We start from the raw sequence: 57,671 nt of genomic DNA on the forward strand, positions 1-57,671 counted from the left end.
GGCCCAAAGCCGCCGGGTCCCCCTGGCCCAAAGCCGCCGGGTCCCCCTGGCCCAAAGCCGCCGGGTCCCCCTGGCCCAAAGCCGCCGGGTCCCCCTGGCCCAAAGCCGCCGGGTCCCCCTGGGCCAAAGCCGCCGGGTCCCCCTGGCCCAAAGCCGCCGGGTCCCCCTGGGCCAAAGCCGCCGGGTCCCCCTGGGCCAAAGCCGCCGGGACCGCCCGGCCCAAAACCGCCGGGACCGCCCGGCCCAAAACCGCCGGGACCGCCCGGCCCAAAACCGCCGGGACCGCCCGGCCCAAAACCGCCGGGTCCCCCTGGGCCAAAACCGCCGGGACCCCCTGGGCCAAAACCGCCGGGACCCCCTGGGCCAAAACCGCCGGGACCACCTGGGCCAAAACTGCCGGGTCCCCCCGGCCCAAAGCCGCCGGGTCCGCCCGGCCCAAAACCACCTTGCTGAGGCGTTGGCGTGATCATTCGAGGTCCACCACAACCGCAGCCCTTGCTAGCTGGACGAGAATTCACATTATTAGCATAAGTATATTCCATGAGAGTACTCAGACTCCTTTACATCGCAAATTAGGCATTTATCCTACTGTAGCGTATGCGGCAAAAGCCTATGAGGTGAGTGTGCGTATGAGGCGGGTGTAAAAGGGAACTAGTATTTCTTATCGAGCTTAACGGACATTAGTTCCGCTATTTTGGCTTAAAACGCAAGTTTAGCCTACTAACGGACATAGGATACGTTATTACCCTCAAAATGAGCTCAATTCGCCCTAATTCCAGCAAATAAAGGATCCTATGTCCGTTAAAACTTCAATATACGGATATTTCGCCAAATAGAGGAACCTATGTCCGTAAGGAGAGACGACCTGACCATTATCGAAGGTAAAAACTCCTATGATACTAATGAGGTCAACCTAACCTCTATCCAGTTACAGGCTAGCTATTCGGAAGATAAATGAATACACTCTGCCACGCTATGTCTATCAATTGTATATATTTGCCTATAGCGAAACTGTCCCTATATAATGATATGAAAATAATTACAGAAGGTGGTTGTTGCGTGAATCAACTGCGGGGCATTATTTTGGAAGGATTTTCGAATGCGGGTAAAACATCGGTATTGAAGTCGTTAAAGCTAATGCAAGCGCAGGACGAATCAGCTGAGCGAAGTGTTATCGTTTTAAGCGAGCATTATTCACAGGTGCTGCACAACGTACGTGGTCAGTTTATAACATCAAGTCACGAAGAGCATCTCCAATTGTTGAGTGAAAGAGTTGCTATGCTGAGGCAATTAGAAGAATGGTCAACTAAGCTAGGGAGAGCTTCACGCGGCTCGCGAGGTGTATTCTTTATACTAGAAAGGTTTCATTTAAATCATAGAGTCGCCTATTCTGATAAAACAAATAATGAAATTGAAGCTATCGAAAAGGAACTCTTACACTTTGGGGCAAAATGTGCATTATTAACGATATCACCGGAAATAGCTGAACTAAGAATTCAAAGCCGCACGCCTGATGAATGGTCGAATAAGAGTAGTGAAGAAATTAAAGCAGCAGCAGATGAACTAGTAGCAACTCAATTGAAACTGCGAAAAGCAGCAGCAAACTCAGTCATTCCTACTCTAGAAATCAACACCGATAACAAAGCTTGGGACACTTACGCAAAAGAAATCATTCGTTTGTTGGACTAGTATATTACGCCAACAATTAATGAGCTGTATTTAAACTTCCTGCAATAGAAGCAGATAGGCAGAGTTGTACCTCAACTTGCATTAGCAGCATTTTATTCCAACTCGAACTCCGTGCCTTATGCGCATTGTCAGCATTCCACTCTTTTTCCCTGCACTTAAGCAACTTTCCACTCCAACACCCAGCACCTTATACGCACCATAAAAAAATAAAAAAAACCGGCGCTTGYCTCATTAAAGAGGCAAGCGCCGGCTTGGAAAAACAATATTATTTAACAGCTGCTTCGTAACGTTTGCCAACTTCATCCCAGTTAACTACGTTCCAGAACGCTGCGATGTAATCAGGGCGTTTGTTTTGGTAGTTCAGGTAGTAAGCGTGCTCCCATACATCAAGACCTAGGATTGGCGTTTCGCCTTCCATGATCGGGCTGTCTTGGTTTGGCAAGCTGTATACTTTCAATTTGCCGTTTGCAACTGCTAGGAATGCCCAGCCGCTGCCGAAACGTGTTGTTGCTGCTTTTGCGAAGTCAGCTTTGAAAGCTTCAAAGCCGCCTAGCTCGCTTTCAATTGCTGCTGCAAGAGCGCCAGTAGGTGCTCCGCCAGCGTTTGGAGCGATTGTTTCCCAGAACAAGCTGTGGTTAGCATGTCCGCCGCCGTTGTTGCGAACAGCAGTACGGATTGCTTCAGGAACGCTAGCAAGATCGGAGATCAAATCTTCGATTGATTTGCTTTGCAATTCTGGAGCGGACTCCAAAGCAGCGTTAAGGTTAGTCACGTAAGCGTTATGGTGACGGCCGTGGTGAATTTCCATTGTAGTCGCATCGATATGCGGCTCAAGTGCGTTGTGCGCGTACGGCAAAGCAGGTAGTTGATGTGCCATTTTTTACAGCCTCCTAATTATATGTAGTTATCCAAGTCCATTATCCCTTATCCGATTGAATAAATCAACATTATTGTTTCAAAAGTCGAATGGGCTAAAACGATCAAACATAACCTAAAATAGGGTATCTCGACGCTAGCTAAAATATACAGATTAGGAAGATAGAACTGCATTTATAGAGAAATAAATGGATTAAATTGTTGTAAGCGCTTAATATTAAGCGTTTACACGAGATAATTGATGATTTCTTTAATTTTTTTAAGGAATATTAAAGATTGAAGCAGGATTTCGTTTAATTTTGTCGTAATATATTTTAAATGCAATACTATGACATGGTATAGAAGGTGTAATTTTAATGAATGTTCGTTCCTTCCAGTTGTCCGATTACCGATCAATTACAGCACTGCTTGAAGAGGTTCTAACAGAAGAGTGCTACGAACAAACGATGGAAGCTTTTGCCCGCCAGTTGTCATGGGATAGTGATTTAGTATTAGTCGCTGTCGAAAATTCCGAAATTGTGGGCATGATTATCGGTACGATTGATAATAACAAAGGTTATTATTATCGAATTGCTGTATCTCCTCTCCACCAAAGGAAAGGAATCGGTAAAACGCTTATCCAGGCATTGCGCCAGCGCTTCGAACAGCGCCGTGTCACAAAGATACTAATTACCGCGGACGAGCACAACGAGCCAGTTTTACCGCTGTACGAGTCGATGGGGTATGTAGCCAACGATTTTATCAGATCTTTTCAGAAATTGAGCATTGTAGCTGGTTAACGCGAACTTTACTGCATGTAAGTTGTACGCAGGGCATATCTGCATCGCCATTGCTTTTGGCGGTCAGATATGCTTTTCTTATTACTATATACATTTATGAGGAGAACGGGATGGAACCATATCGGCACTGTGTCATCAAAAGCTTCAAACATAACGGTCACATTCACCGTATATGGCAACAGAATTGGCTTGTGCCTGATGAGCTGCTTGACGAGCAGCATAAAGCGGAATCCATTAAGGTGCTCATAAACCGTCAAACGCCGATTCAAGAGGCTGATGGTAAGATATGGATCAGCCGCGTCCCAGCAGTCTCCTTTTTTATACCGGGGCAGTGGTTCAATGTTGTGGCTCTGCTAGAGGACGGAGGCGTCCGCTATTATTGCAATATTGCCTCACCGCTGTACATTCAGGGTGATGTGCTTACCTATATCGATTACGATTTGGACGTTATTCGTACAGTTGATGGTGGAAGAACAGTCGTCGATCAAGATGAATATGAGATGCACAAAGCGGCTTATCACTATCCGAAAATGGTCGAAGAAAAGGTGCATGAGGGTCTTGATGCGCTTTTGAAGCGGATGGATCAAGGGCAATCGCCTTTTCAGGATCAGCTCGTGCTGAAGTATTATGAGGATTGGCTGAAACGAAGTGAAGAGGTGGAACAATGAGCCTTGAGGACCAGAATCGCAAGCCAAGTAATGAAAAAGCAGGAATCAGTGTAGATGTGAGATTATCTGCCCATACTGTTGCAAGCAATCGCTCCAATTGGCTCGCAGAACTGCTCGATTGGTCGAAAACATTGGTTGTTGCATTTGCTGTGGTGCTGCTTCTGCATTTTTTTGTATTTAACCTCTCGAAGGTAGAAGGTCATTCGATGGAGCCGACGTTAACGGAGCATGAGTGGCTGTTTGTTAATAAATTTGTATACCTGGTCGGCAAGCCCAAGGTTGGTGATGTCGTTATTTTGAAGGAACCGGATATGGGAGAAGACGAGGAAAAGTTTCTTGTAAAAAGGATCGTTGGGGTTTCCGGTGATCGTATTGAAATCCATAATAAACAATTGTACCGTAACGGCGAGCTAGTGGACGAGCCTTACACGGATTCATTAATAGAAGATATGAGCTATGGGCCTGAAGTAATAAGTGAAGGAAACTATTTTGTAATGGGGGATAATCGACATGCTAGGGCGAGCTTGGACAGCCGGACGTTTCACGCTGTGCCAGAAGAACTGATTCGCGGCAGAGCCGATTATATTTTATGGCCTTACAAAAAGATAAGAGCGCTTTAATCACATTGTGTGTGAATAGCGGCTGCTTACGAAGTAAGTTTGCTAACGCAAACTTTAAATAGATGCTTACGAAGTAGGTTTGCATTCGCAAACCTTTAGGAGGGATTCTTATGAAGGACGTTATGATCTATACGGACGGTGCATGCTCTGGCAATCCGGGGCCGGGCGGCTGGGGAGCAGTGCTGTTTTTTGGCGTTCATCAGAAGGAAATTTCAGGTGGAGAGAAACACTCGACGAACAATCGTATGGAAATCCAAGCAGTAATCGAAGGGTTGAAGCTGCTTAAGGAGCCCTGTAAGGTGACGGTGTATAGTGATTCAGCGTATGTCGTGAATTGCTTCCAGAAAGGCTGGATACACGGCTGGCTGCGCAACGGGTGGAAGAACAGCAAGAAGGAACCTGTAGAGAACCAAGAGCTTTGGAAAGCGCTTTGGGAGCTTATGCAGCGTCATAAAGTAGAATACGTAAAGGTAAAAGGCCATAGCGATAATGAATGGAATAATCGTTGTGACGAGCTGGCTCGTGAAGCAATTAAGAGGTTATAGATGATGACAGATAGATGGGCAAAGCTGAAGGAAGAGATGATTGCGGCGGCACCAAGCCTCGGCATCGACAAGATAGGGATCGCTTCTGCGGATCCATTCACATCATTAAAGCAAATTTTGCTTAGGCACCGCGAGCTCGGAAGAGAGTCTGGCTTCGAGGAGCCTGACATTGAGAAAAGAACGAATCCAGCGCTGTTGTTTGAAAATCCGCAGTCGATTATTGCAATAGCCATTGCCTATCCATCCAAGCTGAAGGACCCTCCTAAATCAGAGCCGGGTGCAAGGCGAGGCATTATGTCACGTTCAGCTTGGGGAGAAGATTACCATAAAGTGTTGCGTGATCGGCTTGCTAAGCTGGAAGCATGGCTAAGGGAGCGGATGCCGGATTTGCGCGTGGAAAGCATGGTCGATACCGGCGCATTGTCGGATCGCGCCGTTGCTGAGCGTGCAGGCATTGGTTGGAGCGCAAAAAACTGCGCAATTATATCGCCCGAGCTCGGCTCGTGGATTTACCTCGGTGAGATGATTACCAATGTTCCATTTGAACCGGATGAACCGATAACGGAAAGCTGCGGCAGCTGCACCAAATGTATTGACGCTTGTCCGACGGATGCACTAGTTGGACCGGGTCAATTGAATTCAAGCCGCTGCATCTCCTTTGTCACACAAACAAAGGGAATGATATCGGACGAGTTCATGCGAAAAATCGGCAATCGGCTTTATGGCTGCGATACTTGCCAGACGGTCTGCCCGATAAACCGCGGCAAAAACTGGACGCATCAACCAGAGCTGCAGCCGGATATGGAATTAGTAAAGCCGCTGCTCGTACCGCTTCTAACGATAGGCAACAAGGAGTTTCAAGCCAGATATGGCCGAACATCCTCCGCTTGGCGGGGCAAGAAGCCGATTCAGCGCAATGCAGTAATCGCGCTCGGCAACTTTAAAGAGGCTAGCGCAGTGCCGGATTTGATCAAGGTGCTGGAGCAGGATCCTCGCCCGGTGCTCCGCGGAACAGCTGCATGGTCGCTTGCGCGAATTGGCGGCGAGCAGGCAAAGTCTGCTTTGCTTGGAGCATCAGTGAAGGAAACGGATGAGGAAGCACTGCAGGCGATTGCGAATGCCATTGCTCAATTAAGTACGATTCCAGAAGACAACTCGGAAGCAGGTGGCGCAAGTGAGTGAACGACTTTATACGGCTGAGATCGATTCGCCTATCGGGCCGATGACGTTAACGGCAACGGACAAAGGGATTTGCCACTTGGACTTTGCTCCTTACGATTCGGCTTTAGAGAAACTAGAGCAGTGGACGAAGCGGGTATTTGGGCACGGTGCCGCGGATATTACGCGGGTCGAAGCAGCCTCTCATGAACAGCTGAATGAAGCAGCAAGGCAGTTGGCGCTTTATTTTGCCGGAGAGCTTCAGCAATTCGATCTGCCTATTCAAATGTATGGCACACCGTTTCAGCAGAAGGTGTGGGCAGCTTTGCAGCAAATCCCTTATGGGGAAACGCGTACTTATAAGGATATCGCTGTGATGCTGGATCAGCCTGGAGCTATGCGTGCCGTAGGTGGAGCGAACAATCGCAACCCTGTCTCGATCATCGTGCCTTGTCATCGCGTGATTGGGGCAAGCGGCCAAATGATTGGTTATGGCGGAGGTCTTCCTATTAAAATCGCGCTGCTTGATCTGGAAAAGAGTGCGAAATAAGAGCATCAAAAATTGTCACAAAAAGGTTAAGCGGAGCGTCAGCATGTTCATTGCGAACAAGAGGTGAACATGCTATCATGGGAACATTATACACAGCAGGAGATTTGGAAAGGGTCAGGTGAAAGGTATGTCGTGGGTGAACATTGTTGTACCAATTGTTACTTTAATTGCAGGAGCTGTTGGGGGCTTTTTTGTAGGCGTATTCTATCTGCGGAAGCAGCTTGAGAAAATGCAAAATGATCCAGAAATGATTCAGAAAATGGCGAAGCAAATGGGCTACAATCTGAATAAGCAACAAATGCAAAAAGCGCAGCACATGATGAAAAACCAAAAGATGCCTCGCAGATAAAGAAAGACGCGGGGGGACCGGAAGGAGAGTTCAGAAATGGCGGGAAAGAAAGATTACGTCAATTCGAGTGTTTCGAGCAACCGGGAGCAAATTGAACATCACATAAGAGAAATATTGAAACTTGTCGGTGAAGATGTAGAGCGTGAAGGCTTGCTGGAAACACCCGCTCGTGTGACTCGAATGTATGAGGAGATTTTTGCCGGATATGAGGTTGATCCTCGTGAGGTGCTGGGCGTTACGTTCGATGAGCAGCATGAAGAGCTTGTCATTGTAAAAGATATCGTTTATTACAGTCAGTGCGAGCATCATATGGCGCCGTTTTTCGGAAAAGCGCATATTGGCTACATTCCTAGCGGCAAAATCGCTGGCCTTAGCAAGCTTGCTAGACTCGTAGAGGCGATTACTCGCCGCCTGCAGGTGCAAGAGCGGATTACATCACAAATTGCGGATATCCTTACTGAGGAGCTGCAGCCGCATGGCGTCATGGTCGTCGTGGAAGGCGAGCATTTGTGCATGTGTTCACGCGGGGTGAAGAAGCCTGGCAGCATGACCGTAACGTCTGCGGTAAGAGGCGACTTCCGCAGCAATCCTGCGCTTCGCTCCGAGTTTTTGACATTATTAAAGCAATAGACGATATAAACAAGCAAAATTGCCTTCAGCGTCCTCTGGATGCTGAAGCAGCTTTGACGGTGAAATATAAGATAAGTATGAGAAAATGATATACTTTCTTATATTTCAAGCAAAAACGCCTTCAGCGTCCTTTGGATGCTGAAGCAGTTTTGACGGAGAAATATAAGATAAGTATGAGGAAATGATATACTTTCTTATATTTTGAAAAAGTCCGACAGAGAACCGGGGTCAGTTCAGTCCCCAGCTCCCATGTCGGACTTTTTTTTGCTGAATAGATTAAAATGGCACCCATACGAGCTTTCGAGCTTCTTCAAATCGATCACTAACGAACGTCCAATTCACGACATTCCACCAATCTTGAATATACTCAGGCCGCTTGTTTTGATGTTTTAAATAATAGGCATGCTCCCACACATCCAAGGCTAACAAAGGCACAACATCCCATTGTGATAAATTCTGATGTTTCTCTGCGGTTAATATTTCAAGCCGGCTGCTGCGTGGACTCCAAACTAGAATCGCCCAGCCACTGCCCTCCACCTTCGCCGCTGCCTTGCTAAATTGATTCTTAAAGGCGGAGAAGCTGCCAAAATCATTTCGGATCTGCTGGCTCAGAGCTCCTATCGGCTCACCTCCACCATAGGGTGTCATGATGCTCCAGAACAGAGTATGTAAGTAGTGGCCGGCACCGTTAAAAGCAAGCTCTCGCTCCCAATGCTTAACCAGCTCAAATTGATTCTTCTCGMGTGCGATTTTGAGCTGCAATTCCGCTTCATTTAGACCATCGACATAGGACTGATGGTGTATATCATGATGGATTCGCATCGTATGCTCATCGATATAAGGCTCGAGGGCACTGTAAGCATAGGGCAGAGGAGGCAGTGTATGTCCCCCGATGGGGACTTGCTGGACAATGGCACGGTGCTGATTATTGCCTGAGCTGGTTACCTTTTGGCGATAGGAGCTCATTAGGCCGATATAATAGTTGGATTCACGAATGGCGTGTGAGATGACGGATTTGGTAACATCAGAAGAAGCCGACGCGGTGCGCTCATTTAGCTGTCTGAGTTGATCGACATACGTTCTTGATTGTTCAAGAGATGTCTCTACAACCGCTTCAATCGTTTGTTCCATATAGGATGGCAAGCGTGACGGAATGGGAAGCCATTCATCCAGCCATTGATTAGTATATTGAGCAGTATTGGTGAAAACAGGCTCCCATGCTTGGAGAAGCTGAACATACTGACGCTCCATCTCAGGCGCTGCCTGCAAAATAACAGCGATATGCTCTTTCTCTTGCAGCTTCCAATGTCTAACTAATTCCATTACGCGAACGGGCATGAGCGTTCCATAAACAAAAAGCACGACCATCGCCTCCCTTTTTCGCAACAAATGCATCTATGTTAGATGTATTCGTTGGTAAGCGGGCTTATGTCGTGCTTCATTATTATGTTCGTTCTGCTTGGAGCTGTTGATCAACTTGGCTTAGAAATAAGGCTGCTCTTTGGATATATTCGCTCGGATGAACTTGGAACAGCAATTCGTGTTTGCCTTCGGGAACAATCCAAGAACGTGATAGAACGTTGCCTTGCCCTTCAGCAATAGCTTCTGCGGTTTGGTAAGGCGCCTTTGAATCTTCTGTGCCGTGGATGATAAATAACGGGATATCGTAAACGTTAGATAAAACCTCGCTTGCCGGAATAGATCCAAAGCTTGTACCCGTCCAAAGGGGGATCATCGATTCAATAAGCGGCAAAGAGAACTGCGGCAATGAAACAAATTGATTCAAGTTATCAAATAATGCCTCGGGGCTCGGGATGAAAAGACTGTCGAGTATCATGGCATCAATTTCATCGGTCTGCAGTCCTGCTTGCAGTGCCGTTCCTGCACCCATTGAGAAGCCCCAGACGACGATGTCCTCCGCTCCGCGTGATTTTGCATAATCTACTGCAGCAAGCAGCTGTTGTGACTCCTCAAGGCCGCCAGTGGCCGGAGCTTTGTACTCCTTAGATGCATAGCCGTAGTCAAACAACAATATATTATAGTTTAAACCGTGCAGCAGCTTCGAGAGCTCATACATCGGTACCCATGATTCTTCGCGATTAGCGCCATAACCGTGGCTGAAAACAACAGTTCGTGCTGAAGGAGCCGCTACACTTGCATCACTCTCTGCAGGGATGAACCAGCCGCTGACCGTCGTATTGCCGCTTTTGCTAGGGAAAATGACATCCTCGTAATCTAGGCCGATAGCCGCTTGCGGATTAGAGGAGAGTGGGGCTACATAAGGATATGCAAGCATCCAAGCGACATAGCCATGAAAAATAATGACAGCAATCAAACACATTGCCGTAAGGGAAGCAATGGAAGCAACCAGCAAATGCTTGCTGCGGCTTTTGGTTTTGCGCAATTGGGACAGGTTATCCGAATCGCCAAGCGGGAAGGGATGAAGGTTTTTTGGAAATCCGCCTTCAAGTGGCAATGGTGTCATTATAGTCGTGCTCATGTCGTTGTCCTCCCTCTGTAAGTAACCGTCCATTAGACTCATCTATTCGGAACGTTGTAAGCGCTTTTCTTATCTAGTACTTTTATCGTAGTCCGGTCCTATAAGCCTGTCAATTGTTGTCGAGGTAATGTTAATCATTTGTAATATTACTGTAATGTAAACAACTGTTCTTTACGATAATGGAAGCGATGAGTTATACTGAATGAGAATCGGTTTCATTGGATGAAACTTTTGGAGAGGGAGCTGTGGCTGCATGGAAGATGGAAAATCGACGGTTCGAGCAGTGGATCGGGCGCTTGATATATTGCTGTGTTTTATTTCAAAAACAGACTGGGCAATGACTGAGATTGCCGAACAGGTTGGCCTGCACAAAAGCACGGTGCACCGGATGCTCGCCACGCTCGAAGAGAAAGGCTTCATCGAGCGCGATCGCTCGACAGACCGATATCATTTGGGTTTAAAAATGTGGGAGCTGTCAGCCCATTTATCACGTTCAGATGATCAAGCAACAATTTGGCTGCCTGAGATGGAGCGTTTACGCGACCAGCTGGGCGAGACCGTTAGCATATACGTAAGAGACGGCTCTGAGCGGATTCGTATGCAGGCCGTGCAAAGCAATCAACCCGTTAGGCGGGTAGCGCCTGTAGGCGTGAGACTGCCGCTTTATGCAGGTGCATCGAGCAAGGTGCTAATCGCTTATTCAGATCCGATCGTACAGGAAAGCATTTTTGGAGATCCAGCTTGGCTTTACTCTCTGGATTTGGATCAATACAAGCAGCAGCTCGAAGAGATTTGTATGCAGGGATATGCCACAAGCTTCGAGGAACGCGAACCGGGAGCAGCGGCGCTTTCTGCGCCTATTTTTAACCGTACCGGCAAGCTCGCTGCTGCATTATCCGTGTCGGGCCCTGCCAGCAGGATGACGATGGACACGATGAGGGAATACGCCCCGGTCATGATGGAGTCCGCCAAACGGATGGGTACGATGATTCTATAGTCATAAAAGAAACAGCAGGCATGAGGTGATCCTCGGGCCTGCTGTTTTTGTTTAAACACATTAGGGTTGTTGGGTAGTGTAGCCCGTTTAAGCTACGCCTTTGCTGGGATGTTGCTTAGCTAGCGGTTGCTGCATCTAGGTTTTTAACAAGCAGCCATGGTCCACGAATGATTGGAGCATATGAGTTTCAGGATTAAGTCATCTAATCGGTGGGAGTGGAAGCTCCTGTGTATTGCTTTTTAGAAAAGGTAACGGACATCAGATACGCTATTTGCTCCTTTACCTTACGTTTGGAGTGGCTAACGGACATAGGGTACGCTATTGGGCTTAAAAAGGTAGGATTAAGCTCGAAATGGGACAAATAGCGGATTGTATGTCCGTTAAATCTGTTGTGGACGTTAATTGTTATAAATAACGGATCCTATGTCCGTTAGATGTAGTTTTTGTACGATAAAGTGAAGCAATGACGCTTCAAGTGCTGTTGCGGACTAATGAGATTGTGATAGCTGTGTGCCTGCACTCAGAGGGGGGATCGTGACTGGTTGCAGGCTGTAAGTTGGTCCAAACTCATACCACAGGACTAACGTGATAGCCGCGCGCCTGCTTTGGATGGGGGGAACGTGGCTAGATTGCTGGCTGTAATTTAATCAAACTCATAATGAGCATTTGAAGTAAAAGAAGGTTTGAAATAGGAGCTTGAGTAACCAAACTTGCTGTAACGGACATCAGATACGTTATTTGCTTCAAATCATCACTTTTGGGGCGGCTAACGGACATAGGGTACGCTATTAGGCTTGAAAAGGTTGGTTTATGCTCGAAATGGGACAAATAGCGGATCGTATGTCCGTTAAATTTGTTGTGGACGTTAATTATAATAAATAACGGATCCTATGTCCGTTAGATGAAGTTTTGTGCGAAAAAGTGAAGGTATGACACTTCAAGCTCAGTTTAGGGCTATGATATAACTGTGGATGATGTCCCGGTGAGGGCATCATGGCTGTGCTCATATCTCGGATAGATGAAGTTTTGTGCGAAAAAGTGAGGCTATGACACTACAAGCGTGACTAAGACTAATGTTTTAGTGGCGCGCCTGCTCTCGGAGGGGAGCATGACTAAGGTGTTGGCTGTGCAAGCATGCTTAAACTCATAATGATTGATTGAGCATGTTTGGAAGTACTGGAGCCACGAGCAAGCATAGGCCACGGAATTGTTCCAGTGTACAGTGACAGGTAACACGTAAAACATAACAGGTAGCAAATAACAAAAAGTAGGTAACAACGCCATTGCTTTATAACAAACGAAAAAAGAGCTTTGCCGACGAATCGGCAAAGCTCTTTTTTTGATACGGCGCAGGATATGCGCAGATTATTACATGTTAGCGATCATTTGACGAAGTACAGTTTGCAGGATACCGCCGTTGCGATAGTAATCAACGTCAACTACCGAGTCAAGACGTACAATTGCTGGGAAGTCGAATGTCGTGCCGTCTTCGCGAGTAGCCGTAACGGTAACTTGCGAACCTGGAGTAACGTCATTTGACAAGCCAACGATGTCGAATGTTTCGCGGCCAGTGATGTTAAGCGTCTTCCAGCCTTGACCTTCTGGGAATTGGAGTGGCAATACGCCCATACCAACCAGATTGGAGCGGTGAATACGCTCGAAGCTTTCAGCGATAACAGCTTTGACGCCTAGTAGGAATGTACCTTTTGCAGCCCAGTCACGCGAGCTACCAGTACCGTATTCTTTACCAGCAAGAACGACAAGGTTTTTGCCTTCGTCTTGATATTTCATCGATGCATCGTAGATCGACATGACTTCATCCGTTGGAAGGTAAGTCGTTACGCCGCCCTCTGTACCTGGAGCCACTTGGTTACGAATACGAATGTTCGCAAACGTACCGCGCATCATAACTTCATGGTTACCACGACGTGAGCCGTAAGAGTTGAAGTCTTCGCGTTTAACGCCGTTTTCGATCAAGTATTGACCGCCTGGGCTGTTAACTGTGATGTTACCAGCAGGTGAGATATGATCCGTTGTTACGGAATCGCCCATAAGAGCAAGTACGTTTGCTGTATGGATATCTTTGATATCAGAAAGCTCGGAGCTTAGGTTTTCGAAGAACGGCGGGTTTTGGATGTACGTTGATTTTGCATCCCACTCGTAGCTTTCGCCCTTAGGTACCGAAATTGCGTTCCAACGCTCATTTTGTGTAAATACGTTTTCGTATTTGTCACGGAACATTTGCGGGTTAAGCGCAGCTGTCATTGCATCGTTGATTTCTTTCGACGTTGGCCAAATATCTTTTAGGAATACAGGCTTGTTGTCTTCAGTGAAACCAATTGGATCAGTTGTCAAATCGATGTTAGTCGTTCCAGCAAGCGCATAAGCGATAACTAGTGGCGGAGAAGCCAGGTAGTTTGCTTTTACTTGTGCGTGGACACGGCCTTCAAAGTTACGGTTACCGGAAAGTACAGCAGATACGGTCATGTCATTGTCGATGATCGCTTTGCTTACTTCATCTGGAAGTGGACCGGAGTTACCGATACAAGTCGCACAGCCGTAACCAGCAACGTGGAAGCCAAGTGCTTCAAGCGGTTCGATTAGGTTTGCTTTTGTCAAATATTCCGTAACAACGAGCGAGCCCGGAGTTAGGGAGCTTTTTACATAAGCAGGTTTCTTAAGTCCAAGTGCTACTGCTTTCTTAGCAACTAGACCAGCGCCAACCATTACGCTTGGGTTCGAAGTGTTTGTACAGCTTGTAATAGCTGCGATAACGACTGCGCCTGTACCCATTTGGCTAACTTGGCCATCATTATGGTTAACAGTAACGAACTGCTCGATTTTCTCATCGGAAAGACCGTAGCCGCCTTTGTCAATCGGTGTGCGGATGATGCTATTGAAGGATTCCTTCATTGCAGTAAGCTCTACGCGGTCTTGAGGACGTTTCGGGCCTGCAAGGGAAGGAACGATTGTCGAAAGATCAAGCTCAACAACATCCGAGAATACTGGATCTGGAGTCTCATCTGTACGGAACATGTCTTGCGCTTTGTAGTAAGAGCCAACAAGCTCAATAAGATCCTCATTGCGGCCAGTTTGGCGCAAGTAGCTAAGAGTCTCGTTATCAACAGGGAAGAAGCCGATTGTAGCGCCATATTCTGGTGCCATGTTGGCAACTGTTGCACGGTCAGCAAGGCTGATGTTAGATAGACCAGGGCCGAAGAACTCAACAAATTTACCAACAACGCCTTTTTTACGCAAAATTTGAGTAACCGTAAGCGCAAGGTCAGTTGCTGTTGAACCTTCTGCAAGTTTGCCTGTCAATTTGAAACCAATAACTTCTGGCATTACAAAGTAAAGCGGTTGACCAAGCATACCAGCCTCAGCCTCGATACCGCCAACGCCCCAGCCAACTACGCCAAGACCGTTGATCATCGTAGTGTGGGAATCCGTACCTACGAGGGAGTCAGGGAATACGACGGTTTCCCCGTCAACTGTTTTTGTAGCTGCAACAGATGCAAGGTACTCCAAGTTAACTTGGTGAACGATACCTGTACCTGGTGGAACCGCGCGGAAGTTATCAAATGCTGTTTGTGCCCAGCGAAGGAAACGGTAACGCTCTTCGTTGCGCTCAAATTCAACTTTAGTATTGTATTCAAGTGCTTCAGGTGAACCAAATGCGTCAACCATGATCGAGTGGTCAATTACAAGGTCAACTGGTACGAGCGGGTTGATTTTTTTCGGATCTCCGCCTGCTTTTTTCACAGTGTCGCGCATTGCAGCAAGGTCAACGACAACCGGTACACCTGTGAAATCCTGCAAAACGATACGAGCAGGGATGAAAGGAATTTCTTTATCTTCGCGTCCGTCAGCCCATGTAGCAAGCTGCTTTACATGTTCAGGGGTAATTGCGCGTCCGTCAAATTGACGAACAGCAGCCTCAAGCAATACTTTAATTGAAAAAGGAAGCTTGGAAATATCGCCTAGTCCTTGCTCTTCAAGTCCGCCTAGACGGTAGTAAGCATAAGACTTGCCGCCAGCGTCAAGCGTTGTGCGAACTGAATAATGATTTTGTGTAGACATCGTCATTCTCCTTTTAACTGTAGTCTGAGTTTCATTCTGTGAAACACTATTTCATAATTTCTATATCTATAGTATATCGTTAAAATAGTCCTTCCGTAAAGTCCAATTATGTCTTTATGCGCTTGGAAATGGCATTGAAAATGATCCTCAATGAATGTTACATGAAATGGCAGAGTGCCTCATATAATGAAGCAGTTAATCAGCGACAAGTTTACCCTGAAATACTTGATGACGTTCTCATGCCATAAAGGCAAGCTGTAGCAGCATAGGCTTGAAATATAAGATTGCTATCGAGAAGGTCAATCCAAAAACTTATATTTCATCGTGAAACGGCGGCCATGAAGCATTAAGGGAGAAGCGGCAGCCTTTTACAATTGAAATGTAAGTTCGGTTAAGTTGGATTCCTATCCCAAAAGTTTATATTTCAACGCCAATCGAGTTTGCCTCATCAAAAGAGATGCTGCAGCCGTTTACGCTTGCACTTACGATAAGGTCAAGGAGGGATTGCTATGCCGCGAACAGGCAACCGGGGGCCAGGAACTCAGGGCCAAAAGCATAACCAAACATCATCCAAACCATCAGCTTCTCAGCGCAAGTCGCAGCAGAAAGTTGTAACGCATGCCATCCAGAAGCAGCCGTCGCCTTCCGGGTTGCAAGCGGAGCGAAATGCTGAAATCGGCGATCAACCACTGCAAAATCAAAAAAGAGCAAATCAGGAAGAAAAGCCAGTAAAACAACAAACGTCAAAGTTAAACTCGCTGCTTCGTTCCTCTGATTACGATCCGCATGTTCAGCAAGGAAAACTGCAAGGTTGGAAAGCTGCTGTTCATCGCTATATTAGCTTGTACAATCAAGCCGAAGCGAATCAGCATGCGGCTGTGCTGACCGATTACGTTACGGATCGCGATCATTGTGATCGCCTAAGATTCAGGCTTGAGCGTCTTCGTGAACGCGATTTGCTTAGAGGCGCGCTTCCAGCAGGAAGCGAAACAAAAGCAGAGCTCATACGCGTCAACGAATCATCAAGCGAGGTCTCCGTGTTGATTCGTCTCCACATCAAAAGAAGAATGGAGCAGTCTGGGCGTTTTTACATGGAAGAGAGATCTGAATTTGAGCGTCTTTGGTTAGGGCTCGCTGGTCACTCATGGAATGTTCTTCGTGTTGAGCCAATTATATCGGAAAGAAGACCGCGTTATGGCACAGCAGTAGACAATTGGATGACCGTCGATGATTACTCGGAGCTATTTGGCGAACAATCTTCGCCATCAACACCATACTTAAATTATGACCTATTACAGCAATTCAAACACAGGCCATCTGGTATTCGTTACAGGAGAGATTTGGTTGCTGCGTATGCGGATCGTTGGTGGAATGAGGGGAACCCAGCGTATGAGCTTTTTGAGGTGAATTGTACCAATTACGTGTCCCAGTGCATCTTTGCAGGCAATGCTCCGATGAACTATACTGGTAAGAGAGAAACGGGCTGGTGGTATAAGGGCCGAAATAAGGGCAGTGAATGGTGGAGCTACAGCTGGGCGGTATCAAACGCGATAACCAACTATTTAACTGGTTCAAAGACCTCAGGCTTGCGTGCAGAGGTTGTGCAATCTGCGGATGAGCTGCAGCTTGGGGATGTCATTACGTATGACTGGAATGGTGATCATCGCTTTCAGCACAGCACAATCGTAACTGCTTTTGATTCGTTCGGTATGCCGCTAGTGAATGCGAATACCGTTTCCAGCAGGCATCGTTATTGGGATTATCGTGATTCCTATGCATGGACGGAACAAACGAAATATCGTTTTTTTCATATTGCAGATCTATTATAAATTATTGTACCGGAGGATATGCCATGGGGAGCAAGGTTAGAGTAGGTTTAGTTTACGGGGGGAAATCGGGAGAGCATGAGGTCTCTTTGCAAACGGCTTACGCTGTAATGGGTGAATTTGACTACAGCAAATATGAAATCAAACCTTTTTATATTACGAAGCAAGGCGAATGGAAAACGGGAGCCGTTTTGCATAACCGTCCAAGCAGTGTAGAAGATCTACGCAACACAACAGACGAGGCTGAGGAAAATGGCTTTGCTCTTGCTCCATTATTTCAAGGTTTGAATAGAAGCTCAAAATCGGCTGGCGATGAGCCGCGCATTGATGTGATTTTCCCATTGCTGCACGGAACATTTGGTGAAGATGGTACCATTCAAGGGCTGTTCGAAATGGCCAACATTCCTTACGTCGGAGCGGGTGTTCTCGCTTCTGCCGTTGGGATGGACAAGATTCTAATGAAAAAAGTATTTGCGCAAGAAGGCTTGCCGCAATGCGTTTTCCGGTACTTTAACCGTACACAGTGGGAGAGAGACGCATCTTTCTTCATCATGGAATGCGAGGTTTCACTCGGCTATCCATGCTTTATTAAGCCAGCCAACCTAGGTTCTAGTGTAGGCGTATCCAAAGCGAAAAACCGTGAAGAGCTTATTAATGCCATCAACTATGCGTTCCGTTTTGACCGTAAGGTTATTGTAGAAGAGTTCGTGGATGCCCGCGAGATCGAAGTAAGCGTACTTGGCAATGATGATGCCAAAGCATCCTTACCTGGCGAGATTGCGCCTTCTAACGAATTTTACGACTATAAAGCCAAATACATCGATGGAAAATCGACGATGCAGATTCCGGCTCATTTATCGCCTGAGCTTACAGAATCCGTTCGCGAAATGGCCGTTCGTGCATTTCAATCCATTGATGGATCGGGATTATCACGTGTAGATTTTTTCCTTCGCAAAAGCGACAATCAGCTTTTTATCAACGAAGTCAACACATTGCCTGGTTTCACACCTATCAGTATGTATCCACTTATGTGGAAAGAAACCGGCATTCCATATAAAGAATTGTTAGACACCTTAATTTCCTTAGCTCTTTCCCGTCACGCGGAGAAGCAGCGGATAGATTTTACAGGTGAAGCATCACAATCGTAAGATGCATTTCTAACGATCTCTAATTTGTTATAATTTCTATAAATTTCTTAACTTTCTATAACTGTTTGTACACATATGAGAAAAAGATATAGGGAAAAATTTCTTTTATTATTTACTTTGGGGCTTCAATCCTTATCTTTGTATCCGAGGTAAACAGGTAAAAGATCTTTTTTCCTTCTTAAAATGGACAAGTTGTTCTTCAATGCCCCAAAAGCTCGGAAAGGGGTTTAAAGGTATTTGAGAAAAACGCACCAAAAGTAAAGCGTGTCCCGTAGGGACGAAAGCGATCCCCCCGCAAAAGTAGAAAGCTCGCGCAGTGCAACTCCTAGGTTAGTCCAATTGCGGGTGTCCAGAGGGTGCAACCCTCGGGGCCCTCCCTTGGAAGGGAGGGTTTGGGTGGGTTCGAAAAGCTTGTGAAGCTCGAAAAGTTTGAATGACTTGAAAAGGTTAAAACGAATAATCTTTAAACGCACCAAAAGTAAAGCGTGTCCCGCAGGGACGAAAGCGATCCCCCGCAAAAGTAGAAAGCGCGCGCAGTGTAACTCTTAGGTTAGTTCAGTTGCGGGTGTCCAGAGGGTGCAACCCTTGGGGCCCTCCCTTGGAAGGGAGGGTTTGGGTGGGTTCGAAAAGCTTGAAAAGGGTTTAAGGGTTTGATATTAAAGGTTTGATATGTTGATATTAATGTTATAAATTTTTGAAATAAGCCTTTAAAGGTTTGGTAGTAAAGCTCTTTGAAGGCACGGTAGAAATTTCACTGAAAGGAGGGAAATAATATGGGTTTTGCAACTGAGTTTAATTCTGTGTGCAAATTTAAGTCCGAACAAGAGCTCTATGAATTGTTGGAGTATGGTCGGGGCAAAATGGTCAAGAGCGGCTTTCGCGTATTTCCAACTGGCCAAAAGGTGATTGCTTATACACCAGCCAATGAAGCGATTGCGATTGTCCGCATTTTAGCTTCTATCGCAGAAATTAATTTTCAAGGCGAAGAAGTGACACAAGTGGAGATGGAGCTCGTGAGAAAATTGACTGAGGAAGAATCAAAAGTTCAAACGGCGCTTGCTTTTGAAATGTTTTTTGGAGAGAGGGCCTAATCGATGATTGTCAGATTAGGTTTTGTCGCAATGAGCTTGCAGGTTGAGAATGCATCGCCTTCAAGAACGATGACGTTTGCGAACTTCTCGAAGCTAAACGACCGCGAGGCAGGGATTCGGAAGCTGGAAAGAATAGCAGAGGAAAATCTGCGCAGTACGCTGCGGATTTTGAAGCATTGCAAAGCCAGCGACATTCAAATGTATCGCTTTTCGTCAAAGCTTATACCCCTTGCTACTCATGAGGACTTATTGGACTGGAATCCATTTGAAGCGCTAGCGCCAGCATTTCAGGAAGTTGGCGAGTTCGTGCAGAAGCACGGAATAAGAGTATCCTTTCATCCGGATCATTTTTGCGTGTTCAGCACGCCTAGACCGGAGGTGCTCGCGAAATCAGAGCTGGATTTGCTCAATCATATTCTTATGCTTGAGGCAATGGGGCTTGATGAAGCGACAAAATGCAATATACATATCGGTGGAGCATACGGCGACAAGGTTGTAGCTGGTGAACGTTTTGTTCGCCAGTTCAGCTCCTTGTCGCCTCGCTTTAAACATCGGATTACGCTTGAAAATGATGATAAAACGTTCAATGTCAGGGAAACGCTAGAGGCGGCTGAGCAAGTTGAGGTTCCGATGGTGCTCGACATTCACCATCATGCTGTTAATGCAGGAGACATCTCAGATGACGAATTATATGAGCATTTATGGCCGCGTATTGTTCAAACCTGGGACAAAGAGCGAGAGCGGCTGGGCATAGCTAGTACAAGCCAGCTTCCTCCCAAAATTCACGCTTCCAGTCCAAAAAGCTTATCTGACCCCCGTGGTCATGCAGATCATGTGGAAGCGGAGCCGCTTGTACAGTTTTTGCGTCATGCGGCAAGAAATACCGAATATTTGGATTGCATGCTTGAAGCCAAAAGCAAGGACGAGGCTTTGATGAAGCTGATAGAAGACTTAAGGCAACTGGAAGCAAGCGCAGAAGGCATCAAGGTGTTGGATGGCGGCCGCGTAGAAATTACTGCTGAGTAGGTATAGCAGCAAAATAACACCGTCAGGGCTTGCCTTGGCGGTGTTATTATATAGCGGGCGCTTCCAAGTAGATGCATCATTATGTAACTGAAAAGGTGAATTCGCATGGAATGGATACTTCTTGTACTTCTTGGCGTTGTAGCAGCGATGTTTGGCAGTATTGTAGGACTTGGCGGCGGTATCATTATCGTTCCTGTCTTAATGCTCATTGGTCCCGCATTAACGGGAGAAGCTATTGGACATGCAACAGCAGTTGGCATATCATTAACGGTATTAGTCGTTACGGCACTTGCATCTACACTGAGCTATGCCAAACGTAAAATCGTTGATTTCCGCAGCGGCTGGATATTTTTTGTGACCAGCGGGCCTGCAGCAATGATTGGCTCCGCTCTTACGGGTAAGCTGCCTGCAGGTGTATTCCAACTTGTTTTTGGTATTTTCATGCTGCTGATGGCATCATTATTAATTGCTCGTGACTACATGAAACCGTTTTCGAAGCAGTGGCCAATCGTTCGAACGATGACCGATGCATCAGGCGAGGTGCATACGTACAGCTATGGTATTATGCCTGCACTCGGCATCGGTTTTGGCGTAGGTCTCATGTCTGGCTTATTTGGAATCGGCGGCGGGTCGCTGTTTGTCCCTCTTATGGTGCTGTTATTTCGTTTTCCGCCTCATATGGCAACTGCAACGTCAATGTTTGTTATTTTTTTATCATCAATTCTAGGGAGCGGAATGCACGTTTATCTAGGTGAAACAGATTGGCTGCTCGTGCTTGCATTAGTGCCTGGAGCTTGGATCGGCGGAAAGCTGGGTGCGGCAATTGCTGTGAAAATGAGCGGCAAGGGCTTACTTTGGCTGCTTAGAGTGACGCTTCTTCTGCTTGCGGGACAATTAATCATTGAAGGCTTGCGTTCATTTTGATATGGTTGGAGTAATCATGCGAAACTTGGTAAAAGCATCAAACGTAGTAGACCTTAACATGGATAGAAATGTTCGTGAATTTACATAGAGGGAAGAGTGATGGATCGTGAATGATCAGAACAGTACTTCCGTCGTTGGCGGTAAAAGCTTTACGGCTGTCGCAATTAATTGTGCGTCGAAAGCAGGAGAATGGATTAAGACGAAGCTTGGCAATTTTGCAAGCCTTGATATAAAGTATTCCTCGCATGATCTTGTTACGGAAATTGATAAAGGTTCCGAGCGTTTAATAAAAAATCTAGTGATGACTCATTTTCCCCATCATTCGTTTTTGGGAGAGGAAGGCGTAGAGCCTGGGCCGGAAGCGTCAACGCGCGCGCTGGAGAACATCCGTGACGCTGAATATTTATGGATCGTTGATCCTATTGATGGCACGACGAACTTTGTTCACGGATTTCCTTTTTTCTGTGTATCCATTGCCTTGGCGCATAACGGCGAGGTGATCGTCGGCGTGGTCTATGACCCGATGAAAGATGAATTGTTTGTAGCCGAAAAAGGCAAGGGCGCGTACGTGCATGGAAAACGGATGCAGGTATCCAAGGAGGATACGCTCCGCGGCAGCTTGGTTGCAACAGGTCTTCCGGCCGACCATCATTATGCGCTGCCTCTAAATTTGAAAGGCATTCAAGCAGTTGCCCCGCAGGTTCGCAATCTCCGTATAGCAGGCTCTGCTGCTATGCATATGGCCTACGTCGCAGCAGGACGCCTGAGCGGGTTTTGGGAGATTGGACTGAATAGCTGGGATCTGGCTGCCGGCTCGCTGCTCGTTCAGGAATCGGGTGGAATTGTGACGAGTACAGTTGGCAAGCCTTACGATTTGGGAACGCGAAATATCGTAGCGTCAAATGGCCACATTCAGCAGGAGCTTATCTCGGCGCTTGCCGAGGCGAAAGCAAGCGAATAAACGCAATAGACAGCGTGTACAAAATCACCAAAAAAGCAGCCAGGCTTATAAATTGCCGAGGCTGCTTTTTTTATGAATTTAAAAGTATTAAACTCGGCTATTCCAAGCCTCTGCAAGCAGCTCGCTGTTAATGCCCACAGCAGCCAAAGATCCCATTGAAGCAGCCGTAATGGCTTGATACAGCTCCGTCGCAGCATCACCAGCGCCATAGATACCTGGAATGTTTGTTTTCCCAAACATATCAACAACAACAGTCCCTGCTTCAGTGACTTTGCAGCCTAATGTTTGCGGCAAGTCTGAGCCAGCAGCAAGCTTTGGTGCAAAGAAAATTCCTGTACACGGAACAATAGTACCGTCCTCCAGCATAATTTGCTTCACCATGCCATCGCTAGATTCAATACGCAGGATAGGTGAGTTAAAGGTAGGAACGTTATGCAGCTTAAGCTCCTCACGCTGCTCATCGGTCCATTCATCAGGACCACCGGTACAAATGGCAATTTGGCTTGTCCAACCAGACAGCATTTTGGCAGAGTGCAGCGCTCTATCGCCTTTGACAATCAAGACAAGCGGTTGGTCTCTTAATTCCCAGCCATCACAATAAGGGCAGACGAAGGCGCTTTTGCCATATACTTCAGACAGTCCATTAATATCGAGAGGGATGTCTTTCATTCCTGCTGCAAATAGCAGCTTTTTGCTTTGATAGATTTGTCCCTGTGCAGTCGTAATTTGAAAATGGCCATCGGTTCCAGTGATCGACACTGCAGCATCCTCTACAAAATGGACCGTAGGATATGCGCTAATCTGCTCCTTTGCGACTCGTCGAAACTCGCCCGGACTAATGCCGTCTCTGGTAAGAAAACCGTGAGTTTCGCGAGTAACTCGGTTGCGCGGACGCCCTTCATCAATAACAACTACGCTTTTTCTTGCTCTGCCTAGTACAAGTGCAGCACTCAAGCCTGCAGGTCCCCCGCCAATAATTGCTGCATCGATCATTTGTTCCATGTTAAACATCCTCTCGAATGGCTAATTTTATTTTTACGCAGAAAGAGTAGTGAGACTTGTTTATTTTACGGTTTGTGTTAATGGATTGAAGGCAGCAGAGTCTACCACCCACTGGATCGTATGCTGCTGAAGGTACTGCTGCATATGACGTTCAGCACCAATCATCACTTTTTTTACAAGACATCCCTTATTTTCTGAATGGTCAGTGGACTCAAGCTCTAAATCTTCAGCTTCAAAAAATAAATGATGATGCTGATCGTCAATATTAAAGCACTCATATAAAGGCTGTCGTCCCTCAATAACTTGAATGACATCAAAAAATGTAATTTGATCTGCAGCTCTAGCTAGCTCGTAGCCGCCGCTTGCACCCGTCACAGCACGTACGATGCCGTCCTGGCGCAGCTTGGACATAATCTTGGACAAGTAGCTCTCTGAAACTCCGAGAGAAGAAGATAAATCTTTAATACCTATGTTCTGACCGCGCTCAGCATGGGCTAAGTGAATTAAAGCATGAAGTGCATATCCGATACTTTTTGAATATTGCATAGGGTACACTCACCCTCCTTTGATACTTATACTTAATCATTGTGGATCCGTAATGTCCATTATAGATAACATGACTCCATAATGCAATGGTGTATTACAAATACGTAAATTTGCAAGGATTTACAATGTGTTTTGTCGAATGAAATAGCATGGAAGTACTGGAGATAAGCCAGGAGGAGTGAACGATGGTGACAGTGAAAAAACGAATTGCTGCGATGATGATGACAACCTTATGTTTAGGCATGCTGGTTGCATGCGAGCCGAATGAAACGTCGTCAACAAATACAAAAGTAAATGAAGCGACGGATAAGCCTGAGAAAACGATGGCAATTGATGAAAGCACTGAGCCGTCAGAGCAAGAAGAGCAAGACGAGGCTTACACTGTACTTGCGAAGGAGCTTCGAGTGCCTTGGGTCATTGCTTTTGACGAGGACATGGACATTTTTTATATAAGCGAGCGCGAAGGAAATATTGTGAAGGTGGATGGGGATGCGACGACACGTCAAGCGGTTCATTTGCTCAAAAGTGTACATGACCGCGGAGAAGGCGGATTTTTAGGTTTCCTGCTTGCTCCGGATTTCGCTCAGTCTCGAGAGGCCTACGCGTATCATACGTACGAAGAAAATGGTCGTGTAATGAACAGAGTCGTGCTTATTAAACAAAATGACGGGCAATGGGATGAGGTTAGGGCACTGCTCGAGGGCATTCCTGGTGCTGCGAATCACGATGGCGGACGGCTGGCGATTGGGCCCGACAAGCTGCTTTATGTAACAACAGGAGATGCTCAGCAGCCGGAGCTGGCACAGGATCGTAACAGCCTTGCAGGAAAAATCTTGCGAATGACGTTAGATGGCAAGGTGCCAGCGGACAATCCGTTTTCCGGCTCCTATGTGTATTCTTATGGACACCGCAATCCTCAAGGGCTTGTTTGGAATAGTGAAGGTGTGCTGTTTAATACAGAGCATGGCCCTTCGGGAGATCCTGGCGGACATGATGAGATTAATAAAATTGCAGCGGGCGGCAATTACGGCTGGCCTGCGATTTATGGCAGTGCTGCGCAGGAAGGGATGATAACGCCGATTTATCATACCGGCGAAGATGCGATTGCGCCCTCTGGCGCGACAATCGATGAGAACAATCGAATATGGATTGCTGCTTTAGTAGGCGAGGCGCTTTATCGCTATGACCCTGCATCCAAAAACATGGAAAGGGTATTCGAAGGTGAAGGAAGACTTCGTGACGTAAAGATAAAGGACGGACGTATTTATGTCATCACGAATAATACCGATGGCCGCGGTAACCCGTCACCATCGGATGATCGATTGCTTATAGTAAAGCAGGCGAAATAAAAAAAGCTCAGGAGCCTATTTCAGCTCCTGAGCTTTTTTTTTATGATCTAAACAACTATTACAAGTTAGAGAAAGCATAATTAATGGCTTTAATCGTTTCATCAATGTCTGCCTCGGTATGGGCTGTCGTAAAGAACCAAGCCTCATATTTGGATGGGGCAAGATTGATGCCTTGATCCAGCATGAGCTTGAAAAATCTGCCGAACAGCTCGCCGTCTGTATCCTGCGCTTCATCATAATTCGTAATCGGATGATCGCAGAAATGTGCGGAGAAGGAGCCGCGAATTTGGTTAATTGTGAGCGGGATGCCATGCTGCTTGGCAGCGGCGTGCAATCCTGTTGCAAGCTTCGTAGCCAGTGCGTTCATTTTATCGTAAATGCCAGGCTCTTGGAGCAGCTCCAAGCACGCTATGCCTGCTGAGATCGAGGCAGGATTGCCGGCCATCGTACCTGCTTGATAAGCAGGGCCGAGAGGGGCAACCTGCTCCATAATTTCACGGCGTCCGCCGTATGCACCGATTGGAAGGCCGCCGCCGATGATTTTGCCTAATGCGGTTAAATCCGGTTCGATGGCTTGGTGATCAGGGAACGCAACATAGGTCTGTGCTGCTCCGTAATGGAAGCGGAAGGCGCTGATGACCTCGTCGTATATAACTAGCGCTCCAGCTTCGCGAGTGAGCTTACAAAGCCCCTCTAGGAAGCCTTCATGCGGCATAACCATACCGAAGTTGCCGACAATCGGCTCAACCATAACAGCGGCAGTCTCGTGACCCCAGCGATCGAGTGCAGCTTTCAGCGCAGGCAGATCATTAAATGGCACGGTGATGACTTCACTAGCGATGCTTGCAGGCACGCCTGCACTGTCTGGAATGCCCAGAGTAGATGGACCAGAGCCTGCTGCGACGAGCACAAGGTCTGAATGGCCATGATAGCAGCCAGCGAATTTAATGATTTTGGATTTCTTTGTATAGGCGCGAGCGACACGAATGGTCGTCATGACGGCCTCTGTACCGGAATTGACGAACCGCACCTTGTCGAGAGATGGGATGGCTTCTTTCAGCATACGAGCAAGCTTAATTTCCAGCTCCGTTGGTGTGCCGTATAGCGTACCGTTCTGAGCTGCACGAACGATAGCTTCTGTAATATGTGGGTGAGCATGTCCAGTAATAATAGGGCCATAAGCAGCTAAATAGTCGATATAGCGGTTATCATCGACATCCCAGAAATAAGCGCCCTCACCACGTTTCATAAATACGGGTGCGCCGCCGCCTACCGCTTTATAACTGCGGGAAGGACTGTTGACGCCGCCAACAATATGCTGTAGCGCTTCTTCATATAGTTTTTCGGAATTTGGTCGCTTTGTTGTCATGGAAATTAGCCTCCAATGGGATTCATAGTTGTAAGTCATTTTAAACAAGTTGAGAAAAAGTGTCGTATGATGTACAGCCGCGACGCACCTAGAAACAAAATACACGCAACTTGAAGCGCCGTTGCGTGTACGTATGTTTACTGCTGTTTATTGCTGTTGTCGCTGCCGCTTGGTGTACTGCTTGGCGAAGCAGTAGGTTCTGGAACGGTGTTGTCTTCCTGCAGCGTCGTTTGTACGAAGGAGCGCAGCTCATCTTCATCTCTAATTCCAATAACAGACGCACCGCCAACCCGATCCTCCGCGATCAGATCCATCGGCGGTATTTGCGTTGTGCTGGCCACATGGCTTTTGACACCAAGCTGACCGAGCTTCAGCATATCCGGCACACTAATGTTTGTTTTCACATAAGGCTGAACGCTTTCAAGAATTTTTTTCATTTGGATAATGTTCCATGTCGATTGAAGCTCTTTGGACACCGCCTGAAGGAAATTTCTCTGACGCTCTGTTCTTGTGAAATCGCTCATCGCATCGTGGCGGAAACGAACGTATTGCAAGGCTTTATCGCCGTCAAGCAGCTGGTAGCCTTTTTTGAGATCAATATCGTAGCGATTGCCGTCGGCGTTATCGGTGTAATGCATATCTTTTTCGACATCAAAGTAAATGCCGCCCATTGCGTCAATCAGGCTTTTAAAGCCTTCAAAGTCGGTATAAACATAATATTGTATGTCGAGACCAAGCAGGTCTCCAACCGTTTTCATAGCGAGCGGATATTCTCCTAAAGTAAGTGCTGTATTAATACGGCCTTTCCCATGTCCTTCTATGCTGACGTAAGTGTCGCGAAGAACGGAGAATAGATGTGCTTTCTTGGTTACAGGATCAAAGGATGCAACCAATATGGAGTCTGAACGAGCCGCTTGCCCCTCGTCTAGCCCGCGAGCGTCACCGCCGAGCAGCAATATATTAACGCGCTCTTTGCCTTCCCATTCAGGAATAGGTACTGGCGTTGCTTCAGCATCCTCGATAGGAGCCTTTGTTGGCTCTGGATCACTGAACTTATCAAGCGCACTGTAAACACCTACGCTCCAATAAATAACAAACGCTGCTACCACACCAAGAATGACAGAGAGGCTGATATAAATCCTTTTCCATCTTTTTTTCTTCGCCATTTTAGCAGTCTCATTTTTCGATTCTTCAGTCGTCTCTTTATTCGTCTCTTTAGGCATTTCGTTAGACGTGCTCCTTTCAGATATTGCGGAATCGTTTTGAAACAATGAGGGTAGATTTCAATGTAAGCATGAGCAAAGATGGCATAGCGAATGATCCGCTCCCAAAAAAAGAAGTTAGCAGAGCAGTATACGTTAGAAATATAAGAACGCATAAGTATGAGCCTTATTAACAGCTTATATTTCATCAGCAAACAAAAGCTTCGCTGCACAAGGCAAAGACAGTCGTTTACGCTAGGCGTGAACTAATGTATGATTACATATCATAAAATTATAAAGCTGAACGACATGCAGAAGCAAGTTTTATCGTTTTAAGTAAATAAAGATCGCTATTTCCTAGGAAATGTCGAAGTGGAAGGGGCTATAACAACCAGATGTTAGCAATCGATGTAAAGGATTTACGCAAGCAATTCAGCGTGCAAAAAAACCGAGAAGGCCTATCCGGCGCCCTCAAGGACTTGTTTAAACGCGAGTACAACGAGGTAACGGCGGTAAAGGATATTTCATTTCAAATCCCGCAGGGTGAAATTTGCGGGTATATTGGCGAGAATGGAGCCGGAAAATCGACAACGATCAAAATGTTGACCGGTATTTTGGTACCGACCGCAGGCGAGCTCAAAGTAAATGGCTACGTGCCTTTTAAGGATAGAGAGAAGTTTGTTAATGGCATTGGTGTTGTATTCGGACAGCGGTCTCAGCTTTGGTGGGATATAGGCGTTATTGAATCGTTCCAATTATTGCGCAAAGTATACCGGGTTTCGGAGGCGGATTTCCGCAAACGTCTTGACGAGCTTGTTGAGCGGCTACAGCTTGGCGACTTATTAAATCGTCCTGTACGCAAGCTGAGCCTTGGGCAGCGGATGCGCTGCGAGCTTGTTGCTTCGCTCCTTCACAATCCATCCATTCTTTTTCTCGATGAGCCTACAATTGGTCTGGATATCGTAGTGAAGACAGAAATTCGTGATTTCCTGATGCAAATGAATAAGGAGCAGGGTACGACTATTTTGCTGACGACTCATGATCTCCAGGATATTGAGGCGCTTTGTTCTCGCGTCATTATGCTCGATGATGGCCGCATTATCTATGATGGCGGACTGGAGGATCTGAAGAGCCGTTGGAGCAAAGGACGCGAAATTCAGTTCCAATTTGCAGGGCATACTGCGCTTGCCAAGCTGCAGCAGTTGACGAGCACACTCGATGTAACATGGACGATGGAGAATGAAGTGAGCGCAAAAATGTGGCTGCCGCATGCCGTTAATGTCTCGGATGCATTGGCATGTGTTGTAGGCGGCGTTGAAATCCGCGACATTAAAATTATCGAAACAAACACCGATGACATCGTTCGAAGCATTTATTCCTCTGGCTCTGCGGCAACATCCAAGGAGACGGTTCAATCATGATGAGCGCTTATATCGACTTTATTCGAATACGGTTTATCATGATGCTTGCGTACCGCGTTAATTATTATAGCGGTATCATTATTTATGCGATTAATATCGGTGCTTATTACTTTCTATGGCAGGCGATTTATGGGGACAAGGAGACGCTGGCCGGTTTCACGGTGACCCAAATGACAACCTACGTTGCGGTATCGTGGATGGCTCGTGCTTTTTACTTCAATAACCTGGACCGCGAGATAGCGAATGAAATAAGGGACGGTAGCGTAGCAGTACAGCTTATTAGACCTTATTCCTATTTAGTCGTAAAAATGATGCAAGGTTTCGGAGAAGGCTTGTTCCGAATGCTGCTCTTCATGGTGCCGGGGATGATTATCGTTTGTTTCCTATTTCCCGTTAAATTACCGACAGATCCAATGACCTGGCTAATTTATTTAGTCATGCTGTTCTTTAGCTTTCTTATCAACTCGCAAATTAATATTTTGACCGGCCTATTCGCATTTTTCGTTGAAAATAACGAAGGCATGATGCGGATGAAACGTGTTATGGTCGATTTGTTTTCTGGCGTAGTTGTGCCGATAGCGTTTTTCCCAGGCTGGCTGTCAGCTATTATGCAGTGGCTGCCATTCCAGGCCATTACGTATTTGCCAAGCTCCGTCTTCACGGGGCGGACGCCTAGCGATCAAATATTGCAGGTGTTTGGCATTCAAGTGCTTTGGTTTGTTGGGCTGCTGGTGCCAATCTGGTTAACGTGGCGCGCCGCTCGCAAGCGGTTGTTCGTGCAAGGGGGATAATAAATATGAGATACGCATCATTATTTTTGGAGTACATTAAAAACTACGCGAAGACGCGTCTTACTTATCGTGCTGACTTTTGGATTGAGGTACTTTCCGATTTATTGTTCCAAGGGATGAACCTCATCTTTATTCTGATCGTGTTCCAGCACACGCCGTCGCTTGGCGGCTGGTCTGAGGCAGAGGTCGTATTCGTTTATGGTTTCTTCATGATCCCATATGGCGTGTTCAGCACCTTCTTCAGCATATGGAATTTCAGCGAGCGTTATATTGTGAAGGGCGAGATGGATCGTGTTCTAACCCGCCCAGCACACAGCCTATATCAGGTGCTCCTCGAAAATGTAGATCCGCCTTCTTTAATTGGTTCCTTCGTTGGGGCTATTATTATGGTGCTATGCTGGACACAGCTCGGTTTGCCTTTCGAGATTCTTGATCTTTTTGTACTGATGCTCTTAATATTAGGCGCAGTGCTGATTTATGCGGGGCTCTACACGGCACTTAGTGCCATTTCCTTTTATTCGGATGCACCGACTGGAATTGTGCCATTGATGTACAACATTCAAAATTATGGACGTTACCCGGTTAATATCTATAACAAAATGATCCGCTTCGTATTAACATGGCTGCTGCCGTTTGCTTTTGTAGGCGTCATCCCAGCTTCTTATTTTCTTGAGAAGAAGTCGGATGATCTCTCACAGCTCGCGCTCCTAACTCCGGTCATGGGAATTATCGTGTTCTCTCTAGGGCTGTTGTTATGGAACCATGGCGTAAAGCGATACCGAGGAGCCGGCTCTTAAGCGGCTTGGTTTTAATTGAATAGGTGTGCAGCAAAAATGATGGGGGACTAATCATGACACAGCTTCAAGTGGGAGATATGGCACCGGAGTTTGTATTGCCGGCGTCAAATGGAGAAGATGTTTCACTTAGTGATTATCGCGGGAAAAATGTTGTCCTTTACTTTTATCCAAAGGATATGACGACGGCTTGCATACAGGAATCATGTGATTTTCGAGATGCAAACACAGAAATGCTGAAACGAAATACTGTTATTTTGGGGATTAGCCTAGATACGGTAAAGTCTCATCAGCGTTTTATTGAAAAGAAGGAGCTTCCTTTTCTGTTATTAGCTGATGTGGAGCATGAGGTGTGCGAGCTGTATGGAGTATGGCAATTAAAGAAGCTTTATGGCAGAGAGTATATGGGTCTTGTCCGATCGACTTTTCTCATCGATGAAGCGGGCAGGCTCGTGCAGGAATGGCGTAAAGTAAGGGTGAAGGGGCATGCAGAGCAGGTTCTGGATGCCGTAAAGGATTTGCAGCCGGCTGCTGCTAAATAATTGAAAACAGGACGGAGCAGGAAGTAGCTGCTCCGTCCTGTTTTTTTTGTTTTGGACTCTTACAAATTTGTCACCTGAATTGTCACCCTAATCGATGGTTGGCAATCGCTATTTTTTATACGATAGGAAATAGAAAACGGACTTGTAAAGGAGGCGTCAACAAATTGTTCCAATATCTTGAACTCAGCTGATCGCAGAATATCGAATACACACAAAATATATGGGGGAATAAAAATGAAAAAGTTGTTAATTGCAATGCTGTCGCTTGTCGCTGTCATCCTAATCGCGGGATATGTTGGCAAGGACAGCATCATCGAAAAAATATTTCCGCAGGCTAAGGGTGTCATTGTATACGGAGAGAAACAGCAGATCGATGATGTATTAACCAAACATGCCGAGCAATTAGAAACAAAAGAAGTGTACGAAATAAAAATCGAAATTGCTGATGGACAAAAAATAATGTATTTGTCGCAATCCACGATTCAAGGCTTATTGAAAAAAGAACTGCTAACCGAAGTGGAAGCTGACGGCAAAACCAAAAAGGTTAAATCTTTGTCGACTGTTCCAAATGGGGAAGGCTTATTGTTTGCCAAAAAAGAGTCAGACAAGATTAATGGAAATGGGAATCCCATTTCAGTCAAATATGAAGGGAATTTGATTATTGGGAGCGGCCGAGCTTAAGTCGATGCATTTGTTGTACTGGAGGACTCATCCTGGTCATCGCTGCAAAAGACAGAAAAAACGATGGCTGTTATGAAATTTAAAGAAAATCCACAAAAGCTGATCGGAAAGTTTGATGTCGAAAGAGACCAGCTTGTAACTTTGAAATAATGGCTTTAGCTAGGGTTGTCGCAAAAACAGAGTTAATCTGCTTTTGTGACAATCCTATTTTTGTTTTGCCTGATGTAACTTAKGGATAGTGAGTCTCTGAGCTAATCGCAGCCAGTAATGCACTCCACTTATCGGACAAATAGCTTACGAACCCAGCAGCTCTTATTTGATCTATTTATAATGGATTGAATTTCTAACGAACTCCAGAATCGTTATTTCGAGCAAAACAGCTCATGGAGTCCTGTACAGTACGCGATAACGTTAATAAGATTCGTTAAAGCTTCAAAAAAGCAGTTTTCTGCATAATAGGCATGATACAGTTCGTTAGCCAAATGGTTTTGGGATGTTATGCGCTGTCTGTGCGATGAAGCGTTGAACCCTTAAGTGTATTTTGGCGAAGGCATCCATATAACAGAATAGAAAAATAACGATTTTGTTCTAAGTAAGCTCTTGCTTCAGCGAGCTTGCTCTTTACTATTTTTGAGACAGTTCCCGCGGTTATGCTGCAAGTGCAAGAGTAAAAAGATGGAGCAGGGAAACAATAGAGGAAGCTTTCTCAAATGAATATATAGCTGTTAAATTATGAAGCACAGTAAAATAGATAATTTTGACATTGACAGTATGCTGTCACATTTATAAAATATGGACTTGCTTGTTAGATAGGGGGTTATAGATTTGATCAGGCTAAACAACATCAGAAAATCGTATCGAGTAGGGTCGGTTTCAGTAGAAGCGGTTCGTGGCGTTAGCTTGACGGTAAGTAAAGGTGAAATATTTGGAATTATCGGTCATTCAGGCGCGGGGAAGAGCACGCTGCTGCGCTGCGTCAATTTGCTGGAAAAACCAACATCGGGAACGGTAAATGTTGGGAATGTGGAGCTTACCGGCTTGCCAGAGAGACAGCTGCAAGCGCATCGCAGGCGTATCGGAATGATTTTTCAACATTTCAACCTGCTATCGATGTCTACGGTACGAGATAATATTGCATTCCCGCTTGTTCTCGCCAAGCTTTCAAAGGCAGAGGTGAATAAGCGTGTGGATGAGCTGCTGAAGCTCGTTTCGCTTGAAGGTCATGCAGATAAATATCCTTCTCAACTTTCGGGAGGCCAGAAGCAGCGTGTTGGTATCGCGAGAGCGCTCGCAAACAATCCGGATGTATTGCTCTGCGATGAAGCGACATCGGCATTAGATCCGCAGACAACGAACTCGATATTATCATTGCTGCTCGACATTAATGAGAAGCTAGGAATTACAATTTTACTTATAACGCATGAAATGAACGTAATACGTTCGATATGTGATCGTGTCGCTGTTATTGATGATGGAGAAATCGTTGAAATAGGCGATGTGCTGCATGTATTTTTAAAGCCGGAGCATCCGGTTACCCGCGACTTTGTTGACCAAGCATCGGATAGCGCCGTGAATGGACAATTGCTGCGAGGCCGCTCAGGGCGCCTGCTTCGCATGACTTATATTGGCGAGTTGACTTACGAGCCTATTTTGTATAATGCGGTGAAGCCAACGTCTGTTCAATTTGCGATTTTGCAAGGAACCGTTTCGCGTATGAAGCACACGCCTTATGGTCAGCTTATTGTGGAATTGATCGGCAGCGCCGCGGAGATTGATCAAGTGATTGATGTTTTACGTAGAGATGGGCTGGAGGTGGATGCGATATGATGAGCTTCGAAAACGTACGTATTCCTGAAATTTGGGATGCTACGAAGGATACGCTCTATATGTTGACAGCCTCGCTCGTGTTTACAATTATTTTCGGATTAATCATGGGCGTCGTCCTGTTTCTAACTTCAAAACGGCAGCTTCTGCAGCAGCCTATTGTGTATGGCATCCTTTCATTTATCGTCAACGTACTGCGCTCGGTTCCGTTCGTTATATTGATGATATTGATCATGCCGCTTACAAAAATCATTACGGGTACGACGCTAGGCGTAGAGGGCTCTATTCCGCCGCTTGTCGTAGCAGCAACGCCTTTTTTTGCAAGGCTGGTGGAAACGTCGCTGCGTGAGGTAGATCGCGGCGTTATTGAAGCGGCTCAGGCAATGGGTGCATCAAAGTGGGATATCGTACGCCGCGTGCTGCTCCGTGAATCTAGTCCAAGTTTGCTAGCTGCGGTTACAATAACGGCAGTCACACTCGTCTCTTATACAGCGATGTCGGGTGTAATCGGCGGTGGTGGACTTGGTGACTTGGCACTGCGTTACGGATATCAACGTTTCCAAACCGATGTGATGCTGGTAACCGTCGCGCTTCTTATCGTGCTCGTACAGGTGCTGCAAACGATCGGGGATTCCTTAGTGCGTCGTTTCAGCAGAAAATAAATAATAAGATGCATAATGCAGCTCAGAATGAATTGACAACTATGGAGGAATGAACATGAAAAAGACAAGCTATATGATCGTAACTTTAATGCTGATGTTTGCATTAGCAGCGTGCGGACAAAACAAAAATACCGATGACAACTCAGCAGGATCAAATGCTAACCAAGGAACAGAAACGCCTGGAGCGGTTAAGCTGAAGGTTGGCGCTTCTCCTGTTCCACATGCGAAGCTGCTTGAATTTGTAAAGCCAATGCTCAAGGAGCAGGGCGTGGATCTCGAAATTATCGAGTTCAATGACTACATCCAACCGAATACACAGCTTTATGAAAAAAATATTGATGCTAACTTTTTTCAGCATACACCTTATTTGGATCAGTTCAACAAAGACAAAGGTTATGATCTTGTAAATGTAGCTGCTGTTCATATTGAGCCGTTTGGCGCTTATTCGAAAAAGATTAAAAAAATCGATGAGCTGAAGGATGGCGCAAAAGTGGTAATTCCGAATGATCCATCGAATGGCGGACGTGCACTTGCCCTTATGGCTTCAAATGGACTGATTACTCTGAAGGATGGCGTAGGCGTTAGCGGAACTGTATCAGACATTGTCGCTAACCCGAAGAAGCTTGATATTAGAGAAGTAGAAGCAGCGACATTGCCGCGTGTCTTAGGTGAGGTTGACCTTGCTATGATCAACACGAATTACGCGCTGGAGGCCGATCTAGTTCCTACAGAAGATGCACTTTTCATTGAAGGAAATGACTCACCTTATGTGAATATTCTTGTTGCGCGTCCAGACAATAAGGATTCCGAAGCGATACAGAAACTCGCTGCGGCGCTTCGTTCACCTGAAGTGAAGAAATTTATTGATGAGACCTACAAAGGCGCGATTGTTGCTGCATTTTAAGCAGGCCGTACTTTAATTAATATGATAAAAAAGCTGAGCATGTGAGTAATCGCTGCTCAGCTTTTTATGTTTTGTGCATCACTGCTATTGTTAGTCAATGCTTTTATACCGAATCTCTGCCGACAAGCTCCTTCTTATTACGAAAGGCTTAAACTATAGGTTTGATTATCCTTGTCATACGGGAAACCATTTTTGAAATACAAAATAACGCCTTCACGTTTGATGAACTTGAGGTAATCGCCAAGATAAGGAAGATCATTTGTTTCTACATATTCTTGCTGCTTAGCTCCTAATAATTCCTTGTAAAGCACTGTAGTAGTCATGCCATCTCTATTCACAAGTTTTAAAATGCCGTTTTTATTTGCGCGCAACAGAAAGACATCCTTGTCAAAATACTCAATAAAATAATTGTCATCCTCTCCGCCTAGGCTAACCAAATCAATCGTTTCAATGACTTCTCCGGTGCCGTCTTTGATCAGGCGCAAAGTTTTGCCATCATTCAGCAGCAATTGGCCGTCTGCTTGAGTCACATTTTGCTCCAATCGACGGAAATAATAAACGCTGGACTGCTGGATGACTTTGCCGCCTTTCATGACGAGCGTGAATAGCTGATTGTGAAGATGCGGTTCACCATAGTTATCTTCTAGGTTAAGTATGAGCAATCCACCCGGTGTTTTTTGAAATTTAAAGGTCAAATAATCATGTATGGATTCACCTAGCTTTGCGAGCTCTCGCCTCACACCCTTGCCGTCTGTGACGTAGACAATGCCTTTCTTAGGCTCAACGGTGTAAGTTGATCCATCGTATGAGTAGATATATTGCTTGAACGTTTTTAGATGATCAGCCTTTATCGTCTTACTCTTGGCGTCCCACGTAACATGATCCCCACCCAATGCACCAACAACGAATCGGATAGGCAAATAAACATTTTTCTCATACAAAAATGGTGCGCTTTCGAGCTTAACCATCTTTCCATCGAGTACGCCTGTTTTGCTGCCTAGACGCACCGCAATCGATTTATTCCAACCGTCATATTGAGCCCGCTTGCCCGCTTTATCCCATTTCACTTCAAGCCCCGCTCCGCCTCCGACACTATCCATTGATACGAATGTAACGCCATTTTTTACGAGTGCTCCTCCATATGAGCGAATGCCGGAATCCCAATTAAACTCATAGCTTGCCTGAGATGCCGCACTGACAGAGGTTGGCAGCAGGAGTGCAAATACCAAAATAACGGCTGCAATGCTCCATTTCATTACAATCACTCTCCTAAATTTCAATTAAATGGAATATATATGCAATGAAGACGCGAATGCACCACAATAAGTTGCGCATTGCTGTCTTCATGTTTTATTCGAAGCTGACATTTGAAATTGACTAGCATAGTCATTTACCAGTTCAACTGTTCATATAATCTATCAGAATGACTCAGTTTATTATTCATAGGTAGAGAAGGGTGGCAGCGTGAATGCAGCGGATGTGGCGGGTAGCGATTTGTATACTAGTTGTTTGTTTTGGTTTGTTTAAGCCTGACGGTTTTGGAGTGAATAAAGACGATGCTGCAAGTGATCAGAAGATCGTACAGGCAAGTGCCGCTGCTGCGGTTACAAATTATGAGGCGATGCCGCTTCTAACGGTGCAGGCATCTTACGATACCAGGAAAAAGCTGGAGCAAGGCAAGTCGTCAGCTGCTGCTTCATCGCAAAATGATAGAGTTAAAGCAAATTCACTAGGATCAGATCAAAAGATTTTGTATTTAACATTCGATGACGGACCTAGTAAGAATACAGAACAGGTGCTGGATATTTTGAAGCGGGAAGGGATAACGGCAACTTTTTTTGTGCTTGGTGAACATGTGCTGAAGCAGCCGGAATTAGTTAAACGGATCGTGAAGGAAGGACATGGAATTGGCAATCATACGTTCGACCATAAATATGATCATTTATACGGAAGTTTTGCTGAATTTGCTGATCAGGTGATGAAAACGGATGAAGCTATCTATCGTACAACTGGGGTTAGAACCACCTTAGTTCGCGCGCCGGGCGGCACATATAGCAATTTTGATCAGGGATACTTTGATGCGATGAAAGCGGCAGGTTATCAGGTGCATGACTGGAATGTAGACAGTGGAGATTCAAAGCGGCAGGGCGTGCCAGCCTCCGAGATTATGACGACGATTAAAGGCTCAAAGATTGCAAGCAAGCTGAATGTTTTGCTTCATGACAGTGCAGGGCATGCAGAGTCTGTTAAGGCATTGCCGTCCATCATTAAATATTACAAAGATAAAGGGTACACATTTGCTAAGCTGACGGATCAGGTTGAACCTATTCAGTTTAGGGTGGCAAGCAAACTCAAGTGGAGCAGAAAGCAGGTCACGCAGCAGGAAGTGGATAAGCTCACTTTGTTTTCGGAGAAGCTAGGTCAAAGCAGCCTGTCTGCCCAAACAAAGAAGCAGGTTCCAAACTTAATTTTGCATCGTGGCGAGAAAAGTCTCGTGCTGGCGTCTAGCGAATACGGAATAAAAAACGGCGCCATCGAAGTGTCGCTGCAAAAGCTTGTGGAATGGATTGAAGACAGCACGGAACTTGAGCTGAATACTGATTCCATAGAATCGTACGTAAGTACAAACCAGGTACAGCCGAAATCCGGCAAGGAGAAACCTGTGATGGATGAGCACAAGAAGCAGATCGTGGTTCCAGTGCGTGAGACGCTGCAAAAACTTGGAATTGCGATAACAAGATATGTGTACAACGATACCGATCGGGAAATTTGGATAACGGAGTAATAGAAAGGTTTCTAGCAGGTCTAAAGTGAGAGAAAGCTGGGGACACTGAAAAATAGATAGATTTATTTTTCAGGAGGCGATTTATACGATGATTTCTCCCCAATTTTCTGAGGATGCTAAAGAGGAAAGTTATAGTCATTGGCCGGAAGCACCACAGGTGCTGCTGCATCGATTGCTAGTAAAGGTAGAGAGTGTATTGCTAGGTAAGCAGCAGGTCATTCGAAATACGCTAACTGCACTTCTGGCTGGCGGACATGTTTTGCTAGAGGATGTGCCGGGTGTTGGCAAGACACTGCTCGCTCAGGCGTTTGCTAGAGCGGTCGGTGGAGATTTTAAACGAATACAGTTTACGTCCGACATGCTTCCGGCTGATATTGTTGGCGGAGTCGTGCTTGATGCACGGACGAGTGAACTTGTCTATCGGCCTGGACCGATTATGGGCAATGTGGTGCTTGCTGATGAGATTAACAGAACGTCGCCGCGCACGCAGTCTGCGCTCTTGGAGGCTATGGAGGAAAGACGAGTGACGGTAGAGGGGAAAACCCGCAAGCTGCCGGTTCCTTTTATGCTCATAGCTACACAAAACCCACTTAGCTTCGAGGGGACAAACACGCTGCCGGAAGCACAATTGGATCGGTTTATGATGAAGCTGACGATTGGTTATCCCGGCTCATCGGAAGAGAAGCGGATGCTCGAGCAATACGCGAATGGCAATCGAATTGAACCCGAACGGCTTCGTCCTGTCATTGCTACGGAGGAATGGCTGCAAATGCAGGCTGAGGCAAGGCAGACTCACATGCATCCGGCACTGCTTGAATATATGGTGCAAGTAGCCGATGCGACAAGGCGTGCGCCTGAGGTTGTGCTGGGCTTAAGCCCACGCGCACTGCGCGACTGGCTGCGGGCATCACAGGCGAATGCGTATATGGAAGGACGCGGATTTGCGATACCAGATGACTTGCTGGCGACAGCTGATGCTGTGCTTCCACATCGTTTGTCTTTGCGTTTTAACGCGACTGCGGCTGGTGCTGATGCAGCTGCAGTTATGAGACGGACGATACGTGAATGTCCGATGCCTGCTGCGGTAGGAAGCGGGAAGCGCCGATGAATGCACCTTTTCAAGATGAATTATTGGAAGGCGGAACGCCGGAGAATGAGGCTGTTGATACGACGACATATACTCAAGAGGGCGACAGCGAAGCTCCGCTTGATAGGAGTGGGCAAAGAGCAGCGACGGTACAAGTAAAAGAAGCTGTCCTTGTAAACAAGGAATGGGATCAACTAGCTTATCCTTATCGTACGAGATGGATCGCTTGGTGTATCATTACGGCGGGCTGGGCAAGCAGCTTGGCAGCTGTAATAATGCGAGGTGGTGCAGTAGAGTGGTTTATGCTGTCCGTATTCAGCATGATTATAATCATTAGCGGGCTTGCGCCTATTATGGCTGCCAAGGGATTAACTGCAATGAGGATGATGCCGCAAGAAATGACGAGAGAAGGCGGGCAGCTCGAAATTAGCCTGAGAATAAAGCGTTCTTTGCTCATACCTATTGTATGGATAGCTATTTCTGATGAGACGAGTAATGAAAGCTCATCAGAAAACACGAAAATAAGCGTGCGCACGGTGCTTATGCCAATGTTCCGCCAAGTGATGACCTACCGATATACTCTTCATAACTTACGGCGCGGGCGTTATCCCTTCGAGCCTATATCGATTACAGTGGGAGACTGGCTCGGCTTGTCAGCGATCCATAAACGTTTATATACCGCAGGAGAATTTGTAGTGCTGCCAGGACTGCCCCATGCCGAGCAGGTACATATAGCGGAACGTGCAAGAGGCACAGCATTATATGCTGTGCAATCTTTGACAGCTGATCCAAGTACGGATCACCTAGGAGATGCGGGTCGGGAGGAAATCAAAGCGGCGGTGAGTGCGGCGGGACTTGGACCAGACAGCCGTCCATATCGTGAAGGAGATTCACTGCGTCATCTGGATTGGCGAAGTGCAGCTAAAGGGCGCGGCTTACAGACCAAAATCCATCCTTTAGAGCGGCCAGCCAAAACAGTTATTGCTGTCGATACGCTTGCTTCGGCTTATGGGCAGGACGATCGGTTGTTTGATGCTTGTGTAGGCTGGGCTTCGCTTGCACTAGCACAGTCTGCTTCACTCGGCCACGCTGTGACACTGCTGCTTGGACAAGGTTCTCCTGTCATGCAATCATCTGTTGATGGAGGAACACAGTCTGATTTATCAGAGATGCTGCATGCCATGGCATTGCTTCGCGCAGATGGAAAGGGCTCTCTCGCTGGGAGACTCGCCGAGGAATCAAACCTGCAAGCACGCGGCAGTACGATACTTGTATTTACTGCGGATTGGAGAGGCGGCCGGAGCTGGGGAGAGCTTGCCGGAATCGCAGGCGAGCACGGCTGCAGGCTGGAACTATTTATTATTACGCGCAGCAATGTACCTACCTTCGCTATGCGCGAACAACAAAAATGGTTGGAAAGCGGCGGCGTCAAAGTGACGTGGCTGCATGTCCCTTCGAGTATGAACGCGCTCCCTTACGCCGAGGAAGGAGGCGACAATCATGAGCTTGCTTAAAAGCGATGTAGTAGGGAGGAGCGATAAACCTCTGAAAGCTGAGCATAATTTACTGCGTGGCGAAGCGGCTGAGGAATCGTTTGAATACCGATTGATCACAACATTGCTGCTGTTCGGACTGCTATCGGAATGGCTGCTGCCTTGGGTGAATGCAGGTGAGTGGTCGGCTATTTATAATCCTGCCCCGCTAATTTTTGTTATTGGTGTGGTGCTGCTGGCAGGGCTGTTTCGTTTGCCGATTGCATTTTCGTTCATTATGAATGCTTTGTTGTGCATATTAAGTCTCATGTGGATTTATAAAAGCGCTGATCAAAGCAGTTTGCAATGGCTGCTTGCGTTTCCAGGCATGTTGAGAGACCATTTCGTTCTGATTATAGAAAATGGGCTGTGGTCAATGTCCGGAGAACTTCGGACTTTGCTGCTGTTTATAGGCTGGGCGATGCTTGCACCTGCATTGCAGGCTTTATTATGGATGCGGCAGACCGCTCTTGGCATCGCATGTTTCACGCTAGTTTATTTGATTACGCTGCATGTCTGGCTGGGTATGGATGTAATGGGAGGCTTAATGCGAACCGTGGCAGAAGGGCTCCTGCTAGGTGCCATTGTCTCTGTACCGCGTGTTAAGCGAATGATTAATACAGGTGCCGGCAAGCTTAGAGGTCTTGATATGCGCTGGTTATCAAGCTCCGTTTTTGTTGTACTTACGATACTTGGCTGCGGTCTTTTGTTTGCAGGCGGGAAAGGTGAAACGATGCCGCCTGCTAGCTGGACTGCCTCTCTTAATGATCGTTTAGAGCAAACCATTCAGTCTATGGGTAATCAGCAAGGCTCTATCCATGTAATGGGGCAAACTGGATTTGAACGATTAGGCAGTGCATTTACGGGTTATGGCTTTGATGACGGCGTGCTGGGAGCACCTGTACAAAAGGATAACAGCGTGTTATTTACAGGCAGCTCCACTGAAAAAGCATACTGGCGCGGGGAGTCAAAGCAGGTGTACGACGGCCGGGGCTGGATTGATACCGCGGGCAGCTCTGTTTTGCTTCCTATACGAGGCTCCGATGCAGCAGCCTCCACTGAGGCGGCAGCAGAAGCTGGGAATAAGCAGCTGGGTCCGCTCATTCGGCAAACTGTAGTTTGGTCTAAGCCGACAGCGGGGATGCCGCTCTTTGCATCAGGCCACTTTGGCAATGTGACAGAGCTTGTTGCAGCTGATCCACGCAGGAAGCTTGGAAGTTACGTATACAACGCGGATAAAGGTTCTTTATACGCACAATCGGATACGGCGAAGATTGAGAAATATACTATAGAGAGTGTGCTCTCCATAACGGATGAAGCACAATTGCGCGCTTTGAGCAGTACCGCTGACGATAATTTATCGTCAGGTGATGCAGCACAGGCGGCAACAGTAGAAAGTGCTGCGGAGCTTGAGCCTTATTTGCAGCTGCCCAGTAGTCTGCCAAGCCGCGTAACTGCATTAGCTGCTGAGGTTGCGGGCGGCGGAGTTACGAGCCGCTACGATCAGGTGAAGGCGATCGAGGACTTTTTGAAAGCGAGCTATACCTACTCATTGGAGGACAGTACAGTTCCGCCGGAAGGAAGCGACTTCGTCGATCATTTCCTCTTCGAGCAGCGGCAGGGCTATTGTGTGCATTTCTCCACAGCCATGGTCGTATTGCTTCGTTCGCAAGGAATACCCGCTAGGTGGGTGAAAGGCTTTACTTCAGGCACTCCAGTAGGGGAGAGCGCGGAGATAGGCTCGCTGAGTACGAGCAGTGGAAGTAATGATAGCGGGTCGCAAGGAACGATAGATACGAGTACAGGAAGTATGAAGAATGAACAGCTGAGTAGTGGGAGTCATGATAGCGGAGCTCAAGGAGCGCTAAATAAGAGCGGCGGAAGTAATGATAGCGGGAAGCAAGGAACGCTTAATTCGAGTACAGAAGGTTTGAATAGGGAAGGGCTAAGCGCGGGAAGCAGCAGTGCTGGGCAAACCACTGAAAATAGTTTGAAGCTGGTGGATTATGAGGTTAAAAGCTCAGATGCGCATGCTTGGGTTGAAGTATATTTCCCAGGCGCAGGCTGGGTACCCTTTGATCCGACGCCGGGATTCAGCGATGTATCGACTATCGCATCCGTCGGTTCTGTGGACGGACAGCTTGCTGCTCCTGCGATGGGTGCAGCAGGAACAGCAGCAACCGGAGCAAGTGGTCTTAGCGAGTCCAGCTTATCGCGGCTCGCTGCTTCATTCGAGGCGGCGGCAGAAGCCATTGCACGAGGAGCAGACGCCCTCGTGCATGCGGCGCAAAGCGCCGCCAAGAGCGCAGCGGCGGCATCGCCCGCCGCTGTAGTTACCGCATGCGCGGCCGCGCTAGCGCTTGCGGCCGCGGCCATTGCTGCGGCACAGCACCAGCGGCTTCGCCTCTCGCTGGCGCTGCGCCGCTATGGCGCGGCTCACGCCGGCATCGCGAAGCTCGCCGGCGCAGCCGCGCCCTATCCGTCACATGAATCTGTGACGGACATGGATGCAGCGCCAGCGGCGGTCGCGCGCTGGCGCACTGGCACTGGCGGCGCGGCGGAGGATATGGCGCCGCGCAGTGGAAAAACGCCGCGCGACGCCGATGGGCGGATTCGCGCGAGCTTCATTGCAGTGAGCAGCGCGTTAGCGCCGCTGCTGCAGCGCCGTTTCGGCGTGCAGGCGCCGGGGCAAACGGCGCGTGAATATGCGAGCGCCGCTGAGCCGACGCTCGGTGCGGAGCAGCAGGATGCGCTGCGCCAGCTTACAAGCTGGCTTGAGGAAGCACATTTTGCTGCGCCTGGTCCTTGGCCGGGTGCACCTACTCCTTCTGCACTGCGGACAGTTCTGCGGGTGCTGGACAAGCAGCCCATTCAGAAAGTGAAGAAGCACTCCGCGGATAAGCTGCAAAAGCAGAAGAGAAGCGACATTCCAGTCAAGGCTCCTAAATAGTTGCAGGAGACGATGATACATTTTGGCTCCAGCTGTAAGTCGATTTATATAACGAAACATGAAACGCAGTTTAGCTGGAGAAACCACCGTTAATATGGTGTACTTTTGAGCTTTTATTGCAATAGGAGGAATTTCTCCCGTTAATTGTTGATGATTTAGCTGATGATGGCTATTTCTCAAGAATTAACGGGAGTTTTTTCTGTTAATTCGCTGAAAAGCTCATTATGAGACATTTTAACAGGAGCTTTTCCCGTTATTTTCTCAAGCAGCTGTTGTAACTGTCGTAATAAGCATAGTTGCAGAATATCAAGCGTTTTTACTATAAAATCTGCCCTTAACTTAGGCATCCGCATGAAAAAGGGTGGATGAAATGAAGCAGTAGTCTGCAGCTACTCATATTTTTTTCAACTATTCCGTATGACTTGGCACATTAAATAACATTCTATTTATAAGCCTATATTCAAGCAGATAAGCGGTTACATTTTTACTTCAATGAATTGTCACTCCGCTTTGCCTTGACTCGCTTAAACAGCCTTATATATAATTACTACATAATTTGAGGGAGGCTCGGTAATGACTAAGCAAAATGAAATCATCGTTGTACTCGATTTTGGAGGACAATATAACCAACTTATTGCACGCCGTATTCGTGATTTGGGCGTATATAGCGAGCTATTGCCGTATAACACGTCGGTAGAACGGATCCGTGAACTACAGCCGAAGGGTATCGTATTCTCGGGAGGACCGGCAAGCGTTTATGAAGAGAATTCACCAATGGTTGACCCTGCGATTTATGATTTGAACATTCCGATTTTCGGTATTTGCTACGGTATGCAGCTGATGTCGCATCAGCTTAATGGTAAGGTTGAGCGCGCTGGCAAACGCGAATACGGAAAAGCAGAAGTGGAATTTGTGGAAGGTTCGCAAATCGGCTTTGGCTTAGATAAAGTTCAAACGGTTTGGATGAGCCACGGCGACCACGTAGTTGAGCTGCCTGAAGGCTTCAAAGTAGATGCAAGTACGGATCATGCTCCTGTTGCAGCGATGAGCAATCCAGACCGCGGATTCTTTGCCGTTCAATTCCACCCAGAGGTTCGTCACTCTGAATTCGGTAATGAAATGATTCGCAACTTTCTTTACAATGTTTGTGATTGTGATGGCACATGGACGATGGAATCGTTCATTGAAGATGCTATTCGTGATATTCGTAATGAAGTTGGCGACAAAAAAGTACTATGCGCGCTTTCCGGCGGCGTAGATTCTTCTGTTGTAGCTATACTTCTTCACAAAGCGATCGGCGATCAGCTTACTTGTATGTTTATCGACCACGGCATGCTCCGTAAAGGTGAAGCTGAAGGCGTTATGGAAACATTCGTAGGCAAATTCGATATGAAAGTGCTCAAAATCGACGCGCAAGAGCGTTTCCTTGGCAAGCTGAAGGGCGTAGAAGATCCAGAGCAAAAACGTAAAATTATCGGCAATGAATTTATTTATGTGTTCCAAGAAGAGTCGGACAAGCTGGATGACTTTGAATTTTTGGCACAAGGTACACTTTACACAGACATCGTGGAGAGCGGTACAGCTACAGCTCAAACGATTAAATCTCACCACAATGTCGGCGGTTTGCCTGAGGACATTAAGTTTAAACTTATCGAGCCTCTTAAAGCGCTATTCAAGGATGAGGTTCGTAAAGTCGGCGAAGAATGTGGTCTTCCAGAAGCTATCGTATGGCGTCAGCCATTCCCAGGTCCGGGTCTTGCGATTCGTGTCCTAGGCGAAGTAACAGAGGACAAGCTTCATATCGTTCGTGAGTCGGATGCGATTCTTCGTGATGAAATTGCAAAAGCCGGTCTTGACCGTGAAATTTGGCAGTACTTCACTGCGCTTCCAAACATGAAGAGCGTAGGCGTTATGGGCGATGCTCGTACGTATTCGTACACAGTTGGTATCCGCGCTGTAACTTCAATCGACGGAATGACAGCAGACTGGGCACGTATCCCTTGGGATGTGCTTGAGAAAATCTCCGTACGTATCGTTAATGAAGTAGACAACGTTAACCGTATCGTCTACGACGTAACTTCGAAACCACCTGCAACTATTGAGTGGGAATAGATTGGAATTAATTGATTACAAAAAAAACTCTCTTTTATTTGTGTTATTCAGCAAATAGAAGGGAGTTTTTTTTGTTTGATCAAAATCAAAGAACTAATTTGAAATGTACTTAGTTGGTGCTTTTTTCATGCTAATGAGTGCGTCTAGGAAGCCCACGCATAGATGTTGTTGTAGAAACGAGTAGTTAGACATTGTGATCTTGGGGAAGGCTACATGATAAAAAGATTACAAGGTGGTATACGATGATAAAGAGGATTAGCTTGTTTATATTTGTTTTCACTTTCATGATTGGATCAACTACATATGCCTATAACGAAAAGCCATCAAGTGACGAGCGTGTGCCTTTTGAAAAGATGTATTTTGAATATGGTGGCTATAAAACAGTTGAAGATGCATTAAGTGAATGTAATCTTCACTTCAGAAAAAAGATTAAATTGCCTTTTAAGTTGCCGCCGATTCCGTTTACTCACCATTTGGCAAGATGTAATCAACTTGGTGGTGTAAACGACTATTTTGAAATCGAGTACCTTAATGAGCTTCAAGGTTCAAATAATCATTACATGGTATGGGTGAATCCTTCGGGACACCGAAAAGGATTTCCACGCAAAAGCAATGTTATCCGCATATATGAGTTAGAGAATGGAGAGAAAGCTGTTTACGGTACGACACCAACATTAGGTGATAGACCTCCTGCGTTTGATGTATTGCGTTTTGAAAAAAATGGTTGGCAATATATATTGTCGATTGATAAGCGTGTAGAGGATAAGGTAACAGCTGATGTTTTAGTGGACATTGCTAATTCAATAAAATGAAGTTCAAGCACCATCATTCGGTTGGTTGGTGCTTTTCTTCTTCACGTAGCGCTTCATATTAGGTGTAAATGGTGTTTGTGTTAATCGAATTTTTTTTGGAGGAAGAAAGCAGCCAAATTAATTGAACGGCAAGAATAGCGATGACGAGATAGTCGTATAGATGTGTGTCTGGATCATTGCCTGTGAAGTTTAGAAAGTTGTGCAAGCCGTGGAAGAGGATTGTGAGCAGAATGGCGCGGTTCCGAACGACCAGCATCGCCAATACAAAGCCCACTATAAACGCATATCCAATTTGCAAAAGAGTATCCTCTATCGATTGGCCGCCAAGCGCCTGCAAAGCGTGTGTGACACCAAACAACGCACTGGAGACGATGACAGCTGTCATTTTTCCTTTTGGCATTAGAATCCGCAGCATCATTCCCCGGAACAATGTTTCCTCTACAAATCCGACTAAGAACAGCTGCGACAGCAGCATATAAGCGAAAAACGAGAAGGAAGCGGGTTGAAAGCCTTTGTTGGCGATCAATAAGACGATTAAGACGAGCAGCAGAGGAAGATATTCAAGCCATTGCTGCTTTGTAAGCTTGGAAACACCGCTGAAATAAAAGGTGCTCCACCGTTTTTTTAACGTCATATAGATCACTAGAAATAATGCTATCGGAATAAAGCCTAGAAATGGAGCGAGTGGATGCGTAAGTTCAGCAATCGATACATAGGCGCTGCCGCCGGCTACAAAAATCATCAGCATAAGCTCGATTAGAATAAGCGCAACAATAGGCCTTTTTACTGTAAAGCTGACCGTTGTAATCATTTAGAATTCCTCTTTTTCGATTATTTTTTTTAAAAATTCATTTTCCATCTTAAAAAAATGCAAGCCGTAATGCATGACAGATACTCGGTAATAATAAGCGTTTTTATCTTCGAGCTGCTCCAGCTCCTTGGACACGATGGACTGAACAGCCTCCATTTGAGCAATGTTGCGCGCGATGTTTTGTTGATACGCCATTAAGTTTTGTTTTTTCGTAGGCTCATCAAGGTAATCGTAAAAGAAGATTTTAATGAGATACTCGCGTTTGTTCGATTGAAGGGGTTCTCTTAGCCACTGCATAAAATGCTTCTGCCCTTCGCTTGTGATGCTGTACATCTTTTTGTTTTTGCTGTCATTTGTTTCTTCTTCCATCACGTATGCACTTTCCACTAGACGCTTAAGTCCGGGGTATAGGCTTCCATAGCTCATTTTGTAAAAGATTCCGATCGATTGCTCTGTTATTTTTTTAATATCATATCCGCTCATTTTCCCTTGCATCAGCATTCCTAAAGTAACTAGCTCAATCATTGTCGTTCTCCTTAATGTATCAATTTGATATATCTATTTGATATATGTAATGTATCTCGAATGGAATACTTTGTCAAGAAAAATAATCGTGTAAATGAACGCTATTTTAAATAACGAAAAAAGCCCAAAACTCTCGTATCAGCCTGCTGGCTGATTCGCGAAGGTTTTGGGCTTTGTATGAGCTGTGTCTTAGAGTGAGAAATAATCGGCTGCAAATGTCAGGATTAGGAATACCGCCATGATCCAGCCTGCACCATAGGTTCGTTTCGATGGTACAGGGGCAGAGGAGTCAGCATGGTTTTGTTTTGCCGTTCGTTTCTTAATGGACCAAATATATAGGCAGGCACCCGATAGTACTAGGGACAGCTCTAATATGGCGCTAATTGCCGGCAGTTTCCACAGTCCGAAGCCAAGTAGAGGAAAATCGCCGAAATTTCCCGGCAAGAGCGGCATGTCGCTGCGATGTACGAGCAGGTCAATCAACCAATGGCTGAAGACCAGTGAGCCAATGATGGCTGCACTTCGCTTATTCCATATCCGATATGAAATTAAAGCAGCAACAATCGCTATTAGCAAAGCTCCAGCCAGAGAATGCGTATAGTCAGCATGGATAACAGCTTCACCATAACCTCCGTCGCCTATTTTATCAATAGATTCTGCCCCAGTGAGCAGAAGCGGGATAAACGCGATATCGAGAAGCTGCGTGCTTGCCATCAAAACCCACAAAGGTACCTTGGGCTCCATCGCTTTTACAATGGCCGCAAGTCCAAAATGTCCAGCCAGCATTTACTTCGCCACCTTTCGTTCAATTCGTGCATCAAGCCAGCCGCATACGACGATAAATAGAAAGAGAAACAATAAAAAAGTCATGTATCAATCCTTCTTTCGTTTATCTGCTTGTCGAATCCAATAAGGAGTGCTTCAAAGGCATGATCAAAGGTAGTGGAGAGTCGGCTGAAAATGGCGTCCACACTCTCTTCCGAATGCGTATAGGTGCCAACAATCCCGCGCAGCATATAGAAATAAATGCGTGAACAGCTTAGGAGCTGCTCGCCTTCAGGCAAATTAAGATTTGTTTTCAAAAGCTGGACGATAACGTTGAACATCTGATTGCGCACACGATTGATTTCTAGCTCAGGCTCCAGTTCATCGACACGGGAGGATTTAACTTCAAAAAATATAGCGTACATGCTTCTGTTGTTTAAGCAGAACCGAATAAACAAATCATTCATTCGCTTAAGCTTCTCGTCAGCGGATAGGAAGGCGTCTTTTGCAAGTGTGTCCAATTCACCCTTCAACAGCTGTAAGGGCTGCATAGATAAGGCATGAAGCAATGCTTCTTTATCTTGAAAATAAATATAGATCGTAGTATGAGAGCAGCCGGCTTCCTTTGCAATTTCTCTTATTGAAACGGAATCGTATCCGCGTTCTCCGAACAGCTTCTCAGCTGCGGCGATGATGGCGCGTTTTGTTTCCTCTGCGCGTAATTCTTTTTTAGTAGCGATGATCATTCACTCCTTTTCACTTTAGTAACCACTGGTTACTAACCGATGGTTACATAATACCAAATGCTTACAGATGTCGTCAAGACGCTGATTTCTGCTATAATCTTTGATGAGAACAATAGTAAATCCAACCTCGTTTTACGGAGTAGATTTGCATTCGCGAACCTAAGCCCATGCTTACGAAGTAGTTTTGCATTCGCAAAACTTTAAGGAGAATAAATCAAATGAACCTATATCCTTCAATCAGCGAAGATCGGATTGAGCTGCCGCTGGCTTTTCCCATTACGATTTCGCAATCTGTAGGGGTTTCCCCGACCTTTCAAAGACTGCATTGGCATAAAGCGCTCGAAATTAACTACATACAGAAGGGGAGCGGCTACTATCTGATCAACGGGAGCCGTTATGACTTCCAGCAAGGAGACATCGTACTTATTCATTCCAATGATTTGCACCGTGCGTTTGAGTCAGAGGAGCTGGTCATGAGCATTATTATGTTTGATTCGTCTTACCTTGCTTTAGAGCAGCGCTACGATGCGGAGCTGCTTATTCCATTTCGGGATATTGGGTTAAGATTTGATAATGTGCTTGATCGAGAGCATCCGAAGCTGGGAGAGCTTGGCGGCATTATTAAAGACATGTCTGCTGAGTTTGAGCTGAAGGAGCCGCATTTTGAAGTGGTGGTGCGGGCGAAGCTTATTCAATTGCTTGCATTCGTCAATCGCTATTTTGCAAAAAATAATGAAACGGGAGCGCAGCATGTGCGTGGTATGGAAACGATTCGAGGCGTGCTGAATGACATCGAGGCTGATATATCATACCCATGGACGCTTGGCGAGCTCGCAGAGGCCGCGCACTTAAGTCCCTCTCGGTTCAGCACGTTGTTTGTGCAGGTTGTTGGGACCTCGCCCATGGATTATTTGATACAGATGCGGCTGTCACAGGCGGCTTATCTTCTTGAATCCACAGACAAAAAGATTATTGAAGTGGCAGCTGAATGCGGATTTCGCAATTTATCTAATTTCAATCGGCTGTTCAAGCAGCACGTAGGGAAGCTCCCATCCGAGCTGCGATCCTAAAAGACAGTAAGATAGTATTATAACATCGTTCTTTTTCATTAGAAGAACGATGTTTTTTATTTTAAAATAGAAGAAAGTACAAATAAGGAGTGTGAGCGATATTATTTTCCTTGGTATAGATGCAGGAGGCAGCAAGACACATGCTCTGCTCGTAGATGAGACAGGTCGTGTACTTGGCAGAGGCCTTGGCGGAAATGGAAATCACCAAACCGCTTTTGAAGCAGCAAAAAACAGCATAGATCATGCTTGTCAGCAAGCGCTTCAGGATGCTGGCGTGACGAAGGATCAGGTGACATTTGCCTATTTCGGACTTGCAGGAGCAGATCGTGAGCCTGATTATGCAATTTTAAGACCGATGATTGCTTCACTTGACTATAAAAATCATGCGATTGCATGCGACACCATGATTGGTATGCGTGCGGGGACGAACCGATCTTACGGAGCGGTCATTCTTAGCGGAACTGGCCTTAACGCTGCTGCTCGCAACCCTCAAGGGGAAGAGCTGCAATATGGCGGCTTTGGTTATTTATTCGGGGATGGACATGGTTCGGGCACGGATCTGGCAATTCACGCTTTCCGCAGTGCGATTCGTGCTTGGGAAGGCAGAGAGCAAGCGACACTTCTTAGTGAAATGGTTCCCCAGCGGCTTGGCTATCATACGATTCAAGAGATGTACGATGACGCGCTGGACAACGGCAAACGTCCGTCACATGAGCTTGCTAAAGTGATGTTTGAGGCCGCTGCTCTCGGGGATGCTGTAGCCATCCGTCTTTTGGAGGAAGCTGGGCGTGAGCATGCGAACTCTGTAAATGCGTTGATTAAGCGGCTAGGCATGGAAAAAGAAAAATTCGATGTTGTCCTTGCTGGTAGCGTAATGTCGCGAGGCGGCTCTACACATATGGTCGATGCAATCAGTGAAGCTGTTGTAGCGGTTTCGCCGCAAGCGCAGACAGTCAGATTGACGGTCGATCCGGTTATTGGAGCAGTAATGAGTGCGATGGATAGCAGCGGCATTGTGATTGATGAAGCGGTAGATGCAGCACTTAGAAAAATTACATTTTAAAAATAGTTTAAACATTTAAGGGAGGCTCATTCACATGTCCAAAAAACCACTAAAGGTCGCCGTCATTGGCGGCGGTTCCTCGTATACGCCAGAAATCGTAGAAGGCTTTATTAAAAAATATGATGAAATGCCGATTCGTGAGCTTTGGCTTGTTGATATCGAAGAAGGTCGTCATAAGCTGGCAATCGTTGGCGAGCTTGCGAAGCGGATGGTAGAGAAAGCTGGCCTGCCAATCGAAGTGAAACTAACACTTGACCGTCGTGAAGCGATCGCTGGTGCAGATTTCGTTACGACACAAATGCGGGTAGGTTTGCTGGAAGCAAGACGCCGTGATGAGCATATTCCTATTTCACATGGTGTAATTGGACAAGAGACGACTGGACCAGGCGGAATGTTTAAAGCGCTTCGTACTGTACCTGTCATTCTGGATATTTGTAAGGATATTGAAGAGCTTGCGCCGAATGCTTGGATGCTTAATTTCACGAATCCAGCGGGTATTGTAACCGAAGCGGTTCAAAAATACAGCAAAGTAAAAACAGTGGGTCTATGCAATTCACCAATTAACTTTCAAAAGTTTCTGGCTAAAGAGTATGGCGTTAGCGAGAGTGAAGTATTGCCTGAATTCGTAGGGATCAATCATCTGCACTGGGTTACAGCCGCTTATGTAAACGGTGAGGACAAATTGGACGAAATGATCGGAGCCGGTCGCGACTATTCCGCTACAAACGTAACTGCGTTTGACTGGGATGCAGATTTCCTTCGCTCATTAGGCGCGATACCAACGTATTACCTCCGTTATTTCTATATGACGGATTCGATGCTCGCGGATATGAAAGACTCGCTAGAGAAAAACGGCACGCGCGCAGAAGTTGTAAGCCGGGTCGAAACAGAATTGTTTGAGCTTTACAAGGATGTTAATTTGACGGAGAAGCCAAAGCAGCTTGAGCAGCGCGGCGGTGCTTATTACTCTGAGGCAGCTGTTAACTTGATGCATGCTCTATATACCGACAAACGTGATATTCAGACGTTGAACGTTAGAAACGGCAACATTATTGATTTTCTGCCTGAAGATGCAAGCATCGAGGTTAACTGTGTCGTTACGGCTCAAGGCCCGATTCCACTGCCTTTGCAGCGTGTTCCAGAGCAAATTAAAGGTCTAATGCATGCTGTAAAAACATATGAATCGCTAACTATTGAAGCTGCAATCAGCGGAGATAAAGGGATCGCGCTGCAAGCGCTCGTTCATCACCCGCTTGTTCCAAGCGTAGCGGTGGCTAAGGCGTTGCTTGAAGAAATGCTTGAGGCGAACAAAAAGTATTTGCCGAATTTTTTCAAAGAATAAACTAGGCTGCAAAGCAGTTGGCAGGAAGGGCAGGAGCATAGCTCCCGCCCTTTTTCGGCTTGCTTTTAACTATAGACTTTGCATCGGGAATTAGCTGTAAATACAAAATATTTACATTGACATCTAGTGCTATCGATTATATGATAACAAAGGTATTTGAACATGATAATCATTATCACTAAAATGGGATTAGTTATCAACCCAGCGAATGAAGCAGGGTTTAAACAAATAGGGGGTAAAAAAAAATGAACAAACGATTAATGAGTTTGATTATGGTCATCGTCGTAATGGTGGTGGCTGCAGGCTGCGGTGCGAATAATGCGGCGAACAACAAGGCAGAAAACAAGGCAAGCACTAACGCTCCTGCTACGAACGACGCTGGCGCGAAAGCGGATGGTCCGATTGTTGTGAAGGATGCGAAAGGTGAGGTTACCCTTGAGAAGCCGGCTCAAAAGGTTGTTGTGCTGGAGTGGACGTTTACAGAGGACATGGTTGCCCTTGGAATGCAGCCGGTAGGCAGCGCGGACAACGAGGGTTATAAGCAATGGGTAACAGGAGAGGCGCCGCTTGACGCAGGCGTGACGGACGTTGGTTTCCGCCACGAGCCGAACCTAGAGACGATCGCAGCCTTGAAGCCTGACCTCATTATTGGCATTACGGACAGCCACGAAGCGATCTACGATCAGCTGAAAGGCATTGCGCCAACGCTTCTATTCAGCCTTTATCCAGTTGAAGGCCAAGGCGACCAATACACGCAAATGATCGATATATTCAAATCTATTGCGGCAGCAGTCGGCAAAACACCAGAAGGCGACAAAGTACTTGCCGATCTAGATCAGCATTATGCGGATGCAAAAACGAAGCTTGCTGCAGCAGGCAAAGAAGGCTTGAACTATGTGCTGACGCAAGCATTCAGCTATCAGAATGCTGCAACGATGCGTCTATTCATGGATAATTCGCTAGCGGTTCAAACGCTGGATCGTATTGGTCTCAAAAACGATTGGAAACCGGAGCAGTTCGAAATGTATGGCTTTACTACTTCGACGGTAGAAGCACTGCCGGCTATTCAAGATACGAACCTGATCTATATCGTTCAAAAGGATGACGACATTTTTTCAGGCACACTGAAAGACAATTCGGTATGGAACGGTCTTAATTTCGTGAAAGAAAAACGTACGTTTGCTCTCGACAGCACGACATGGGTGTTCGGCGGTCCGATCTCCTCCAAAGTCATCGTAGACCAAGTCGTAAATACATTAACGAAATGAGCGAGCTCATGAAGAAGCAAAAAAAAGAAGCCTCATTGGGTATGATTTGGCGAATGATTGGTATATTTGGGGGCGGCCTTGCCGCCCTTTTCTTTCTGTTCATACTGAGTCTTTGCTTCGGGGAAGCCAAAATTCCAGCAGCATTCGTATTTGACGGCTTGCTTCATCGGCAGGATGTGATGGAGCATAATTTGCTTTGGGATATTAGAATGCCGCGGACCGTTATCGGCATTATAGCGGGAGCTGCGTTAGCGGCGGCAGGAGCGTTATTGCAAACGATAACGAAAAACCCGCTTGCGGCCTCCGATACACTGGGCATTAATGCTGGAGCCTATTTTATGGTTGTGCTCGGCATGGTCGCTTTTCCTGCGCTGCAGCATGAGGCACCTTTCCTGCTGGCGGCAGTGGGAGGTTTCCTTGCGGCATTGGCTGCTTATTTTCTTGGCGGCGGGCGAGCGGCAACGCCGGTTCGGCTAGCGCTTTCGGGGATGATCGTCTCGATGGTGCTCGGTGCGTTTACGTCGGCAATTCATATTTTTAAAGCGACGGAAACGCAATCGTTGTTTCTTTGGGGTGGAGGCACATTAATTCAGCTTGATTGGAGCGGCGTGAAGTATGCTTGGCCGCTTGTGGCGGCATTGCTCGTCATTGCGATACTTGCCGGACGCAAGTTCGATGCGCTCGAGCTGGATGAATCGACTGCTCGTTCATTAGGGCAGCGCGTAGGCTTAACCCGGGCGGGAGGGCTGGCGCTCTCTGTGCTTATGGCAGCTATCGTGGTCAGCGTCGTAGGGCCGATCGGGTTCGTTGGTCTTGTAGCTCCGCATTTGGTTAGGCTCTCCGGCATACGAAATCATCGTTTGCTCATTCCTGCGAGCGCGCTTTGGGGAGCGCTGCTCATAACGGCAGCGGATGTGCTTGCCCGCATGGTACGAAGCAGTCTCGGTGAAATGCCGGTAGGCGCCGTCATGGCGATTATCGGGGCGCCTTGGCTCATTTGGCTGGTGCTTACCAAGATGAAAAACATTTCCGGTTCGGGCTCAGGACAGTCGTCGATGAGCATTGGAGGTGCTCCATTCCGCTTGCGTTTTGCACCGACTGCCTTAGCCATGACCGTATTGCTGGCTGCGGTCGTTCTCGTTAGCTTGTCGCTCGGCGGTACAAAAATTCCGATCATGGAATTGCTTAGAAGCCTATTCGGAGCAGGTGACGATTCCTACTCTGTGCTGCTGAATCTAAGGCTTCCGCGCACCCTCGTTGCAGCAGGGGGAGGCATCGCGCTCGCAATCAGTGGTGTGCTCATTCAAAGCGCTGTTCGCAATCCGCTCGCAGATGCTTCTATTATCGGCGTCACCTCGGGTGCGGGATTTGGCGCTTTGGTCGTGCTCGTTGCATGGCCAACGCTGCCTATATTCGCGCTGCCAATTGCCGCTATTACTGGCGGGGCAATAGCTGCCGCTGTTGTATTTTTCTTAGCTTGGCGCAAATCGCTTAACCCATCGGTTCTGATCCTGCTTGGCATCGCGGTGTCCGCCATCGGAGCTGCTGGTATTCAGGCGATGATCGTGAAGGCAAGCCTATGGAGCAGCACGGCATTTGTTTGGCTAACGGGAACGACGTATGGCCGAAGCTGGAGCCATTTTAACAGTATTTTTATTTTTCTGCTTATTCTTGTACCGGCTGCCTATTATTTGAGCAGGAAATTTGATCTGCTCGCCTTCGGAGATGAAAGCTCGACAGGTCTCGGCTTACCGGTCAAAGGTACACGGCTTTGGGCTATGATCATTGGCGTGCTGCTTGCTGCGGGAGCGGTGGCGAGCGTAGGAACGATTGGTTTCCTTGGATTGATGGCGCCGCATGCGGTACGGATGATGGTCGGACATCACACAAGGCGCTCGATCATCCTGTCAGGTCTGCTCGGCGCCTTGCTGCTTGTAATTGCGGATACGATCGGAAGAACGGTAATGGCTCCGAAGGAGATTCCTTCCGGGCTCATCATTATGCTGATTGGAGCTCCATACTTCCTGTTTCTTATGTACCGTTCACTCGTCAAAAAAAGGTAGAATGTTAGAAATGTTTGCTAAAAACGAATGTTTTACGTATGTATTGCCAATATCGTTCGTAAAAGTTGTTGACAAAATGGGCAACTTCTCTTTAAAATTGAAAACGGAAAACAACAACAGCATATCTTTTCGTATAATCTCAAGAATCGGCTTGAGAGTCTCTACTCGGTCACCGTAAATGATCAGGCTACGAAATTGGCGGAAAAAGCTCGCAGCGGTCCAGCGGGTATCTTTTTCCCCTTTTTGCAGAGCCTAGGAGAAATGCGATCTATTGCATTTTTACTAGGCTTCTTTGTTTGTTCCACCACATTTTTGGGAGGTTTGTAATCAAAATGGAACGTTTCTTTCGCTTAAAGGAACACGGAACAAATGTCAGAACAGAGATTATGGCGGGGCTGACGACTTTCATGACGATGGCTTACATATTAGCCGTCAATCCAATCATACTAACGCCAGCTGGCTTGGATTGGACTGCCGTGTTTCTTGCAACGGCACTAGCAGCAGGTATCTTCACCATCGCGATGGGCTTGTTCGTTAACTTCCCAGTTGCGCTAGCACCAGGTATGGGTCTTAATGCGTATTTTGCATCGGTCGTTATCGCATCGGCGTCAACGGACGCTCCGATCTCACCAGCAATGGGACTAACGGCAGTATTTATTTCAGGTATTATCTTTATCATATTGACGCTTACCCAAATTCGCCAAATGCTTATCACAGCTGTTCCAGACAGCTTGAAGCATGCGATTACAGTCGGTATCGGCTTGTTCATCACCATTATCGGCTTGAAGAACAGCGGAATTATGACAATCGCAGTATCAAGCTTCACAGACATTGAAGCAGGTAAATTCACACCAGTTAGCGGCTCCGAAACCGTTATTCAACTGGGAAGCTTCCATAATGAAACGGTTGTACTTACCGTGATCGCATTGCTTCTTATTGGCGTGCTGATGGTACTGCGTGTACCGGGAGCGCTTTTGTTCGGTATTCTTGGTACGACTGTTATTGCTATTCTAATGGGTCATGTTGATGTGAAAGCAGCATTCACTGGTCAAACATGGGTGCCTGATTTCTCCAAAATGAACTTCTGGCATTTTGACTTTGCAGGCGTATTTGAAGTCGGACTGGTAACGGTTATCCTGACATTTACCTTCGTCGAAATGTTCGATACGTTCGGTACGCTTGTTGGTACAGCAAACCGAGCGGGCTACATGAAGGACGCTGAAAAGGGTAAAAAAC

50 protein-coding genes, 1 pseudogene and 1 riboswitch (1 of these 52 running past the window's edge) are annotated in these 57,671 nt (G+C 46.5%); of the genes and pseudogenes, 37 read left to right on the forward strand and 14 right to left on the reverse strand.

Features of this window, described 5'->3' with window-relative positions; genetic code table 11:
- Positions 1–542, reverse strand: a 542-nt coding sequence (locus AB4Z50_RS29880) for a hypothetical protein (RefSeq protein WP_441885108.1), incomplete at its 3' end; no start/stop codon positions are given.
- A 487-nt stretch (positions 543–1,029) separates the two neighbouring features.
- Between AB4Z50_RS29880 and AB4Z50_RS29885 the strand changes: the two genes are divergently transcribed.
- Positions 1,030–1,689 carry a hypothetical protein gene (locus AB4Z50_RS29885; RefSeq protein WP_441885110.1) on the forward strand — a complete coding sequence of 220 codons (660 nt, stop codon included), beginning with the start codon at positions 1,030–1,032 and terminating at the stop codon, positions 1,687–1,689.
- Positions 1,690–1,954: 265 nt separating this feature from the next.
- Here the strand turns inward: AB4Z50_RS29885 and AB4Z50_RS29890 are convergent, their stop codons facing one another.
- Positions 1,955–2,566 carry a superoxide dismutase gene (locus AB4Z50_RS29890; protein ID WP_076268860.1) on the reverse strand — a complete coding sequence of 204 codons (612 nt, stop codon included), beginning with the start codon at positions 2,564–2,566 and terminating at the stop codon, positions 1,955–1,957.
- A gap of 355 nt (positions 2,567–2,921) precedes the next feature.
- On the opposite strand from AB4Z50_RS29890, the gene AB4Z50_RS29895 reads away from it, so the two are divergent.
- The 8 genes from AB4Z50_RS29895 to folE all read left to right on the forward strand — a co-directional run bounded on the left by AB4Z50_RS29895 (position 2,922) and on the right by folE (position 7,864).
- Entirely contained in the window at positions 2,922–3,344 is a 423-nt protein-coding gene (locus tag AB4Z50_RS29895) for a GNAT family N-acetyltransferase (RefSeq protein ID WP_339206861.1), read from the forward strand.
- A gap of 110 nt (positions 3,345–3,454) precedes the next feature.
- Complete coding sequence (locus AB4Z50_RS29900; protein ID WP_441885113.1) at positions 3,455–4,012, forward strand: DUF402 domain-containing protein; 558 nt, start codon at positions 3,455–3,457, stop codon at positions 4,010–4,012.
- Positions 4,009–4,632: a signal peptidase I gene (gene lepB, locus AB4Z50_RS29905; RefSeq protein WP_441885115.1), complete on the forward strand. Its 624-nt coding sequence runs from the start codon at positions 4,009–4,011 to the stop codon at positions 4,630–4,632. Before AB4Z50_RS29900 ends, lepB begins: the two co-directional genes overlap by 4 nt.
- Positions 4,633–4,742: 110 nt before the next feature.
- Positions 4,743–5,177: a ribonuclease HI gene (rnhA, locus tag AB4Z50_RS29910; RefSeq protein ID WP_339206864.1), complete on the forward strand. Its 435-nt coding sequence runs from the start codon at positions 4,743–4,745 to the stop codon at positions 5,175–5,177.
- A gap of 3 nt (positions 5,178–5,180) precedes the next feature.
- Positions 5,181–6,359, forward strand: a complete 1,179-nt coding sequence (gene queG / locus AB4Z50_RS29915; RefSeq protein WP_441885118.1) for a tRNA epoxyqueuosine(34) reductase QueG — start codon at positions 5,181–5,183, stop codon at positions 6,357–6,359.
- Positions 6,352–6,885 carry a methylated-DNA--[protein]-cysteine S-methyltransferase gene (locus AB4Z50_RS29920; RefSeq protein ID WP_441885120.1) on the forward strand — a complete coding sequence of 178 codons (534 nt, stop codon included), beginning with the start codon at positions 6,352–6,354 and terminating at the stop codon, positions 6,883–6,885. Before queG ends, AB4Z50_RS29920 begins: the two co-directional genes overlap by 8 nt.
- A gap of 127 nt (positions 6,886–7,012) precedes the next feature.
- Entirely contained in the window at positions 7,013–7,234 is a 222-nt protein-coding gene (locus AB4Z50_RS29925) for a YneF family protein (RefSeq protein WP_053372732.1), read from the forward strand.
- Between the two features lie 36 nt (positions 7,235–7,270).
- Positions 7,271–7,864, forward strand: a complete 594-nt coding sequence (gene folE / locus AB4Z50_RS29930) for a GTP cyclohydrolase I FolE (protein ID WP_076268865.1) — start codon at positions 7,271–7,273, stop codon at positions 7,862–7,864.
- 276 nt (positions 7,865–8,140) lie between these two features.
- Here the strand turns inward: folE and AB4Z50_RS29935 are convergent, their stop codons facing one another.
- Together AB4Z50_RS29935 and AB4Z50_RS29940 are read right to left on the reverse strand one after the other, a co-directional pair.
- Entirely contained in the window at positions 8,141–9,226 is a 1,086-nt protein-coding gene (locus AB4Z50_RS29935; RefSeq protein ID WP_441885122.1) for a Fe-Mn family superoxide dismutase, read from the reverse strand.
- 82 nt (positions 9,227–9,308) lie between these two features.
- Entirely contained in the window at positions 9,309–10,364 is a 1,056-nt protein-coding gene (locus tag AB4Z50_RS29940; RefSeq protein ID WP_441885124.1) for an alpha/beta hydrolase, read from the reverse strand.
- Positions 10,365–10,617: 253 nt separating this feature from the next.
- On the opposite strand from AB4Z50_RS29940, the gene AB4Z50_RS29945 reads away from it, so the two are divergent.
- Positions 10,618–11,361 carry an IclR family transcriptional regulator gene (locus AB4Z50_RS29945; RefSeq protein ID WP_076271916.1) on the forward strand — a complete coding sequence of 248 codons (744 nt, stop codon included), beginning with the start codon at positions 10,618–10,620 and terminating at the stop codon, positions 11,359–11,361.
- A 1,368-nt stretch (positions 11,362–12,729) separates the two neighbouring features.
- Here the strand turns inward: AB4Z50_RS29945 and acnA are convergent.
- A complete protein-coding gene (gene acnA / locus AB4Z50_RS29950; protein WP_441885126.1) occupies positions 12,730–15,441 on the reverse strand; it encodes an aconitate hydratase AcnA in 2,712 nt (903 codons plus the stop codon).
- Positions 15,442–15,950: 509 nt separating this feature from the next.
- Here acnA and AB4Z50_RS29955 point away from each other — a divergent pair.
- The 6 genes from AB4Z50_RS29955 (at position 15,951) to AB4Z50_RS29980 (ending at position 22,417) form a co-directional block, all read left to right on the forward strand.
- Positions 15,951–17,270, forward strand: coding sequence for an amidase domain-containing protein (locus tag AB4Z50_RS29955; RefSeq protein ID WP_441885128.1), 1,320 nt, complete (start codon positions 15,951–15,953; stop codon positions 17,268–17,270).
- Positions 17,271–17,293: 23 nt separating this feature from the next.
- Positions 17,294–18,415, forward strand: coding sequence for a D-alanine--D-alanine ligase (locus AB4Z50_RS29960; protein WP_441885130.1), 1,122 nt, complete (start codon positions 17,294–17,296; stop codon positions 18,413–18,415).
- 773 nt (positions 18,416–19,188) lie between these two features.
- A complete protein-coding gene (locus AB4Z50_RS29965; RefSeq protein ID WP_054026471.1) occupies positions 19,189–19,506 on the forward strand; it encodes a hypothetical protein in 318 nt (105 codons plus the stop codon).
- A 3-nt stretch (positions 19,507–19,509) separates the two neighbouring features.
- The gene (uvsE, locus tag AB4Z50_RS29970; protein WP_441885132.1) at positions 19,510–20,532 is read left to right on the forward strand and encodes a UV DNA damage repair endonuclease UvsE; all 1,023 of its coding nucleotides are present in this window, start codon (positions 19,510–19,512) and stop codon (positions 20,530–20,532) included.
- A gap of 105 nt (positions 20,533–20,637) precedes the next feature.
- Positions 20,638–21,456: a sulfite exporter TauE/SafE family protein gene (locus AB4Z50_RS29975; RefSeq protein WP_441885134.1), complete on the forward strand. Its 819-nt coding sequence runs from the start codon at positions 20,638–20,640 to the stop codon at positions 21,454–21,456.
- A gap of 106 nt (positions 21,457–21,562) precedes the next feature.
- Positions 21,563–22,417, forward strand: a complete 855-nt coding sequence (locus AB4Z50_RS29980; RefSeq protein WP_441885136.1) for an inositol monophosphatase family protein — start codon at positions 21,563–21,565, stop codon at positions 22,415–22,417.
- Between the two features lie 87 nt (positions 22,418–22,504).
- Here AB4Z50_RS29980 and AB4Z50_RS29985 read toward each other — a convergent pair whose 3' ends face one another.
- Positions 22,505–23,419: an NAD(P)/FAD-dependent oxidoreductase gene (locus AB4Z50_RS29985; RefSeq protein ID WP_441885138.1), complete on the reverse strand. Its 915-nt coding sequence runs from the start codon at positions 23,417–23,419 to the stop codon at positions 22,505–22,507.
- Between the two features lie 60 nt (positions 23,420–23,479).
- On the reverse strand, positions 23,480–23,965 hold the full coding sequence (locus AB4Z50_RS29990) for an RrF2 family transcriptional regulator (RefSeq protein ID WP_076271141.1): 486 nt from the start codon (positions 23,963–23,965) through the stop codon (positions 23,480–23,482).
- A gap of 185 nt (positions 23,966–24,150) precedes the next feature.
- Between AB4Z50_RS29990 and AB4Z50_RS29995 the strand changes: the two genes are divergently transcribed.
- Positions 24,151–25,314 (forward strand): PQQ-dependent sugar dehydrogenase, encoded by a 1,164-nt coding sequence (locus AB4Z50_RS29995; protein ID WP_441885140.1) that lies wholly within the window; start codon positions 24,151–24,153, stop codon positions 25,312–25,314.
- Between the two features lie 58 nt (positions 25,315–25,372).
- Here the strand turns inward: AB4Z50_RS29995 and AB4Z50_RS30000 are convergent, their stop codons facing one another.
- Together AB4Z50_RS30000 and AB4Z50_RS30005 are read right to left on the reverse strand one after the other, a co-directional pair.
- Entirely contained in the window at positions 25,373–26,683 is a 1,311-nt protein-coding gene (locus tag AB4Z50_RS30000) for a glutamate-1-semialdehyde 2,1-aminomutase (RefSeq protein WP_441885142.1), read from the reverse strand.
- 137 nt (positions 26,684–26,820) lie between these two features.
- Positions 26,821–27,906: an LCP family protein gene (locus AB4Z50_RS30005; protein WP_441885144.1), complete on the reverse strand. Its 1,086-nt coding sequence runs from the start codon at positions 27,904–27,906 to the stop codon at positions 26,821–26,823.
- Between the two features lie 374 nt (positions 27,907–28,280).
- Between AB4Z50_RS30005 and AB4Z50_RS30010 the strand changes: the two genes are divergently transcribed.
- The 8 genes and pseudogenes from AB4Z50_RS30010 to AB4Z50_RS30045 all read left to right on the forward strand — a co-directional run bounded on the left by AB4Z50_RS30010 (position 28,281) and on the right by AB4Z50_RS30045 (position 35,504).
- Complete coding sequence (locus AB4Z50_RS30010; RefSeq protein WP_339206887.1) at positions 28,281–29,306, forward strand: ABC transporter ATP-binding protein; 1,026 nt, start codon at positions 28,281–28,283, stop codon at positions 29,304–29,306.
- Positions 29,303–30,097 carry an ABC transporter permease gene (locus AB4Z50_RS30015; RefSeq protein WP_076271138.1) on the forward strand — a complete coding sequence of 265 codons (795 nt, stop codon included), beginning with the start codon at positions 29,303–29,305 and terminating at the stop codon, positions 30,095–30,097. The genes AB4Z50_RS30010 and AB4Z50_RS30015 overlap by 4 nt, the downstream gene beginning before the upstream one ends.
- Positions 30,098–30,102: 5 nt before the next feature.
- Complete coding sequence (locus tag AB4Z50_RS30020; RefSeq protein WP_441885147.1) at positions 30,103–30,894, forward strand: ABC transporter permease; 792 nt, start codon at positions 30,103–30,105, stop codon at positions 30,892–30,894.
- A 53-nt stretch (positions 30,895–30,947) separates the two neighbouring features.
- The gene (bcp, locus tag AB4Z50_RS30025) at positions 30,948–31,433 is read left to right on the forward strand and encodes a thioredoxin-dependent thiol peroxidase (RefSeq protein WP_441885149.1); all 486 of its coding nucleotides are present in this window, start codon (positions 30,948–30,950) and stop codon (positions 31,431–31,433) included.
- A 255-nt stretch (positions 31,434–31,688) separates the two neighbouring features.
- Positions 31,689–32,264: pseudogene (locus AB4Z50_RS30030) on the forward strand (lipoprotein BA_5634 family protein).
- 675 nt (positions 32,265–32,939) lie between these two features.
- Positions 32,940–33,941, forward strand: coding sequence for a methionine ABC transporter ATP-binding protein (locus AB4Z50_RS30035; RefSeq protein WP_339206894.1), 1,002 nt, complete (start codon positions 32,940–32,942; stop codon positions 33,939–33,941).
- A complete protein-coding gene (locus tag AB4Z50_RS30040; protein WP_441885151.1) occupies positions 33,938–34,600 on the forward strand; it encodes a methionine ABC transporter permease in 663 nt (220 codons plus the stop codon). The genes AB4Z50_RS30035 and AB4Z50_RS30040 overlap by 4 nt, the downstream gene beginning before the upstream one ends.
- Positions 34,601–34,655: 55 nt before the next feature.
- On the forward strand, positions 34,656–35,504 hold the full coding sequence (locus AB4Z50_RS30045) for a MetQ/NlpA family ABC transporter substrate-binding protein (protein WP_339206896.1): 849 nt from the start codon (positions 34,656–34,658) through the stop codon (positions 35,502–35,504).
- Between the two features lie 137 nt (positions 35,505–35,641).
- On the opposite strand, the gene AB4Z50_RS30050 is transcribed toward AB4Z50_RS30045, so the two are convergent.
- Positions 35,642–36,760: a copper amine oxidase N-terminal domain-containing protein gene (locus tag AB4Z50_RS30050; protein ID WP_441885154.1), complete on the reverse strand. Its 1,119-nt coding sequence runs from the start codon at positions 36,758–36,760 to the stop codon at positions 35,642–35,644.
- A 212-nt stretch (positions 36,761–36,972) separates the two neighbouring features.
- Here AB4Z50_RS30050 and AB4Z50_RS30055 point away from each other — a divergent pair, with 212 nt between their 5' ends.
- From AB4Z50_RS30055 to AB4Z50_RS30080, 6 genes are all read left to right on the forward strand, one after another.
- Positions 36,973–38,289: a polysaccharide deacetylase family protein gene (locus AB4Z50_RS30055; RefSeq protein ID WP_441885156.1), complete on the forward strand. Its 1,317-nt coding sequence runs from the start codon at positions 36,973–36,975 to the stop codon at positions 38,287–38,289.
- Positions 38,290–38,377: 88 nt separating this feature from the next.
- Positions 38,378–39,397 (forward strand): AAA family ATPase, encoded by a 1,020-nt coding sequence (locus tag AB4Z50_RS30060; RefSeq protein WP_441885158.1) that lies wholly within the window; start codon positions 38,378–38,380, stop codon positions 39,395–39,397.
- Positions 39,394–40,890 carry a DUF58 domain-containing protein gene (locus tag AB4Z50_RS30065; RefSeq protein WP_441885160.1) on the forward strand — a complete coding sequence of 499 codons (1,497 nt, stop codon included), beginning with the start codon at positions 39,394–39,396 and terminating at the stop codon, positions 40,888–40,890. The genes AB4Z50_RS30060 and AB4Z50_RS30065 overlap by 4 nt, the downstream gene beginning before the upstream one ends.
- Positions 40,877–43,858, forward strand: a complete 2,982-nt coding sequence (locus tag AB4Z50_RS30070) for a transglutaminase domain-containing protein (RefSeq protein ID WP_441885162.1) — start codon at positions 40,877–40,879, stop codon at positions 43,856–43,858. The genes AB4Z50_RS30065 and AB4Z50_RS30070 overlap by 14 nt, the downstream gene beginning before the upstream one ends.
- 573 nt (positions 43,859–44,431) lie before the next feature.
- Positions 44,432–45,970: a glutamine-hydrolyzing GMP synthase gene (guaA, locus tag AB4Z50_RS30075; protein WP_441885164.1), complete on the forward strand. Its 1,539-nt coding sequence runs from the start codon at positions 44,432–44,434 to the stop codon at positions 45,968–45,970.
- Positions 45,971–46,212: 242 nt separating this feature from the next.
- The gene (locus AB4Z50_RS30080; protein WP_441885166.1) at positions 46,213–46,782 is read left to right on the forward strand and encodes a hypothetical protein; all 570 of its coding nucleotides are present in this window, start codon (positions 46,213–46,215) and stop codon (positions 46,780–46,782) included.
- A 58-nt stretch (positions 46,783–46,840) separates the two neighbouring features.
- On the opposite strand, the gene AB4Z50_RS30085 is transcribed toward AB4Z50_RS30080, so the two are convergent.
- The 4 genes from AB4Z50_RS30085 to AB4Z50_RS30100 form a co-directional block, all read right to left on the reverse strand.
- The gene (locus AB4Z50_RS30085) at positions 46,841–47,593 is read right to left on the reverse strand and encodes a CPBP family intramembrane glutamic endopeptidase (RefSeq protein WP_441885168.1); all 753 of its coding nucleotides are present in this window, start codon (positions 47,591–47,593) and stop codon (positions 46,841–46,843) included.
- Entirely contained in the window at positions 47,594–48,118 is a 525-nt protein-coding gene (locus tag AB4Z50_RS30090) for a PadR family transcriptional regulator (RefSeq protein WP_441885170.1), read from the reverse strand.
- A 189-nt stretch (positions 48,119–48,307) separates the two neighbouring features.
- Positions 48,308–48,904, reverse strand: coding sequence for a permease (locus AB4Z50_RS30095; protein ID WP_441885172.1), 597 nt, complete (start codon positions 48,902–48,904; stop codon positions 48,308–48,310).
- A gap of 80 nt (positions 48,905–48,984) precedes the next feature.
- Entirely contained in the window at positions 48,985–49,629 is a 645-nt protein-coding gene (locus AB4Z50_RS30100; protein WP_441885174.1) for a TetR/AcrR family transcriptional regulator, read from the reverse strand.
- A 218-nt stretch (positions 49,630–49,847) separates the two neighbouring features.
- On the opposite strand from AB4Z50_RS30100, the gene AB4Z50_RS30105 reads away from it, so the two are divergent.
- From AB4Z50_RS30105 to AB4Z50_RS30130, 6 genes are all read left to right on the forward strand, one after another.
- A complete protein-coding gene (locus AB4Z50_RS30105; RefSeq protein ID WP_076271121.1) occupies positions 49,848–50,699 on the forward strand; it encodes an AraC family transcriptional regulator in 852 nt (283 codons plus the stop codon).
- 91 nt (positions 50,700–50,790) lie between these two features.
- The gene (locus AB4Z50_RS30110; RefSeq protein ID WP_441885176.1) at positions 50,791–51,762 is read left to right on the forward strand and encodes an N-acetylglucosamine kinase; all 972 of its coding nucleotides are present in this window, start codon (positions 50,791–50,793) and stop codon (positions 51,760–51,762) included.
- A gap of 34 nt (positions 51,763–51,796) precedes the next feature.
- Positions 51,797–53,104 carry a 6-phospho-beta-glucosidase gene (locus tag AB4Z50_RS30115; RefSeq protein ID WP_441885178.1) on the forward strand — a complete coding sequence of 436 codons (1,308 nt, stop codon included), beginning with the start codon at positions 51,797–51,799 and terminating at the stop codon, positions 53,102–53,104.
- Positions 53,105–53,349: 245 nt separating this feature from the next.
- The gene (locus AB4Z50_RS30120) at positions 53,350–54,372 is read left to right on the forward strand and encodes an ABC transporter substrate-binding protein (protein WP_441885179.1); all 1,023 of its coding nucleotides are present in this window, start codon (positions 53,350–53,352) and stop codon (positions 54,370–54,372) included.
- Between the two features lie 8 nt (positions 54,373–54,380).
- Positions 54,381–56,435: an iron ABC transporter permease gene (locus AB4Z50_RS30125; protein ID WP_441885181.1), complete on the forward strand. Its 2,055-nt coding sequence runs from the start codon at positions 54,381–54,383 to the stop codon at positions 56,433–56,435.
- Between the two features lie 109 nt (positions 56,436–56,544).
- Positions 56,545–56,645: riboswitch (purine riboswitch) on the forward strand.
- Between the two features lie 122 nt (positions 56,646–56,767).
- A protein-coding gene (locus AB4Z50_RS30130; RefSeq protein ID WP_441885182.1) for an NCS2 family permease crosses the window boundary here: on the forward strand, positions 56,768–57,671 show its 5' portion. It continues 482 nt past the right edge of the window; only the first 904 of its 1,386 coding nucleotides appear in the window; it begins with the start codon at positions 56,768–56,770; its stop codon lies off the right edge, out of view.

This window comes from Paenibacillus sp. 2TAB26, from assembly GCF_052115145.1.
Taxonomy (GTDB): Bacteria; Bacillota; Bacilli; order Paenibacillales; family Paenibacillaceae; genus Pristimantibacillus.

What these genes read in the sequence shown, in the direction of transcription:
- AB4Z50_RS29885 (WP_441885110.1), top strand. Translation starts at nt 1,030, where the DNA reads ATGAAAATAATTACAGAAGGTGGTTGTTGCGTGAATCAACTGCGGGGC.
- AB4Z50_RS29890 (WP_076268860.1), bottom strand. Translation starts at nt 2,566, where the DNA reads ATGGCACATCAACTACCTGCTTTGCCGTACGCGCACAACGCACTTGAG.
- AB4Z50_RS29895 (WP_339206861.1), top strand. Translation starts at nt 2,922, where the DNA reads ATGAATGTTCGTTCCTTCCAGTTGTCCGATTACCGATCAATTACAGCA.
- AB4Z50_RS29900 (WP_441885113.1), top strand. Translation starts at nt 3,455, where the DNA reads ATGGAACCATATCGGCACTGTGTCATCAAAAGCTTCAAACATAACGGT.
- lepB (WP_441885115.1), top strand. Translation starts at nt 4,009, where the DNA reads ATGAGCCTTGAGGACCAGAATCGCAAGCCAAGTAATGAAAAAGCAGGA.
- rnhA (WP_339206864.1), top strand. Translation starts at nt 4,743, where the DNA reads ATGAAGGACGTTATGATCTATACGGACGGTGCATGCTCTGGCAATCCG.
- queG (WP_441885118.1), top strand. Translation starts at nt 5,181, where the DNA reads ATGACAGATAGATGGGCAAAGCTGAAGGAAGAGATGATTGCGGCGGCA.
- AB4Z50_RS29925 (WP_053372732.1), top strand. Translation starts at nt 7,013, where the DNA reads ATGTCGTGGGTGAACATTGTTGTACCAATTGTTACTTTAATTGCAGGA.
- folE (WP_076268865.1), top strand. Translation starts at nt 7,271, where the DNA reads ATGGCGGGAAAGAAAGATTACGTCAATTCGAGTGTTTCGAGCAACCGG.
- AB4Z50_RS29940 (WP_441885124.1), bottom strand. Translation starts at nt 10,364, where the DNA reads ATGAGCACGACTATAATGACACCATTGCCACTTGAAGGCGGATTTCCA.
- AB4Z50_RS29945 (WP_076271916.1), top strand. Translation starts at nt 10,618, where the DNA reads ATGGAAGATGGAAAATCGACGGTTCGAGCAGTGGATCGGGCGCTTGAT.
- acnA (WP_441885126.1), bottom strand. Translation starts at nt 15,441, where the DNA reads ATGTCTACACAAAATCATTATTCAGTTCGCACAACGCTTGACGCTGGC.
- AB4Z50_RS29955 (WP_441885128.1), top strand. Translation starts at nt 15,951, where the DNA reads ATGCCGCGAACAGGCAACCGGGGGCCAGGAACTCAGGGCCAAAAGCAT.
- AB4Z50_RS29960 (WP_441885130.1), top strand. Translation starts at nt 17,294, where the DNA reads ATGGGGAGCAAGGTTAGAGTAGGTTTAGTTTACGGGGGGAAATCGGGA.
- AB4Z50_RS29965 (WP_054026471.1), top strand. Translation starts at nt 19,189, where the DNA reads ATGGGTTTTGCAACTGAGTTTAATTCTGTGTGCAAATTTAAGTCCGAA.
- uvsE (WP_441885132.1), top strand. Translation starts at nt 19,510, where the DNA reads ATGATTGTCAGATTAGGTTTTGTCGCAATGAGCTTGCAGGTTGAGAAT.
- AB4Z50_RS29975 (WP_441885134.1), top strand. Translation starts at nt 20,638, where the DNA reads ATGGAATGGATACTTCTTGTACTTCTTGGCGTTGTAGCAGCGATGTTT.
- AB4Z50_RS29985 (WP_441885138.1), bottom strand. Translation starts at nt 23,419, where the DNA reads ATGGAACAAATGATCGATGCAGCAATTATTGGCGGGGGACCTGCAGGC.
- AB4Z50_RS29990 (WP_076271141.1), bottom strand. Translation starts at nt 23,965, where the DNA reads ATGCAATATTCAAAAAGTATCGGATATGCACTTCATGCTTTAATTCAC.
- AB4Z50_RS29995 (WP_441885140.1), top strand. Translation starts at nt 24,151, where the DNA reads ATGGTGACAGTGAAAAAACGAATTGCTGCGATGATGATGACAACCTTA.
- AB4Z50_RS30000 (WP_441885142.1), bottom strand. Translation starts at nt 26,683, where the DNA reads ATGACAACAAAGCGACCAAATTCCGAAAAACTATATGAAGAAGCGCTA.
- AB4Z50_RS30005 (WP_441885144.1), bottom strand. Translation starts at nt 27,906, where the DNA reads ATGCCTAAAGAGACGAATAAAGAGACGACTGAAGAATCGAAAAATGAG.
- AB4Z50_RS30010 (WP_339206887.1), top strand. Translation starts at nt 28,281, where the DNA reads ATGTTAGCAATCGATGTAAAGGATTTACGCAAGCAATTCAGCGTGCAA.
- AB4Z50_RS30015 (WP_076271138.1), top strand. Translation starts at nt 29,303, where the DNA reads ATGATGAGCGCTTATATCGACTTTATTCGAATACGGTTTATCATGATG.
- AB4Z50_RS30020 (WP_441885147.1), top strand. Translation starts at nt 30,103, where the DNA reads ATGAGATACGCATCATTATTTTTGGAGTACATTAAAAACTACGCGAAG.
- bcp (WP_441885149.1), top strand. Translation starts at nt 30,948, where the DNA reads ATGACACAGCTTCAAGTGGGAGATATGGCACCGGAGTTTGTATTGCCG.
- AB4Z50_RS30040 (WP_441885151.1), top strand. Translation starts at nt 33,938, where the DNA reads ATGATGAGCTTCGAAAACGTACGTATTCCTGAAATTTGGGATGCTACG.
- AB4Z50_RS30045 (WP_339206896.1), top strand. Translation starts at nt 34,656, where the DNA reads ATGAAAAAGACAAGCTATATGATCGTAACTTTAATGCTGATGTTTGCA.
- AB4Z50_RS30050 (WP_441885154.1), bottom strand. Translation starts at nt 36,760, where the DNA reads ATGAAATGGAGCATTGCAGCCGTTATTTTGGTATTTGCACTCCTGCTG.
- AB4Z50_RS30055 (WP_441885156.1), top strand. Translation starts at nt 36,973, where the DNA reads ATGCAGCGGATGTGGCGGGTAGCGATTTGTATACTAGTTGTTTGTTTT.
- AB4Z50_RS30060 (WP_441885158.1), top strand. Translation starts at nt 38,378, where the DNA reads ATGATTTCTCCCCAATTTTCTGAGGATGCTAAAGAGGAAAGTTATAGT.
- AB4Z50_RS30065 (WP_441885160.1), top strand. Translation starts at nt 39,394, where the DNA reads ATGAATGCACCTTTTCAAGATGAATTATTGGAAGGCGGAACGCCGGAG.
- AB4Z50_RS30070 (WP_441885162.1), top strand. Translation starts at nt 40,877, where the DNA reads ATGAGCTTGCTTAAAAGCGATGTAGTAGGGAGGAGCGATAAACCTCTG.
- guaA (WP_441885164.1), top strand. Translation starts at nt 44,432, where the DNA reads ATGACTAAGCAAAATGAAATCATCGTTGTACTCGATTTTGGAGGACAA.
- AB4Z50_RS30080 (WP_441885166.1), top strand. Translation starts at nt 46,213, where the DNA reads ATGATAAAGAGGATTAGCTTGTTTATATTTGTTTTCACTTTCATGATT.
- AB4Z50_RS30085 (WP_441885168.1), bottom strand. Translation starts at nt 47,593, where the DNA reads ATGATTACAACGGTCAGCTTTACAGTAAAAAGGCCTATTGTTGCGCTT.
- AB4Z50_RS30090 (WP_441885170.1), bottom strand. Translation starts at nt 48,118, where the DNA reads ATGATTGAGCTAGTTACTTTAGGAATGCTGATGCAAGGGAAAATGAGC.
- AB4Z50_RS30095 (WP_441885172.1), bottom strand. Translation starts at nt 48,904, where the DNA reads ATGCTGGCTGGACATTTTGGACTTGCGGCCATTGTAAAAGCGATGGAG.
- AB4Z50_RS30100 (WP_441885174.1), bottom strand. Translation starts at nt 49,629, where the DNA reads ATGATCATCGCTACTAAAAAAGAATTACGCGCAGAGGAAACAAAACGC.
- AB4Z50_RS30105 (WP_076271121.1), top strand. Translation starts at nt 49,848, where the DNA reads ATGAACCTATATCCTTCAATCAGCGAAGATCGGATTGAGCTGCCGCTG.
- AB4Z50_RS30115 (WP_441885178.1), top strand. Translation starts at nt 51,797, where the DNA reads ATGTCCAAAAAACCACTAAAGGTCGCCGTCATTGGCGGCGGTTCCTCG.
- AB4Z50_RS30120 (WP_441885179.1), top strand. Translation starts at nt 53,350, where the DNA reads ATGAACAAACGATTAATGAGTTTGATTATGGTCATCGTCGTAATGGTG.
- AB4Z50_RS30125 (WP_441885181.1), top strand. Translation starts at nt 54,381, where the DNA reads ATGAAGAAGCAAAAAAAAGAAGCCTCATTGGGTATGATTTGGCGAATG.